This window comes from Bacillus sp. UNC125MFCrub1.1 (assembly GCF_000701305.1).
GTDB classification, from domain to species: domain Bacteria; phylum Bacillota; class Bacilli; order Bacillales; family Bacillaceae; genus Bacillus; species Bacillus altitudinis.
This window is the reverse complement of the sequence record NZ_JNIG01000010.1, coordinates 114,169-171,839: the sequence shown is the minus strand read 5'-3', so window position 1 is coordinate 171,839 and position 57,671 is coordinate 114,169. Positions and strand designations below refer to the sequence as shown.

The 57,671-nt window shown below is 42.9% G+C and carries 56 protein-coding genes (2 of these 56 only partly in view); 36 read left to right on the top strand and 20 right to left on the bottom strand.

Translation table 11 applies throughout. From position 1 onward, the window contains the following. The 3 genes from N521_RS06225 to N521_RS06215 form a co-directional block, all read left to right on the top strand. Window positions 1–2,160, top strand: partial view of an isopeptide-forming domain-containing fimbrial protein gene (locus tag N521_RS06225; protein ID WP_035390480.1) — the 3' portion only. Its footprint begins 1,887 nt before the window's first position; 2,160 of the gene's 4,047 nt are visible here — the last part of the coding sequence; its start codon lies off the left edge, out of view; the stop codon is at window positions 2,158–2,160. A gap of 6 nt (window positions 2,161–2,166) precedes the next feature. Further along, window positions 2,167–2,727, top strand: a complete 561-nt coding sequence (locus N521_RS06220; protein WP_035390478.1) for a class D sortase — start codon at window positions 2,167–2,169, stop codon at window positions 2,725–2,727. Between the two features lie 109 nt (window positions 2,728–2,836). Then, window positions 2,837–3,121 carry an AbrB/MazE/SpoVT family DNA-binding domain-containing protein gene (locus tag N521_RS06215; protein ID WP_035390476.1) on the top strand — a complete coding sequence of 95 codons (285 nt, stop codon included), beginning with the start codon at window positions 2,837–2,839 and terminating at the stop codon, window positions 3,119–3,121. A 39-nt stretch (window positions 3,122–3,160) separates the two neighbouring features. Here N521_RS06215 and N521_RS06210 read toward each other — a convergent pair whose 3' ends face one another. Genes N521_RS06210 through tcyA form a run of 3 tightly spaced genes read right to left on the bottom strand, consistent with a single transcriptional unit; the run spans window position 3,161 to window position 5,411 of the window. Beyond that, on the bottom strand, window positions 3,161–3,904 hold the full coding sequence (locus N521_RS06210) for an amino acid ABC transporter ATP-binding protein (RefSeq protein ID WP_007498183.1): 744 nt from the start codon (window positions 3,902–3,904) through the stop codon (window positions 3,161–3,163). 12 nt (window positions 3,905–3,916) lie between these two features. Next, entirely contained in the window at window positions 3,917–4,609 is a 693-nt protein-coding gene (locus tag N521_RS06205) for an amino acid ABC transporter permease (protein ID WP_035390475.1), read from the bottom strand. Then, entirely contained in the window at window positions 4,596–5,411 is an 816-nt protein-coding gene (gene tcyA, locus N521_RS06200) for a cystine ABC transporter substrate-binding lipoprotein TcyA (RefSeq protein WP_007498178.1), read from the bottom strand. The genes N521_RS06205 and tcyA overlap by 14 nt, the downstream gene beginning before the upstream one ends. 359 nt (window positions 5,412–5,770) lie before the next feature. Here tcyA and N521_RS06195 point away from each other — a divergent pair, with 359 nt between their 5' ends. Continuing rightward, window positions 5,771–6,391: a dienelactone hydrolase family protein gene (locus tag N521_RS06195; protein WP_035390473.1), complete on the top strand. Its 621-nt coding sequence runs from the start codon at window positions 5,771–5,773 to the stop codon at window positions 6,389–6,391. Between the two features lie 288 nt (window positions 6,392–6,679). Then, window positions 6,680–8,113 (top strand): amino acid permease, encoded by a 1,434-nt coding sequence (locus tag N521_RS06190; RefSeq protein ID WP_008347282.1) that lies wholly within the window; start codon window positions 6,680–6,682, stop codon window positions 8,111–8,113. Between the two features lie 44 nt (window positions 8,114–8,157). On the opposite strand, the gene N521_RS06185 is transcribed toward N521_RS06190, so the two are convergent. Then, the gene (locus N521_RS06185; protein WP_035390470.1) at window positions 8,158–9,651 is read right to left on the bottom strand and encodes a peptide MFS transporter; all 1,494 of its coding nucleotides are present in this window, start codon (window positions 9,649–9,651) and stop codon (window positions 8,158–8,160) included. A gap of 263 nt (window positions 9,652–9,914) precedes the next feature. Between N521_RS06185 and N521_RS06180 the strand changes: the two genes are divergently transcribed. The 10 genes from N521_RS06180 (at window position 9,915) to N521_RS06135 (ending at window position 21,056) form a co-directional block, all read left to right on the top strand. Continuing rightward, window positions 9,915–11,699: a right-handed parallel beta-helix repeat-containing protein gene (locus tag N521_RS06180; RefSeq protein WP_035390468.1), complete on the top strand. Its 1,785-nt coding sequence runs from the start codon at window positions 9,915–9,917 to the stop codon at window positions 11,697–11,699. A gap of 198 nt (window positions 11,700–11,897) precedes the next feature. Continuing rightward, window positions 11,898–13,223 (top strand): LLM class flavin-dependent oxidoreductase, encoded by a 1,326-nt coding sequence (locus N521_RS06175; RefSeq protein ID WP_035390466.1) that lies wholly within the window; start codon window positions 11,898–11,900, stop codon window positions 13,221–13,223. Window positions 13,224–13,240: 17 nt separating this feature from the next. Further along, window positions 13,241–13,744 carry a GNAT family N-acetyltransferase gene (locus N521_RS06170; protein ID WP_007498165.1) on the top strand — a complete coding sequence of 168 codons (504 nt, stop codon included), beginning with the start codon at window positions 13,241–13,243 and terminating at the stop codon, window positions 13,742–13,744. A gap of 22 nt (window positions 13,745–13,766) precedes the next feature. Next, entirely contained in the window at window positions 13,767–14,561 is a 795-nt protein-coding gene (locus N521_RS06165; protein WP_008347268.1) for an amino acid ABC transporter substrate-binding protein, read from the top strand. 24 nt (window positions 14,562–14,585) lie between these two features. Continuing rightward, complete coding sequence (locus N521_RS06160; protein WP_007498163.1) at window positions 14,586–15,260, top strand: amino acid ABC transporter permease; 675 nt, start codon at window positions 14,586–14,588, stop codon at window positions 15,258–15,260. Window positions 15,261–15,272: 12 nt separating this feature from the next. Then, the gene (locus N521_RS06155) at window positions 15,273–16,019 is read left to right on the top strand and encodes an amino acid ABC transporter ATP-binding protein (RefSeq protein WP_008347264.1); all 747 of its coding nucleotides are present in this window, start codon (window positions 15,273–15,275) and stop codon (window positions 16,017–16,019) included. A gap of 33 nt (window positions 16,020–16,052) precedes the next feature. Next, entirely contained in the window at window positions 16,053–17,210 is a 1,158-nt protein-coding gene (locus tag N521_RS06150; RefSeq protein ID WP_025206742.1) for an amidohydrolase, read from the top strand. Further along, window positions 17,201–18,535, top strand: coding sequence for an MmgE/PrpD family protein (locus N521_RS06145; RefSeq protein ID WP_035390463.1), 1,335 nt, complete (start codon window positions 17,201–17,203; stop codon window positions 18,533–18,535). Before N521_RS06150 ends, N521_RS06145 begins: the two co-directional genes overlap by 10 nt. Before the next feature lie 408 nt (window positions 18,536–18,943). After that, window positions 18,944–19,639 (top strand): response regulator transcription factor, encoded by a 696-nt coding sequence (locus N521_RS06140; RefSeq protein WP_017358523.1) that lies wholly within the window; start codon window positions 18,944–18,946, stop codon window positions 19,637–19,639. Then, window positions 19,629–21,056 carry a sensor histidine kinase gene (locus N521_RS06135; protein WP_017358522.1) on the top strand — a complete coding sequence of 476 codons (1,428 nt, stop codon included), beginning with the start codon at window positions 19,629–19,631 and terminating at the stop codon, window positions 21,054–21,056. The genes N521_RS06140 and N521_RS06135 overlap by 11 nt, the downstream gene beginning before the upstream one ends. 186 nt (window positions 21,057–21,242) lie before the next feature. On the opposite strand, the gene N521_RS06130 is transcribed toward N521_RS06135, so the two are convergent. From N521_RS06130 to N521_RS06115, 4 genes are all read right to left on the bottom strand, one after another. Then, a complete protein-coding gene (locus tag N521_RS06130; RefSeq protein WP_025206746.1) occupies window positions 21,243–22,088 on the bottom strand; it encodes a GAF domain-containing protein in 846 nt (281 codons plus the stop codon). A 152-nt stretch (window positions 22,089–22,240) separates the two neighbouring features. After that, window positions 22,241–23,617, bottom strand: coding sequence for an aspartate kinase (locus tag N521_RS06125; protein WP_035390461.1), 1,377 nt, complete (start codon window positions 23,615–23,617; stop codon window positions 22,241–22,243). A 174-nt stretch (window positions 23,618–23,791) separates the two neighbouring features. Then, window positions 23,792–25,225, bottom strand: coding sequence for an MDR family MFS transporter (locus tag N521_RS06120; protein WP_017366611.1), 1,434 nt, complete (start codon window positions 25,223–25,225; stop codon window positions 23,792–23,794). 16 nt (window positions 25,226–25,241) lie between these two features. Next, a complete protein-coding gene (locus N521_RS06115) occupies window positions 25,242–26,108 on the bottom strand; it encodes a TetR/AcrR family transcriptional regulator (RefSeq protein ID WP_224562798.1) in 867 nt (288 codons plus the stop codon). Window positions 26,109–26,762: 654 nt separating this feature from the next. On the opposite strand from N521_RS06115, the gene N521_RS06110 reads away from it, so the two are divergent. Both N521_RS06110 and N521_RS06105 read left to right on the top strand, forming a co-directional pair. Next, window positions 26,763–28,202: an SIR2 family protein gene (locus N521_RS06110; RefSeq protein WP_008347240.1), complete on the top strand. Its 1,440-nt coding sequence runs from the start codon at window positions 26,763–26,765 to the stop codon at window positions 28,200–28,202. Between the two features lie 149 nt (window positions 28,203–28,351). Next, a complete protein-coding gene (locus tag N521_RS06105; protein WP_035390457.1) occupies window positions 28,352–28,663 on the top strand; it encodes an ArsR/SmtB family transcription factor in 312 nt (103 codons plus the stop codon). An 80-nt stretch (window positions 28,664–28,743) separates the two neighbouring features. Here the strand turns inward: N521_RS06105 and N521_RS06100 are convergent, their stop codons facing one another. Beyond that, a complete protein-coding gene (locus N521_RS06100; RefSeq protein ID WP_008347236.1) occupies window positions 28,744–29,295 on the bottom strand; it encodes a DUF4865 family protein in 552 nt (183 codons plus the stop codon). A gap of 99 nt (window positions 29,296–29,394) precedes the next feature. Here N521_RS06100 and N521_RS06095 point away from each other — a divergent pair, with 99 nt between their 5' ends. Continuing rightward, complete coding sequence (locus N521_RS06095) at window positions 29,395–30,126, top strand: LysR family transcriptional regulator (RefSeq protein ID WP_035390455.1); 732 nt, start codon at window positions 29,395–29,397, stop codon at window positions 30,124–30,126. A gap of 66 nt (window positions 30,127–30,192) precedes the next feature. Here the strand turns inward: N521_RS06095 and gabR are convergent, their stop codons facing one another. After that, window positions 30,193–31,617 carry a MocR-like transcriptional regulator GabR gene (gabR, locus tag N521_RS06090; RefSeq protein WP_035390453.1) on the bottom strand — a complete coding sequence of 475 codons (1,425 nt, stop codon included), beginning with the start codon at window positions 31,615–31,617 and terminating at the stop codon, window positions 30,193–30,195. A 108-nt stretch (window positions 31,618–31,725) separates the two neighbouring features. Between gabR and gabT the strand changes: the two genes are divergently transcribed. Genes gabT through N521_RS06075 form a run of 3 tightly spaced genes read left to right on the top strand, consistent with a single transcriptional unit; the run spans window position 31,726 to window position 35,821 of the window. Continuing rightward, window positions 31,726–33,042, top strand: coding sequence for a 4-aminobutyrate--2-oxoglutarate transaminase (gabT, locus tag N521_RS06085; protein WP_035390451.1), 1,317 nt, complete (start codon window positions 31,726–31,728; stop codon window positions 33,040–33,042). Between the two features lie 21 nt (window positions 33,043–33,063). Then, entirely contained in the window at window positions 33,064–34,452 is a 1,389-nt protein-coding gene (locus N521_RS06080) for an APC family permease (protein ID WP_017358512.1), read from the top strand. After that, entirely contained in the window at window positions 34,427–35,821 is a 1,395-nt protein-coding gene (locus N521_RS06075; RefSeq protein ID WP_007498133.1) for an NAD-dependent succinate-semialdehyde dehydrogenase, read from the top strand. Before N521_RS06080 ends, N521_RS06075 begins: the two co-directional genes overlap by 26 nt. 248 nt (window positions 35,822–36,069) lie before the next feature. Here N521_RS06075 and N521_RS06070 read toward each other — a convergent pair whose 3' ends face one another. The 3 genes from N521_RS06070 to N521_RS06060 form a co-directional block, all read right to left on the bottom strand. Further along, window positions 36,070–36,666 carry an NAD(P)H-dependent oxidoreductase gene (locus N521_RS06070; protein ID WP_007498130.1) on the bottom strand — a complete coding sequence of 199 codons (597 nt, stop codon included), beginning with the start codon at window positions 36,664–36,666 and terminating at the stop codon, window positions 36,070–36,072. Window positions 36,667–36,796: 130 nt separating this feature from the next. Continuing rightward, window positions 36,797–37,411, bottom strand: coding sequence for a YcnI family copper-binding membrane protein (locus N521_RS06065; protein WP_025206753.1), 615 nt, complete (start codon window positions 37,409–37,411; stop codon window positions 36,797–36,799). 16 nt (window positions 37,412–37,427) lie between these two features. Then, window positions 37,428–39,062, bottom strand: coding sequence for a copper resistance CopC/CopD family protein (locus tag N521_RS06060; RefSeq protein ID WP_025206754.1), 1,635 nt, complete (start codon window positions 39,060–39,062; stop codon window positions 37,428–37,430). A 503-nt stretch (window positions 39,063–39,565) separates the two neighbouring features. Between N521_RS06060 and N521_RS06055 the strand changes: the two genes are divergently transcribed. The 4 genes from N521_RS06055 (at window position 39,566) to N521_RS06040 (ending at window position 44,506) form a co-directional block, all read left to right on the top strand. Continuing rightward, the gene (locus N521_RS06055) at window positions 39,566–41,008 is read left to right on the top strand and encodes a PTS mannitol transporter subunit IIBC (RefSeq protein WP_008347217.1); all 1,443 of its coding nucleotides are present in this window, start codon (window positions 39,566–39,568) and stop codon (window positions 41,006–41,008) included. A 95-nt stretch (window positions 41,009–41,103) separates the two neighbouring features. Beyond that, window positions 41,104–41,538, top strand: coding sequence for a PTS mannitol transporter subunit IIA (locus N521_RS06050; protein ID WP_019743148.1), 435 nt, complete (start codon window positions 41,104–41,106; stop codon window positions 41,536–41,538). Between the two features lies 1 nt (window position 41,539). Next, window positions 41,540–42,661, top strand: coding sequence for a mannitol-1-phosphate 5-dehydrogenase (locus tag N521_RS06045; RefSeq protein WP_035390447.1), 1,122 nt, complete (start codon window positions 41,540–41,542; stop codon window positions 42,659–42,661). Window positions 42,662–42,757: 96 nt separating this feature from the next. Then, on the top strand, window positions 42,758–44,506 hold the full coding sequence (locus N521_RS06040) for a methyl-accepting chemotaxis protein (RefSeq protein ID WP_035390445.1): 1,749 nt from the start codon (window positions 42,758–42,760) through the stop codon (window positions 44,504–44,506). Between the two features lie 45 nt (window positions 44,507–44,551). Here the strand turns inward: N521_RS06040 and N521_RS06035 are convergent, their stop codons facing one another. Genes N521_RS06035 through N521_RS06025 form a run of 3 tightly spaced genes read right to left on the bottom strand, consistent with a single transcriptional unit; the run spans window position 44,552 to window position 46,833 of the window. Further along, window positions 44,552–45,418 (bottom strand): RnfABCDGE type electron transport complex subunit D, encoded by an 867-nt coding sequence (locus N521_RS06035; RefSeq protein WP_035390443.1) that lies wholly within the window; start codon window positions 45,416–45,418, stop codon window positions 44,552–44,554. Next, complete coding sequence (locus N521_RS06030) at window positions 45,376–46,353, bottom strand: FAD:protein FMN transferase (protein WP_051632371.1); 978 nt, start codon at window positions 46,351–46,353, stop codon at window positions 45,376–45,378. The genes N521_RS06035 and N521_RS06030 overlap by 43 nt, the downstream gene beginning before the upstream one ends. Before the next feature lie 15 nt (window positions 46,354–46,368). After that, window positions 46,369–46,833 (bottom strand): FMN-binding protein, encoded by a 465-nt coding sequence (locus tag N521_RS06025; RefSeq protein WP_035390441.1) that lies wholly within the window; start codon window positions 46,831–46,833, stop codon window positions 46,369–46,371. Between the two features lie 343 nt (window positions 46,834–47,176). Here N521_RS06025 and N521_RS06020 point away from each other — a divergent pair, with 343 nt between their 5' ends. Continuing rightward, window positions 47,177–47,569, top strand: coding sequence for a RidA family protein (locus N521_RS06020; protein ID WP_025206761.1), 393 nt, complete (start codon window positions 47,177–47,179; stop codon window positions 47,567–47,569). Window positions 47,570–47,611: 42 nt separating this feature from the next. Here N521_RS06020 and N521_RS06015 read toward each other — a convergent pair whose 3' ends face one another. The 3 genes from N521_RS06015 to N521_RS06005 are packed head-to-tail and all read right to left on the bottom strand — an operon-like array spanning window position 47,612 to window position 48,582. After that, on the bottom strand, window positions 47,612–47,854 hold the full coding sequence (locus tag N521_RS06015; RefSeq protein ID WP_035390438.1) for a DUF2651 family protein: 243 nt from the start codon (window positions 47,852–47,854) through the stop codon (window positions 47,612–47,614). Window positions 47,855–47,885: 31 nt separating this feature from the next. Next, on the bottom strand, window positions 47,886–48,179 hold the full coding sequence (locus N521_RS06010; protein ID WP_017366628.1) for a DUF5316 family protein: 294 nt from the start codon (window positions 48,177–48,179) through the stop codon (window positions 47,886–47,888). Window positions 48,180–48,204: 25 nt separating this feature from the next. Further along, on the bottom strand, window positions 48,205–48,582 hold the full coding sequence (locus N521_RS06005; protein WP_008347199.1) for a VOC family protein: 378 nt from the start codon (window positions 48,580–48,582) through the stop codon (window positions 48,205–48,207). A 199-nt stretch (window positions 48,583–48,781) separates the two neighbouring features. Here N521_RS06005 and N521_RS06000 point away from each other — a divergent pair, with 199 nt between their 5' ends. From N521_RS06000 to N521_RS05965, 8 genes are all read left to right on the top strand, one after another. Then, complete coding sequence (locus N521_RS06000; protein WP_370539175.1) at window positions 48,782–49,033, top strand: excalibur calcium-binding domain-containing protein; 252 nt, start codon at window positions 48,782–48,784, stop codon at window positions 49,031–49,033. 103 nt (window positions 49,034–49,136) lie between these two features. Continuing rightward, window positions 49,137–49,916, top strand: a complete 780-nt coding sequence (locus N521_RS05995) for a Cof-type HAD-IIB family hydrolase (RefSeq protein WP_370539173.1) — start codon at window positions 49,137–49,139, stop codon at window positions 49,914–49,916. A 172-nt stretch (window positions 49,917–50,088) separates the two neighbouring features. Continuing rightward, the gene (locus N521_RS05990; RefSeq protein ID WP_035390435.1) at window positions 50,089–50,847 is read left to right on the top strand and encodes a LamB/YcsF family protein; all 759 of its coding nucleotides are present in this window, start codon (window positions 50,089–50,091) and stop codon (window positions 50,845–50,847) included. A 24-nt stretch (window positions 50,848–50,871) separates the two neighbouring features. Next, a complete protein-coding gene (locus tag N521_RS05985) occupies window positions 50,872–52,089 on the top strand; it encodes an NRAMP family divalent metal transporter (RefSeq protein WP_008347191.1) in 1,218 nt (405 codons plus the stop codon). 4 nt (window positions 52,090–52,093) lie between these two features. Beyond that, entirely contained in the window at window positions 52,094–52,885 is a 792-nt protein-coding gene (locus tag N521_RS05980) for a putative hydro-lyase (protein ID WP_035390433.1), read from the top strand. Between the two features lie 19 nt (window positions 52,886–52,904). After that, complete coding sequence (gene pxpB, locus N521_RS05975; protein ID WP_035390432.1) at window positions 52,905–53,651, top strand: 5-oxoprolinase subunit PxpB; 747 nt, start codon at window positions 52,905–52,907, stop codon at window positions 53,649–53,651. Next, window positions 53,648–54,652 carry a 5-oxoprolinase subunit C family protein gene (locus N521_RS05970; RefSeq protein WP_035390431.1) on the top strand — a complete coding sequence of 335 codons (1,005 nt, stop codon included), beginning with the start codon at window positions 53,648–53,650 and terminating at the stop codon, window positions 54,650–54,652. Before pxpB ends, N521_RS05970 begins: the two co-directional genes overlap by 4 nt. A gap of 14 nt (window positions 54,653–54,666) precedes the next feature. Further along, on the top strand, window positions 54,667–55,440 hold the full coding sequence (locus tag N521_RS05965) for an IclR family transcriptional regulator (protein ID WP_007498093.1): 774 nt from the start codon (window positions 54,667–54,669) through the stop codon (window positions 55,438–55,440). Between the two features lie 34 nt (window positions 55,441–55,474). Here the strand turns inward: N521_RS05965 and N521_RS05960 are convergent, their stop codons facing one another. Further along, on the bottom strand, window positions 55,475–56,110 hold the full coding sequence (locus N521_RS05960) for an FMN-dependent NADH-azoreductase (RefSeq protein WP_024720223.1): 636 nt from the start codon (window positions 56,108–56,110) through the stop codon (window positions 55,475–55,477). 414 nt (window positions 56,111–56,524) lie between these two features. On the opposite strand from N521_RS05960, the gene N521_RS05955 reads away from it, so the two are divergent. Then, complete coding sequence (locus N521_RS05955) at window positions 56,525–57,157, top strand: GDSL-type esterase/lipase family protein (RefSeq protein ID WP_035390430.1); 633 nt, start codon at window positions 56,525–56,527, stop codon at window positions 57,155–57,157. Between the two features lie 87 nt (window positions 57,158–57,244). After that, on the top strand, window positions 57,245–57,671 hold the 5' portion of the coding sequence (locus tag N521_RS05950) for a C45 family autoproteolytic acyltransferase/hydrolase (RefSeq protein WP_035390428.1). Its footprint extends 656 nt past the window's final position; 427 of the gene's 1,083 nt are visible here — the first part of the coding sequence; the start codon lies at window positions 57,245–57,247; the stop codon falls past the right edge of the window.

Sequence of the window (57,671 nt, the reverse complement as noted above, 5' to 3'; positions counted from 1 at the left end):
TATGTGTCGGATTCACTTCAAGTGGATGGAGAGGCAGTCACTGACGCAAAGGATGACGATAACGGAGACTTCACAGATGGTACCATTTCAGGACAATTTGGTGACGTTCAAGATACAGATTGGCATACCGTGACATTTGAAGTGACGGTTGAAAAAGGTCAATCTGGCAAAGACATTCAAAATACAGCGAGTGTCACAGGTGAAAACACACCACCAGACGATCCGACAACAAAAACAGAAATCTATCCTCGTGATCCAAAGCTTGAATCAGAAAAATCAGCCGTCTTACAGAAAAAAGCAGAAGGTAACAAAGATGAGAAGCATCCAGAAGTGGGGGATACCCTGCTTTATACAATTAAAACAAAGAACACGATAGAAGACAGCCTTGTGGAAAATCTAGTGATCTCAGATCAATTACCAAAAGGGCTGAAGTATGTCGCTGGGTCTCTTGAAATTGATGGAGAATCTGTCACAGATGTGAAAGACGACGATAGCGGAGACTACACAGATGGAAAGGTCACAGGTTATTTTGGTAATGTGAAGGACACAGATTGGCATACCGTGACGTTTGAAGTGACAGTTGAAAAGGGACAGGCTGGTCAAGACATTCAAAACACTGCCGAAGTAACAGGTGAAAACACACCGCCAGATGATCCAACAACGAATACAGAAATTTATCCTCGTGAACCAAAACTAGCATCAGAAAAGACAGCGAGCATTCAGAAAAAAGCAGAAGGGAACACAGATGAAAAAACACCACAGGTAGGCGATACCCTTCTGTATACGATCAAAACAAAGAATCTTGAAGAGGACAGCATCGTCGAAAATCTCGTGATTTCAGATCAACTGCCAGAAGGTCTTGAATACGTCGAAGGGTCATTAAAAGTAGATGACCAAGCCGTCACAGATGCAAAAGATGACGACAACGGAGATTACACTAAAGGCACAGTCACCGGTCAATTTGGTGATATCAAAGACACGGACTGGCATACTGTGACGTTTGAGGCGAAAGTAGCCAAAGGCCAATCAGGTAAAAGCATTCAAAACACAGCAAAAGTAACAGGCGAAAACACGCCGCCAGATGAGCCGACAACCGAAACAAACATTGATCCAAGAGATCCAAAGCTTGAATCAGAAAAAACATCTGAGATCTCTCAAAAAGCAAAAGACAATACAAATGAAAAACAAGTTCAGGTAGGCGACACTCTCCTTTACACGATCAAAACAAAAAATAGTGTAGAAGACAGTGTCATCAAAGATCTAGTCATCACAGATCAACTACCAGAAGGTCTTGAATACGTCGAAGGATCATTAAAAGTAGATGACCAAGCCGTCACAGATGCAAAAGATGATGACAATGGAGACTACACAAAAGGCACAGTAACCGGTCAATTTGGTGATATCAAAGACACAGACTGGCATACGGTGACGTTTGAAGCGAAGGTCGCTAAAGGCCAAGCGGATAAAACCATTCAAAACACAGCGAAAGTAACAGGCGAAAACACGCCGCCAGATGAGCCAACAACCGAAACAAACATTGATCCAAGAGATCCAAAGCTTGAATCAGAAAAAACATCTGAGATCTCTCAAAAAGCAGAAGGCAATACAGATGAAAAACAAGTACAGGCAGGCGACACTCTCCTTTACACCATCAAAACAAAAAATAGTGTAGAAGACAGTGTCATCAAAGATCTAGTCATCACAGATCAACTACCAGAAGGTCTTGAATACGTCGAAGGATCATTAAAAGTAGATGACCAAGCCGTCACAGATGCAAAAGATGATGACAATGGAGACTACACAAAAGGCACAGTAACCGGTCAATTTGGTGATATCAAAGACACGGACTGGCATACGGTGACTTTTGAAGCGAAGGTTGCGAAAGGATCTGAAGGTAAAACCATTCAAAATATCGCAGTTGTGAAGGGTGATAATGTTGACGAACCAGACAAACCTGAAAACTCAACAACGGTAGTACCGCCGCATGTGCCAGAGGTGCCAGCAAATCCAGAGCAGCCTTCTCATTCAGAACCGGATACACCTGGTCATCATCTTCCGAACACTGCAACAGAGATGTACAACCTTTTACTAGCAGGATTTGCACTTGTACTAATAGGTGCATCCCTTATTGTATGGAAAAGAAGAAAAAGAAACGGATAATCGTCCATGTTTCAAAAAATCATCTCAGCTCTATTGATTACAGCAGGTATTTGTCTTGTGATTGTAGGATATACGAGAATCGTTGATGGACAAAGACAAGTAGATCAATCATTCCAGTCTGCGCAAGCAGCCATCCAGCAAAAGGGGAAAATGGATTCCTCTTTTGTGCCGGAGGCTGGTGAAACCATTGGGCTCTTGCACATTCCAAAGTTAAACGCTGAGTTACCAATTGTAGAAGGAACAGCGGCGGAGGATTTGGCAAAGGGAGTTGGTCATTATCACGAGAGCTATTTTCCTAACGAACAGGGACAAATCGTTTTATCTGGGCATCGTGATACTGTGTTTAGACGAACAGGAGAACTTGTGAAAGGGGATCAACTTGTCATAGAGCTTTCATACGGACGATTCACCTATGAAATTGAGAAAACAAAGATTGTGAAAAAAGATGATCAAAGTATTATTACACTACAACAGGAAAAGGAAGAACTTGTCCTCACCACATGTTATCCTTTTTCTTTCATTGGTCCTGCGCCAAACAGATATATTATATATGGGAAGCGTGTTTAGCCACTGGATCAGCCTGCAGCTCATTCTTTCATTAACCGATTAGAGCGCTTAATCCCTTGATAAACAGGGAATCGTCTATATCATATCTAGAGATGCAGGGGGGGTCAATTTGTTAAATAAAGAAGATGTAAAGTATATAGATAACGTTGGAAGAATTGTCCTGCCGATAGATATAAGAAAACGGTTGAAAATTCACCCACAAGATTTTATTGAAATCTATCAAGAAGAAAGTCACATTGTGATAAAGCCTTATTGGCAGGATAAACCTTGTATCGTTACAGGGCAAGTCACCTGTTCCAATAAGGCGCTGTCAGGCGGTGTAGTTGTCAGCCCAGAGGGAGCGAGACTGCTCCTGCAAGATTTATTAGCGCTGCGGCTGCAAAAAGAGATATAATAAAAGGCTGTTCTCACATGATGAGAACAGCCTTTTTGATCACACTGGATTCAAAATCCGGTTTAAGAATTGTTTTGTTCGTTCTTCCTTTGGTCGTTTGAAGATTTCTTCCGGAGGACCTTGTTCGACGATGACGCCTCCATCAATAAAAATCACTTCGTCCGCCACTTCTTGGGCAAACTTGATTTCATGTGTGACAACCGCCATCGTCCAGCCTTCTTTCGCTAAATCCTTCATGACCTTTAAGACTTCCCCGACAAGCTCAGGATCAAGCGCAGAGGTTGGTTCATCAAAAAGCATAAGCTCTGGCTGAATGGCAAGTGCACGGGCAATGCCGACACGCTGCTTTTGACCGCCTGACAGCTGGAAGGGATACAAATCTTTTTTATCCTCAAGTCCTACCTTTTGCAGAAGCTGAATCGCTTCTTTTCGCACGGCTTCTTTCGGACGGCGCTGGACTTGGACTGGACCTTCCATCACATTCTCAAGAACAGTGCGATGTGGGAACAGATGATAATCTTGAAACACCATGCCTGACTTCCGGCGAAGCTTGAGCAAATCAGCTTGTTTATTTTTTTTAGAAAAATCAATCGAGAAATCATCGAAGGTAAAGGAGCCGGCATTTGGAATTTCAAGTGCATTTAAACAGCGAAGCATCGTTGTTTTTCCTGAACCTGATGGACCAAGAATCGCCACAACCTGCCCTTTGTTGATCGTAAAATCAATCGACTTTAAAATCTCATTTTCACCAAAGGATTTGTTTAAGCCTTTGACTGTTAGCATGTCGTTCCCTCCTTACCTTGCGACATATCGATCAAGTCGTTTTTCAATTTGGTGTTGAACGAGCGATAGAATGAAGCAGAATACCCAATAGATCAGGGCTGCTTCCATATAAATAAATAAAATTTGATCCAAGTTCGCCGCAGCAATTTCCTGTGATTTACGGAACATCTCTGCCACGAGGATTTGGGAGGCAAGCGATGTATCTTTCACCAAACTAATGAATGAATTAGACAGCGGCGGAATCGATACACGCACTGCCTGCGGTAAAATCACGCGGATGAGCGTTTTGCGATGGGTCATCCCAATCGAATACCCCGCTTCCCATTGTCCTTTTGGAACAGATAGGACAGATGCACGAATAATTTCCGAAGCATACGCACCTACGTTTAAAGAAAAAGCGATGATAGCACTTGGATATGGATCCAGTGTGATATTAAATGTCGGAAAGAAATAGAAAATAATAAACAATTGCACAAAAAGCGGCGTTCCGCGAACGGCCGACACATAGATGGAGAAAATCCATCTGAGGGCTTTAATTTTAGACATTCTAGCAAGAGCTGTCACAAGCGCGATAAAAAGACCAATAATGAAGGCAATGATGGCAAGGGGGATTGTATAATAAATCCCCTGCATCACCATTGGCCAAAAAGATTGCTGAAGAAGATCCCAAGGAATGACGACTCCTAGGGTATTACTTTGTAACATCTTCACCAAACCATTTCTTAGAAATCTTAGCAAGTGTACCGTCTTTTTTCATTTCTTTTAATGCGCCATTCACTTTGTCAACGACTTCGCCGCTGCCTTTTCTGAAGGCAAAATACGTTTCTTGTGGATCTCCTGTTTCAAATGCAACTTTTAGGTTTTTGTTACCGCTTGTTTTCAAGTAATTCAAGACAGCTAATTTATCATTGAACGTCAAATCAGCACGCCCTTGCTGAATCAATTGAATGGATTGTGCAAGACCTTCAACCCCTTCAATTTTAGCGCCAGCATCTGTAGCTAATTTGTTATAGTTACTTGTTAATGATTGTGCTGCTTTTTTGCCTTTCACATCAGAAAGTTTCTTGATGTCATTGTTATCTGATTTTGTCACAACAATGGCTTGAGACGTTGTGTATTTATCAGAGAAATCATATTGATTTTCACGTCCAGTTTTACCAACTTGGTTCGCTACCACATCAAAACGTTTAGAATTCAGACCAGCAAACATGCTGTCCCATTGTGTTTCTTTGAATTCTGGTTTTAAGTCAAGACGTTTTGCGACTTCTGTGATGACCTCGACATCATAGCCAGTTAATTTATCTGTCTTTTTGTCATGGAAGGTGAAAGGAGCATATGTACCTTCTGTACCGATGGTTAATACGCCTTTATCCTGAATGGACTTCCAAAGGTCACCTGATTCCTTAGACCCAGATTGTTTATTTGCGCTGTCGTTTGCAGCTGATCCACATGCTGTGATCAATGCAACACAAGCGCCTAAAATAATGGCAAAGAACATTTTTTTCATTTTATTCCCCACTTTTCTTGTTGGTATTTACAACATATGATCTTACAGAGAAGCAACCTAAAAGTAAAGCATTTGAAACTAGCTTGAGCGAATCTCACCAACTTTATGCCTTGAACTGGTTGAACGGATAAACGATAGAACTATACCCAAAACAAAAGGTGGATAAAACCAAACGCATTCTCAAACGATGATGAAGAGAGTTCGATTGATGAGAATGTGAGATAGACTACTTAATGGCAAAATATGCTATGATTTTCACATCGAAAGAAGTTTATGTGAGTGTTGATCAGTCGACTTAAATGACTTTTTAAAGTACGATCCTCCAGTGAACAAACGGAATAAAAGGGAAGTGTGATCATTTGCATACATCGAAACAAAAACCTGTCATGATTTTAGTACACGAAATATACGGAATAAATGATCATATGAAGAGTATGATCGATCATTTTGACAAAGCTGGTTTTGAGGTTTATTGTCCTCATTTATTAGGACAGGCTAAACACTTCCCTTATGCCAGTGAGAATGAGGCATATGACTACTTTATGAATAATGTTGGTTTTGATGAATCGGTAAAGATCGTATTGAATGTGGCAAGAGAGTTAAAAACGAAAAATGCAGAGAGAGACATATGTCTGATAGGTTTTAGTGTGGGGGCAACAATTGCTTGGCAATGCAGCCAATATGATCAGTTGTTTACCGGAGTCATTGGATTTTATGGTTCAAGGATAAGAGATTTTCTCGATATGAAGCCTGCCTGCAATACGTTGTTATTTTTCTCGGAAGTTGAAGCATCTTTTAACCCACGGGAGGTTGCGAATGTTTTGGAGAAAAAGGAAAAGCTTTGCGTGAAAATAGTAAAGGGGCAGCATGGGTTCGCCAATCCAGATTCTACGACTTTTCACGCTGAATCTAAAAATCGCTGCTTTCAAGAAATCGATGGTTTTATCAAAGAGTGTCTACAAAAGAAAAATGACTCATGACTGTTTGAAATGAGACTCGAATAGAGGGAAATGAAACCAGTGTGTCATGTAAGTTTGCATGCTGGTTTTTTCGTGCAATTCTTTTGGATATAAGGCATCCTATCAAATGATCAGAATCACCGTATAGTTGTGCGAACATTACTAAAATAAAGACTTTGTAACAGTGACGATAGAAGGAAGCATATTTATTATAAAAGATGTATAATTAGTAGGTTGTTTTGAAAATGGAATAATTACATGGAGACATGTTTTGATAACAGAACATCTTAGAAGAAGGAGGGCATCATTGTGGATGTTGGACAAAATCAGCCCGAACAATTGAAAAGGGCGATGACCTCCCGCCATTTATTTATGATTTCTCTTGGCGGTGTCATTGGGACAGGCTTTTTCCTTGGAACAGGCTATACGATTGGGCAAGCAGGGCCAGTTGGAGCTGTTCTTTCCTATATTGTGGGCGGATTGATTATGTATTTAACCATGCTGTGTCTTGGAGAGCTCTCAGTCGCGCTTCCTGTGTCGGGGTCGTTTCATACGTATGCGACGAAATTTGTGAGTCCTGCAGCAGGATTTGCTGTTGGCTGGATTTATTGGCTTGGCTGGGCAGCCACTGTGGCGCTGGAATTTTTATCAGCAGGGCAGCTGATGAGACGCTGGCTTCCACAAGTGGATGTGTGGATTTGGTGTCTCATATTTGGGCTGTGTTTGTTCTTATTAAATGCCAGATCAGCGAAAGCGTTCGGGGAGTCGGAGTTTTTCTTTTCAACCATTAAGATTGTTGCCATCTTACTATTTATTGGCGTAGGCGGAGCGGCGATGTTTGGTTTTATTCAAACGACGAGCGGGGAACCAGCTCCTTACTTTAGTCATTTTGTGAGTGACGGTCTGTTTCCGAATGGCTTGCTCGCAGTAGTCGTCACGATGATCACGGTGAATTTTTCGTTTCAAGGAACGGAGCTGATCGGGATTGCGGCAGGAGAAAGTGAAAATCCAGAGAAAACCGTGCCTCGCTCGATTCATCAGACGGTTTGGCGCACCCTTGTCTTTTTCGTTTTATCTATTTTTGTCTTAGCGGGCATGGTGCCTTGGAAGGAAGCAAGTGTGCTGCAAAGCCCATTTGTCACTGTGTTTGAGAGAACGGGCATTCCTTATGCGGCAGATATCATGAACTTTGTCATTATCATTGCTTTATTATCTGTGGCGAACTCTGGCCTATATGCCTCTACGAGAATGCTGTACTCTTTGTCGAAGGAAGGAATGGCAGGGAAGGCGTTTAGACGAGTCAATCAGCGGGGCATCCCGATGAATGCCTTACTGCTCACTTTCCTGTTTACAGGTATTTCGTTATTATCAGGATTCTTTGCAGAGAAAACCGTTTTTGCTTGGATCGTGTCTATTGCAGGCATGAGCGCCCAAACCGGCTGGATTACGATTACATTATCACAGCTGCTTTTCCGCAGAAGATATTTGAAAGCAGGCGGAAAGCTGGAAAACCTAAAATTTAAAACCCCTCTTTATCCGGTACTGCCGATCATTGCGATCACGCTGAACTCGATTGTGCTAATCAGTCTTGCCTTTGATGCCGAGCAGCGGATTGGGCTGTATGTCGGCGTACCGCTCATGATCATTGGATATGTTGTCTATCACCGCTATGTGAAAAAACATCAGGTGAAAAGTGAACCGCTCCAGTTGCAAATCCACGGAGATGATGAGATTCGGTTTTAATTCAAAAAAAGAAGCCTTCCCATTTGGGAGGCTTCTTTTTCAATTTAATGCACGCCTTTCATCGCTTTCTTAATCACCGGTGTAAGCAGAAGCATAGCGCCACATAAAACGATAGCGAGCATGCCGATGATCCCGAAATAGACGGTTTCTGGTATTTTATCAAACAGCTTGACCACTTGTGCATTGATCGCCTGTGCCATCGCATTTGAAAGGAACCAAAGGCTCATCGTTTGCGCTGAGAAGGCAGCAGGTGCCAGTTTTGTTGTCGCTGAAAGCCCAACTGGTGATAAGCAGAGCTCTCCGATGACGACAAGGAAGAAGCTGAGAACGAGCCATAATGGACTCACAAGTGTATTCGGACCAGACATGTAAGCAGGAATGATCATGATGATAAAGGATAGTCCTGCGAACAGAAGACCAAGTGAGAATTTAATCGGGGTAGACGGCTGTTTCTTACCGAGTCTGACCCATAACCAAGCAAATACTGGTGACAGGAGCACAATAAAGATTGGGTTCAATGATTGGAACCAAGAAGAGGCTAATGTCATGCCAAGGAAATTCAAGTTTGTTCGCTGATCTGCATATGTCGCTAAAATATTTGAGCCTTGTTCTTGAATGGCCCAGAACATCACCGCAGCTAGGAACAATGGAATATAAGCGAGTACCCTCGACTGCTCCACTGCACTCGTTTTTTGACTAAAATACATCACAATAAAATAAACAATTGGAATCAGCACACCAAGGACACTGACAAACCAAGTGAATAGATTAATCGTGAGCGCTCCTGTTTGAATGCCGATGACAGCAAAAACAGCAAGGACAATCACGATCAATGTACCGAAAATTTTGAAGTTCTTGCGTTCAGCAGCTGATAGTGGATTTGTGACATAAGTGCCGGCAAGTCCAAGATTCGGCTTTTTCGTGATGACAAACGTAATCAGTCCAACAAGCATACCAACGGCAGCGAGTGAGAAACCAAGGTGAAAATTCACTTTTTGACCGAGTGTTCCGACAATTAATGGGGCGATAAAACCACCCATATTGATCCCCATATAGAAAATACTGAATCCCGAATCCCTGCGAGGGTCTGTTTTTGTATACAGGTCGCCGACTATGTTTGATACGTTCGGCTTTAGGAGGCCTGTCCCAATAATAATCAGCCCCATACTAATAAAGAGCGCTGTTGCTCCGCTAGGTAGTGCCAAAATGACATGACCAAGCATAATGAATACCCCGCCATAAAAGACCGTACTGGACGAACCAAATACTCGGTCGGCAAGCCATCCGCCAATAATGCCTGACATATAGACAAGCGCACCATAGACAGACATGATCGAATTAGCGGTTGTCTGGTCGAAGCCAAGACCGCCTTTTGTCACCTCTGTGTACATATAATAAATAAGCAGTGCACGCATGCCATAATAAGAAAAACGCTCCCAAAATTCAGTGAAAAACAGTGTGTAAAGTCCTTTAGGATGTCCAAAAAACCCTTTTTGAGGAACACTTTTAACAATTTTATCGTGGTCAATTGTAGACATGGCATAGATCCTTTCTTAAAAAAAGAGATATGAGAAAAATGATATTCTTGTATAGTTCTTGTGTCAATATAAAACTATTCTAAAACAGGAAAATGTTAGTTCAATAGGCGTAAAGACTCAAAAAAATGAAAAATTCGCTCAAGTGAAAATCATCGGAAAGTTATTCCAGAAGAATTTATATAAAATTTGAAATATCGTACAAGCAAACCTTTTCCACATGCATAGGATGACAAGAGGACATGTGTAAAAAGGAGGGGTTTTCATTGGGGGATGTAAATGAATCTGATCTGAAGAAACCCATTGTCAATGTATTAGACTTTGGCGTGATTGCTGACGGGAAAACGGACTGTACAGCGAAACTGAACGAATGCCTGGAATGGACAAAAGCACAGGGCTACTCCCACGTCTGGCTGCCGAGTGGAACGTATCTAATAGATGCGGTGTACAGGGGGGATCAATTTTTTCCTTTTCGTAATGCCGGCATACGAGTGCCAAGTCATATTTGTATTGAGATGGCATCAGATGCCGTTATCAAAGTGAAACCAAATGATTCGTGGGGATATGCAGCCTTTTATATAGGAGAGGTAGAGCATGTGACCATTCGGGGCGGGCGGATTGAAGGCGACCGTGATGAGCATGTGTACAAGGCACTCCCGCCAGAAAGAAAAACACATGAATGGGGCTTCGGGGTGTGTATTGAAGGTGCTTCCCATGTGAATATCGATCGTGTTCAAATCAACAATTGTACGGGAGACGGCATCATTGTCAGTCCGCACGGTTTATTGACCCATATCGAATCGTACTCGCCTGCTTCGTCTATTCATATTTCTGGCTGCACCATCACTGACTCAAGGCGAAACAATATGTCTATTACAGGCTGCGATGGTGTCATTGTGGAAGACTGTTTGCTTGAAAGGGCAGGGGTAAATGGGGTCGAGCCAAAAATGGGCATTGATATTGAAGGATACGGAGAAAATGCGGTCAACTTGGAGGAACCGCTGAATATTCAAATTCGAAACAACATAGTCAGAGGCGGCGCAGCCAGCTCTATCTATAATTTCAATGGCTATGGTGTGATCATTGAAGGCAATCAAACGGACAGCAGTATCTCCTATGGCTTCGCCACTGAAATGATCATTGCGAATAATTTGATTCGTGCAGTGGGTGGGGGCGTGACAAAAGCAGGGATTACGAGCTTAGGTGTGCCGCTTGATCAATCGGAAAACAATGTGATCATTATTGGCAATATGATTGAAGGATTTGAAAAGGGGATTGATGTGAGGGGAGACAGCGTGCACATCACAGGTAATAAAATCAGTCTTTTTGAAGATGCGGCTGTGTCTGTCTATATGGCCAATCGTATTTTAATAGAAGGAAATCATATTGAGTCAGGGACAAACACACGGCTTAGAAGTACATCGCTGCGTATTTATCAATCAGACAGCATTGTCTTTTCAAACAATACCGTCTACTCTGTCATCGATGCGGCGATGGTCAGAGGAACGAATATTCTCATTCAGCATAATCAATTCAAGGAATTCAGCCGAGGGATATGGGTGCAGGAGGGAGAAGCGGGGATCAACGGCAATCACTTTATTCAAGAAGGACATTCACAGCTCGCATCTTCGTATACGATCAGCGTGACAGGAAATGCAAAGGCTTTCATATGGCAGAATCGTTTTAAGCACTATCAAAACTATGCCGTCTATAGCAATACGACCGCTCCTTTAGAGATTAAAGACAATTCCTTTGAAGAAACGTCCTTATATGTGGTGATGTATATTAAAAATGGCTCACCCCAAATTGGAGATAACCGCTTTTATTTAAATCGTTCGATCGGACAGCCGACAGCCGTTTTTCTTGATGAGGTTGTCTCAGCACGTGTGCTGCGGAATAACATCATTAATCTCTCTCCTCAAAAAGCGATTGCCGTCCGCACCGTATCTTCCACTCATTCGGTGATTGCCCATAACGTACTGGAGCGCAGTCAATTGATGACACACTCCACCGACCGGCTCATCGGAAATATTGAAATTGATCCACCGTAAACGCCTGTAAATCCCTTTTTTTGGAGGTTCAGAAGGCGGTTGACAATCATGTAAAAAGGGCATATAGTAATAATTATTTTTCATTTTTCACAACATTTGCCCTTTTTTTATGGATAAAACCGATTAATTCAATCAGAAAAATGTATCTTGTAAAATAATAACTTGATACAAGGATGATATAGAAAGGATGAAGAACAAGTGTCACAGCCGAAACGGAAGCTCAAGCTAGGCGTATTCATCGCGGGAACTGGACATCATGTCGCCTCTTGGAGACATCCGAAAGCAGTACCAGACGCAGCCATGAATCTTGATTACTTTAAACAATTAGCGAAAAAGGCCGAGGAAGGGAAGCTGGATTTGCTCTTTTTAGCCGACAGCTTATCAATTAATCATACATCTCATCCAAATGTATTAACGAGATTTGAACCGCTCACCCTGCTTTCTTCGATTGCAGAGTCTACCTCAACAATTGGTTTAGCAGCAACAGCATCAACTACATACAGTGAGCCATTCCATATTGCGAGACAGTTTGCCTCACTCGATCATTTATCAGGCGGACGAGCAGCATGGAATGTGGTCACATCTTCTATTGAAGAAACAGCGAAAAATTTTAGCGGAGAAGAGCATTTAGCGCATCACAAACGATACGAACGAGCTGAAGAATTCGTCGATGTCGTCAAAGGTCTGTGGGATTCTTGGGAAGAGGACGCACTTATCAGAAACCAAGAAACGGGAGAATTCTTTGAGTCTAGTAAGCTGCATGAGCTGCAGCACAAAGGTGAATTCTTCTCCGTACGGGGTCCGCTTAACGTATCACGCACCCCTCAAGGACAGCCGGTGATCATTCAAGCAGGGTCTTCTGAAGATGGTCAAAAGCTTGCGGCTAAAACGGCTGAGCTCATTTTCACGGCACAAAACGATCTCGACAAAGCGAAGGAATTTTACCAAAGCTTGAAGGGGAAAGTAGAGGCTACTGGACGAGCGAGAGAAGATGTCAGCATCATGCCGGGCATCTTCCCAATCATTGCCGATACAGTAGAAGAGGCAAAAGCGAAGTATGAAGAATTACAAGAGCTGATTGTTCCAGAGATCGGCCTTAGCATTTTACAAAACTACTTAGGGGGTATTGATCTTTCGAAGTATCCACTAGATGGACCGCTTCCAGAGATTGATCCAAGCGCGTCAAATGCCGTGAAAAGCCGCTTTGACCTTGTGATGAATATGGCGAGAAAGGACAACCTGACCATTCGCCAGCTCTACCAATCTGTTGCAGGGTCCCGTGGGCACCATATCTTTATTGGAACACCAGAGCAGCTAGCAGATGTGATGGAGACATGGCTCGTTGAGGAAGCAGCCGACGGTTTTAACGTGATGCCGCCATTATTGCCAGAAGGACTTGATGCCTTCGTAGACCGCGTCGTTCCGATCCTTCAGGAAAGAGGCCTGTTCAAAACAGAATACACAGGACAAACTTTACGAGAAAATCTCGGATTAAAACAGCCAAAAAATCGCTACACGACATAAAGGTGAGGTGACTAACGTTGGGATATACGTTTCGTCTGGCAACTGAGGATGATATAGAAGCGTTGCTTGAACTGACAACAAGAGCCTATGAGCCGATTCGTGAGCTCGGCATCCAGTTCCAAGCAGCACATGCAGATATCGCCCTCGTTCAGAAAAATGTACAAAAGAACCTTTGCTATGTAATGGAAGAAAACGGAGAGCTTCTCTCCACCTTATCACTCCGTATGCCTTGGGGAGAACAGCCAGGACCATTCGGCGTTCCGCATATATGGTGGTTTGCTTCAGAACCAGCGGCAAAAAAAGGCACAGGCTCAGCCTTGCTTGAATGGGTTGAAACGGAAGTGCTAAGGGACACACTAAAGGTACCGTATGTCTCTCTCGGTACAGCTGATAAGCATCCGTGGCTCATGGACATGTATGAGCGTAAAGGCTATGTCAGAGCAGGTGAAAAGGATCTAGGCAAAGGCCATATCACCATTTATTTTAAAAAACAATTACGATCAGATATTACACAACCATAAGAGGAAAGAAGGGTGTACGAACATGAAAAACAAAAAGTGGCTAGTTGTTTTATTTGCGGCAATGCTTGCGGTGTTAGCGGCATGCGGCGGGGGCAATCAGAGTGAAGGAAAAGACGAGAAAGTGCTTAAAGTGGGCGCTACAGGCCAAAGCTATCCATTTGCTTATAAAGAAAACGGCAAACTAGTAGGATTTGATGTCGAGGTCACAGAAGCCATTGCGAAAAAGCTAGGCTACAAACTAGACTGGCAGCTGAGTGAATTCAGCGGACTGATGGGCCAGCTGACATCTGGTAAGCTGGATACCGTATCAAACCAAGTTGCGATTACAGATGAGCGTAAACAAACGTTCAACTTTACAGATACGTATGCATACGCAGGAACACAAATCATTGTCAAGAAGGACAACAAGGACATTAAAGGACTTGACGACTTAAAAGGAAAAACGGTGGCGGCTGTTCTTGGCTCAAACCATGCCAAAAACCTAGAGAGCAAAGACCCAGACAAGAAAATCAACATCAAAACATATGAAACACAAGACGGTGTCTTAAATGAAGTTGCAAATGGCCGTGTAGATGCTTACGTCAACGGACGCAGTGTCTTGTTAGCTCAAATTGAAAAAACAGGACTTCCACTCAAAATCGTCGGCAACCCAATCGTATATGAAGAAGTCGGCTACCCATTTGCCAAAGATGAAAAGCACGACAAGCTAAGAGAAGAATTCAATAAAGCGATCAAAGAATTAAGAGAAGACGGAACACTGAAGAAATTGTCTGAGAAATATTTCAAAGACGATGTCACAGTGCCGATTAAAAAATAACAACAGCGGCGGTGAAAAGCAGACATGAATCACATTGATTGGCAGTATATGGTGACGGTTTTTCCAACCTTGATTCAATACTTGCCGATAACGATCTTCATGGCGATTGTCTCCATGGTATTTGCCATTATCATTGGTGTGGTATTCGCGCTTATAACGAAAAACCGGATACCTGTCTTATACCAATTTGCCAAGCTGTATATTTCTTTTTTCAGAGCGGTTCCAACTTTGGTTCAGCTCTTTCTCATTTATTTTGGTCTTCCGCAGCTATTCCCTGCGATGACCTCAATGGATGCCTTAACAGCGGTCATTATCGGTTTAAGTATTAAAAACTCAGCGTACTTAGCAGAAATTTTTAGAGCGGCTCTTAATTCAGTGGATGAAGGGCAGCTTGAGGCGTGCCTGTCTGTCGGCATGACAAGATGGCAGTCTTACGTCAGAATTATTTTCCCGCAGGCCGTCAGAAATGCCATTCCAGCGACGGGGAATACCTTTATTGGTCTTTTAAAAGAAACATCGCTTGCCTTTACCATTGGGGTGGCAGAAATGTTTGCGCAAGGGAAAATGATTGCATCGGCCAACTATAAGTACTTTGAAACGTATTTAGCGGTTGGCATTGTGTATTGGGTGCTCACCATCATTTATAGTTTCCTGCAAGACCTATTTGAACGAAAAATCAGCAAACCTTACCGGAATTAAGGAGGTGTGGACATGATCAAGCTCACCAATTTGAAAAAATCATTCGGCGACCTTGTCGTCTTAGACGGAATTAATCTTGACGTGCAAAAAGGGCAGGTTGTGGCCATTATCGGACCTTCTGGCTCCGGTAAATCAACATTGCTGCGCTGTCTAAATCTATTAGAAACGCCAGATGAAGGTACGATTGAAATTGGCGATGCGAAGCTGAATGCGTCTAAATATACACGTAAAGAAGCCCATCACCTGCGTCAGCAAACGGCCATGGTGTTTCAAAACTATAATTTATTCAAAAACAAAACAGCCTTGCAAAACATTACCGAGTCACTGCTTGTGACGAAAAAAATGACAAAACAGCAAGCAAATGAGATCGGCATGGAGCTATTGAAACAAGTAGGGCTAGAACAAAAAGCGGACAGCTATCCGGTTACACTATCCGGCGGTCAGCAGCAGCGAATTGGGATTGCCCGTGCGTTAGCGGTCGATCCACATGCGATTTTGCTGGATGAACCAACGTCAGCACTAGATCCAGAACTTGTCTCAGGTGTGCTTCAAGTGATTAAATCCATTGCCATTCAAGAAACGACGATGATCATCGTGACACATGAAATGGCGTTTGCAAGAGAAGTAGCAGATCATGTGATTTTTATGGCAGATGGTCATATCATTGAGCAGGGAACGCCAACCGAACTATTTGACGAAACGAAGAATGAACGAACAAAACGATTTATCCAAAAAGAAGCAGCGGCTGAAGAAGCATAAGCTGCTTTTTACTCTTTAGAGGGGTGAGTATCAGTGAAATCATTAGGAAATGAAGCTTTAAACAAACGTTTAATTAACATACGCCGAGCGCTTCATGAGCATCCAGAGCTGGCATTTGAAGAGTATGAAACGACAAAAAAACTACGAGGCTGGTTAGAAGAGGAAGGGATCACTGTACTCGATTTTCCAGATCTTCAAACAGGGGTCGTTTGTGAAATCAAAGGAGAACAAGAGGGACCAACGATTGCTCTGAGAGCCGATATTGACGCACTTCCAATTGAAGAAGCATCTGGCGAACCATTTTCTTCAAAGATACAAGGAAAAATGCATGCATGCGGTCATGATTTCCATACCGCTTCGATTTTAGGTGCGGCCGTCCTATTAAACGAACGGAAACATGAGCTCAAGGGAACAGTGCGCATTTTGTTCCAGCCGGCTGAGGAAGTGGCGCAAGGAGCGAAACACGTCATAGAGGCGGGCGTCTTAAATGGAGTGGATGCGATATTTGGTATGCACAATAAACCTAACCTGCCAGTTGGCACCATCGGGATAAGAGAAAAAGCATTAATGGCGAGCGTCGATCGGTTTGAAATTGACATTAAAGGGACGGGTGGTCATGCTGGAATTCCAAATCACACAATTGATCCGATTGCCATCAGCGGTCAGATCACAAGCGCCCTACAGCAAATTGTCAGCCGCCGCATTAGTTCCTTGCATCATGCGGTTGTCAGCATCACACGTATTCAAGGCGGCACATCATGGAATGTGATACCTGATCGCGTCGAGATGGAAGGGACCGTTCGGACGTTTGAACCTGAAGTGAGAGCGATGATTCCAGGTCTCATGAAACAAATCGTGAGCGGTATCGCAGAAGGGTTTGGCGCAAAGGCAGAAGTGAAATGGCATCCGTATTTGCCTTCTGTGATGAATGACGAGCGTTTGACAAAGGTTGTGGAAGAAACAGCAGGAGCGCTTGATCTCGCAGTAGTAGAGGCAGAGCAGTCACCAGGCGGAGAAGACTTTGCTCTTTACCAAGAGCGCATTCCAGGCTTTTTCGTATGGATGGGGACGAGCGGTACCGAGGAGTGGCATCACCCTGCCTTTACGTTAAATGAAGAGGCACTCCCTGTTGCCGCTGCCTTCTTTGCCGAGCTTGCGGTTCGGGCGTTGGAGTCAAGATCATGGAACTAACGAAACAGCTCGCAGAGGCAGTGCTCTCTGCTGATCCGCTGCAAGATCAACAGGCCGTTCAAATGGCTCGAAATGGTCTGTTAGACGCTGCGGCAGCAGCGCTTGCTGCAAAAGAGGATGAAGGGATTCAGAAGCTCATGACGCTCGTGGAACAAGAAGGCGGCGCGGCTCAAATTCCCGTCATTGGACAAGGGAAGAAGGTCAGCCGTCAATCCGCAGCCATGCTAAATGGCTACCTGATTCACGCCCTTGATTATGATGATGTGCATTCTGATGTGAGAGGACACCCAAGTGCGGTGATCATTCCGGCCTTGCTTTCCCAGCTGACCAACGGGGAGGCGTACGGTGATCGATTTCTAGCAGCCTACATTACTGGCGTCGAAGTGATGGCAAGGCTAGGTGAATCCATCGGCAATTCGCATTATGAGCGGGGCTGGCATAATACCGGAACGCTCGGAGCCATTGCAGCGGTCTGTGCGATTGGTTATTTGAAACAAGTTTCACAGAAAGAGCTGGCGAAAGCGATCGGCTTTGCTGGTGCGCAATCAGCTGGAATGCGAAAGCAGTTTGGGACTGATATGAAACCATTACAAGCTGGACTCGCCGCTCAAACCGCCGTATGGTCCATGGATTTAGCTTGCTCAGGTTTTGGCGGGAGTGAATCGCTTCTAGATGGGGAGCTGGGCTTCTTTTCTCTCTATGGGGATCAGAAACTGGCGGAAAGACGTCTGCTAGAGGACTATGGCACTGCATGGCGTATCGTGTCGCCAGGTCTATGGTTTAAAGTGTATCCGTTCTGTTCAGCGGCGCATCATGCAGCCGATGCGATCGAGTCATTAGTACAAGAACACTCTTCCTTACAGGAGAAGATCGTACAGGTCGACGTCATGTTTCCGCCTGGCGGAGATGCCGCACTCACGGAGCGGGCACCTTTGACGGGAGAAGAGGGACGATTTAGTGTCGAGTATGTCATCGCATTAGCGGTGTTTGGACAACCTTTATCACTGGATGCTTTTACGAAAAAAGCCATTTCACCAGAGCTGCGGACATGGATGAAGCGGGTAAATAGAGTATATGATCAAACGACACAACCCCATCCAGACGCAGTGCCAAAAGGACGATTTACGATTGTAAAGCTCAACTTATCTGACGGCACCACCATCAGCAAACGAGTCGATATCCCTCGGGGAGCACCAGGCTGTGCGTTATCGACAGAAGACATCATACAAAAGTTAAGCAGCGTCACCAGCACATCACAGGCAAAGCAGCTTTTACAGGCGGTTGAAGAGGGGAATGACACTGCTTACTTGCAACTGCTGGCATGACAAGGAAAAGGGCTCATCAATCAGATGAGCTCAGCGTGTAGACAAACCCTCGCATTTGGTGTCAGGTCTGTGCGCCGGTGCTCACGAATGTCAAATTCGCTCCGCTCCGGTGCTCGCCCTTCCGAGACTGCAAAGGTTTTCTATCACGCTGAAAAGAAGACAAAGGGCTAAAATCAAGTTCATTTTAGCCCTTTGTCAACAATCTGGGCTCATCAATCAGATGAGCTTTTTTTCATAACAAAAATCAATGCGGCTCACCTCGACACCCAGCTCCATCAAAAAGTATGAATAAAAGATGACCAAAGCATGATAAGTTCATGAAATCGTATCAATCCAATTGAGATTTGAGAAGGAACATGTAAAATAAAGCTACATAAAGAAAAACAAAGGCAACAGCGGAGGCTGATGATGAAAATATTAATGATTGAAGATAACCAGAGTGTTTGTACAATGACGGATATGTTTTTTCAACGAGAAGGATTTCAAGCGGAATTCGTCCATGATGGATTAGAAGGATTGAATCGATTTAAGCAAGAGGAGGATTGGGATCTGCTCATTTTAGATGTCATGCTTCCTTCAATGGATGGTCTGACCATTTGTCAAAAAGTACGCCAGATTAGTGATGTTCCGATTATTATGCTGACAGCAAAGGAAACGGAATCTGATCAGGTGCTGGGCTTCGATCTTGGGGCAGATGATTATGTGACAAAACCCTTTAGTCCGCTCACCTTAATGGCAAGAATCAAAGCAGTGAAACGACGTTTTGCTCAAACAACATCTACTCAAGAAGGAGCGAAAGAGGGTGAACGGCTAGAGACCGAACATTTTCAGTTAGATAAAAAAACGAGAGAAGTGTTTCTAGAGGGGAAACGGATCGAAAATTTAACGCCAAAGGAATACGATCTGCTGTGCTTTTTTATACAGCATCCTCGGCAAGTATTTTCACGAGAACAATTGCTTGAGCAAATTTGGGGATACCAATTTTATGGTGATGAACGAACAGTTGATGTTCATATTAAACGGTTGCGCCAAAAAATCGGAGACGGACCTAAGCCCTTTCTGTATACGGTATGGGGCGTAGGGTATAAGTTCGATGAAGATTAAATATTTTTACCAGTTGCTGATTAGTCACCTTGGGTTATTGCTCATCGCCATCATTATTATCAGCACCCTCATGTCTCATTTTGTAAAAGATATGGCCTATCAAAACAGAGTGGATGAAATGAAATCTTATGGGAATGAAATTTTGCAGAATTTTCAGCAGCTGCCGAAAGCCGAGATGAACTTCCGCCTTCGTCCATTTGAAGACATTCTCTCGACAAGACAAATTCGCTTTTTCGTCTTTGATGAAAAAGGGACTGTGCTGTCTCAGCAGCAAGAGATGCCGCCGCATGAAGCGTTACTCACAAAGGATTTGTGGGCAAAGCTCTCAAAAGGAGAAGAAATCATAGTCAAGCGGAGTGATTCACGCCGGCTTGATCAAGAAGCATCACTTGTGGCACTTCCTGTCATGGAAGACGGAAAGCTGAAGGGCGGGGTGGTGCTCATAGCTCCTATTCAAGGAGCAGAAGAGCTGATTGCTCAAATGAACCGGTATTTATATATCATCGTGTTTGTGGCATTGACGATTACCTTTATTCTCAGTCTGTTTCTGTCGAAGTTCCATGTGAATCGTATCAAAAAACTGAGAGAGGCAACTGAGAAAATTGCGCATGGTGACTACAACATTCATCTTGAAAACAAACACCTTGATGAAATTGGCACACTAGGTGAGGATTTTAATATGATGGCGAATCGTCTTCAACGGTCAAGAGAGGAAATTGACCGGCTCGAAAAGCGTAGGCGACAATTCATTGCGGATGTGTCTCACGAATTGAAAACACCGCTGACGACCATTCGAGGATTGGTCGAATGGCTGAATACTGCGGATGTGCCGGCAGAAGAGAAAGAGAAATGCTATGCGCTCATCACTGATGAGACAAAACGAATGCTGCGTCTCGTCAATGAAAATATGGATTATGAGAAAATCAGGTCGAATCAAATCACCCTTCAAAAATTTCACTATCCACTCATTGATACGTTTGAAGTGATTAAGGAGCAGCTGAGCCGAATGGCTGAAGAGAAAAACAATCAGCTCATGGTAGAGGTTCACCCTGAACAAAAGGTATACGCAGATTATGACCGGCTCATTCAAATTCTCGTCAACATCACAAAGAACGCCATTCAATTTACAGAAGGCGGCCGTATTTCTTTGAGAGGGAAAGAAGAGAATGGGGAAACGATCATTGAAGTAGAAGACACGGGAATCGGCATTGCACCTGAAGAAGTCAAACACATTTGGGAACGTTTTTATAAAGCGGATATTTCGAGAACGAATACACCATATGGAGAATACGGACTTGGCCTGTCGATTGTCAAGCAGCTTGTGGACTTGCACGACGGACAGATTGATTTAAAAAGCGAAAAACATAAAGGAACAACATTTATCATTCGTTTACCGCTACCACAAGAAAAGGGCTAAACTCCGTTTAGCCTCAGCGTGTAGACAAACCCTCGCATTCGGTGTCAGTCCTGCGTGCCGGTGCTCACGAATGTGAAATTCGCTCCGCGCCGGTACTCGTCTTTCCTAGGGCTGCAAAGGTTTTCTATCACGCTGAAAAGAAGAAAAGGGCTAAACTCGGTTTAGCCCTTTTTGGTGTATCATCACTTATTCTGTTTTGGAAAACGTTAGGCCGATATGAGCAAGTGCCTGCGGTAAATCCTTACGAATAGTGATGTCTTTAAATGAAATATTCGATTGAATCGCATTTAGCGCAAGGTCTTGCTTTATTCCTGTTAAAACAGCTGAAATGCCTAAAAGTCTTAACGTTTGCGCATAGCTGACCAAGTATTGAATGCTTTGTTCATTGAGTCGTTTTGTCCCTGAAACATCAATGACCAAATGAGAGAGCGACAGCCTGTAGCTTTCCTGTAAAATGGTTTCTAAAATATGCTGCGCACGTGTCTCTTCGATATCACCAAGAAGAGGGAGCACGGCGACACCGTCAACAACAGGTACGATCGGTACAGATAATTGCTGAATCTGCCGATTGGCCTGGTCGAGTTCTAAGACGTAACTCAACAAAGATGCCATCGTTTCAAACATATGAACATGCTCTTCTGTAAATTGCTGCGGCCTTAGATCAAGTCCACAAATGGTTCCATAGTTCGTACCATCAGTAAAATCGATGGGAACCCCAATAAATGATCCGCCTTGCAGCTGTTTCGTGACGTCTAAGTTTTTTGAACGCTCGTCCAAGCGGATATCAGGGATCAACAGCGTATCGCGATGATCGACCGCCAGCTTGCAAAATGTCTTCTCGTAAGGATTTTCTTCCCCTTCTTCAAGAAGCTGCTCGTCTTGATTTAGCACTTTCACAATCTGATTGGTGTTTTGATCATTTTTAGCAATAAACAGTGTATTCACATGAATGAATTGACTCATCATGTTTAAAATACTTGTAGAAGCATCATGAAAATTGCGAAACTGTTTTAATAGTTGTTGACGAGGCATGGATTAGGACTCCTTGTAGCTCCGATCAATGGCCGGAACAATAGTTGATTTGTCTCTATCATACAAAATCAAACGAGAAATAGATATACTTTAATGCGCAAATCGTGCGAGATCAAAAAGACTGCCGATCCGGAGATCTGACAGTCTGCTGATTAAATGGAGACAGGCACCGTGGACATAGAGAAAAATTCCTCATATAAGGCTTGAACGGCTTCTTTTTCTTGAGCCGCTTTGACGCCAAACATCATGCTCACCTCTGAAGAGCCTTGGTTGATCATTTCAATATTCACTTTGGCTTTTGACAGCGCTTTTGCCGCTCTTGCTGTTGTACCAACATTATGACGCATCGCTTCTCCTACGACCATAATAAGCGAGAGGTTCCGCTCTAGAACCACTTCATCTGCATCAAGTACAAGCTTTAATCGGTCTAAAAGCTCTTGTTCAATCTGCTGCTCCTCCAGCTGATCCTGTCTTAAAATAATGGTCATATCATCAATGCCAGAAGGCACGTGTTCATACGTAAGTCCATATTCCTCTAACGTTTGCAACACTTTACGTCCAAAGCCCACTTCTCGGTTCATCAAATACTTGGAGATATAAATACTGCAAAATCCATTGTCTGATGCGATTCCCACAACAGGGCCATTCGTATGATCCCGTTGATTTACAATTTTCGTACCTTTGGCCGTTGGATTATTGGTGTTCTTAATCTGAACAGGAATGCCTGCCCGAAAGGCTGGAATAAGTGCCTCATCATGAAATACAGAAAAACCCGCATAGGACAATTCACGCATTTCACGATATGTCAGCTCTGTGATTTCCTTTGGTTCATGAACGATCGTTGGATTGACGGCGTAGACTGCATCCACATCCGTAAAGTTTTCATACACATCTGCCTTCAGTCCATTTGCCAAAATGGAACCGGTAATGTCTGATCCACTGCGGGAAAAAGTGACGATATCACTCGCTAGACTAAAACCGAAAAAGCCAGGGAACACAATGATGCCAGAGCGTTCTCTTAATTTGTACAAATGATCATACGATTCTGGAAGGACTTGCGCTTGACCAGGCTCGTCGCTGACAAATAGACCGGCTTCTTTTGGATTCACATAGTGCGCTTCGACGCCTTGATGCTGAAAGTAGGCTGCAATCAGCTTTGCGTTATTATCTTCACCGCTTGCTTTAATCGCATCAAGATAACGCTCAGGATGAGAAGAATCAGCCTGTAATAACGTGTTTACATCTTGCCGGATGGTGTCAATAATGTCATGACCTAACCCCAGCTCATCCGCAATCGAGGCATATCGCTCGATGACAGCTTCTTGTAAATCGTGTGCTTCACCTAAACGTAAATATTGTTCACCGCAACTAATTAATAGATCGGTGACCTTCGTATCCGTTGAATGCCGTTTTCCTGGTGCGGAAACAACGACTGCTTTTCGAGCTGGATCTGCTGTGACAATGTCAAATACCTTTTGCAGCTGCTTGCCAGAAGCAAGAGAACTGCCACCAAATTTAACGACCTTCAATGCATACATCTCCTATAGTAAAAATTTTCTCACAAATTGAATAGTTTCTATTATCAACTCTTTTCTTCAAATTATCAAGGTTTTTCTTCTCTATATGAACAAATGTGTTTTCTGAGAGGACGATGTATGTAAATATATGAAAAAAGAGCCGGCGATATGCCGAGCTCTTTGTCTTTATGAAGAAGAGGACGAAGAAGATAGCTCCTGCTTCATCACTTTGTTTTCACGTTTTTCTTTTAAGAAGAATGAGAGGACAAGTCCAATCACCGCAATAGCACCAGACACGATAAATGACGTATTCATGCCATGAACGGCTGACTTCATTGGATCGGATAATGCTGCATTGGCAGCAGAGCTGCTCATAATGGAGACAAGCACAGCCGTCCCGATAGAGCCGCCCATTTGTCTCATCGTATTATTCATTGCTGTCCCGTGCGGAATCAAATGCGGTGGTAAAGAGTTAATACCGGCTGTTGTCAGCGGCATCATGATCATCCCAACCCCGATTAAGCGAAGTGTGTAGGCCACTGTAATGAGGGCAATCGATGAATCAAGGTTCAGCATCATAAATGGCAGGGAAGTGACAGCTAATATCGTAAACCCGCCTAGAGCCAGCCCTTTACCGCCTACTTTGTCAAAAATTCGTCCGATAATCGGTGATAGGAATCCCATAAAGAGAGCCCCTGGCAATAAGATCAGCCCTGTATCAAGGGCAGATAACCCTCTGACATTCTGCGTATAGAGCGGCAGAATCGTCTCTGTTCCAATCAGTAAAGCAAAGACGAGCATACCGAGGAAGGTCGTTAAGCTAAAGATCGCAAACTTAAAGACGCCAAACTCAAGCATCGGTCTTTTCAAATTCGACTGACGCAGGATAAAGAAGAACAAGCTCACAGCGCCGACAATGAGTGAAATCAGAACGGTCGCACTCGTCCAACCATACGTTCCGACACTTGAAAATCCGTACAGCAGTCCACCAAATCCGAAGGAAGACAGGATCACCGATAAGACATCGATACGAGTGTCTCTTTGCTGTGTGACATTTTTCATTAAGAAGAAAGCAAGAATGAGATCAATGATACCGATTGGTAGAACAATATAGAATAAGAACTTCCAGCTAAAGGAATCGACAATCCAGCCGCCAAGTGTTGGTCCAAGCGCCGGTGCGAATGAAATCACTAGTCCGACCATACCCATGGCTTGCCCGCGTTTTTCTTTTGGGAAAATGGTTAAAAAGATCGTTTGCATGAGCGGCATTAAAATCCCTGCGCCAGCTGCCTGCACGATACGTGCTGCAAGTAGCACCGGAAAATTCGTGGCGAACGAAGCAAGAATGGTACCTGCTGTAAAAATGCTAAGAGCCGTTAAGACTAAGGAACGGCTTGAAAATTTCTCAATTAAAAAGGCCGTAATTGGGATGAGAATCCCGTTTGTCAGCATAAAGGCTGTGGTCAGCCATTGGCCTTTACTGACATCAATATTGAACTCTTCCATGATATGCGGGATCGCTGGAATGAGAAGCGTTTGGTTTAAGATCGCAACGAACGCCCCAACGAGGAAAATCCCAACAATCACAGACCGATTATACGATGTTGTTGATTGGTTCATATTATCCCTTCTTTATCTATAAAATAATGCTTTTCAGCTGTGACACGTTTTGTGATAAAACGCTGTGTTTGCCTAAATAATCAAGCAATGAGCTGATTAAAAAGGTTCTCGGTTGGTCCTTTGACAGTTCTTGACTCAGCAGTTCAAACGCAGAGAGGAGATCGTCCTTTTCTTCTCCATTTGAGAGTGTGTGAAGCTCTTGTTTCATCTTTGTTAAGTACGAGATGACAAGCTTTTCTTCATCATATTCTTCCTGTGTGGAAAGCAAATAAGAGTCCATCAGCTGATCTGTTAGCACAGGCTTAATGGAGCAAGGCTTTATTGATACACGGTCCATCACACCGATGATCATTTCGGCGGCATTTTCTAATTGGATGTTCTTGTGCTCAATCGCCAACATCAAGATGAATTCTCTCATTAATCCGTTGAGGACAATCACAAGATCCCACACATAAGGCGCAACAGATTCACCATATGTGCTTAAAATCATGTCTCTGTGCCGCTGCATGATAATGGAGCGTGTCTCACGTAAATGCTTAATGACGATGGGCGAATGCTGTGAAAAAGCTTCAAAGGACAGCATATTCAAAAATTTATGATTCTCTTTAAACTCTTCAAGCTCAAGCTTAATCTTTTTTGTGAATTTTTCCTTTTTGGACAGCGTCGTTTCGGAATGAATGATCTGAGAAATCTCTCTCATTTTGCGCTGATTGTATTTAATCAGTTCCAATAGAAGAGCTTCCTTTGAATCAAACAGTTTATAAATAGACGCTTTTGATATTTTACAGGCATCAGCAATTGACTGCATGGAGACACTCATATAGCCTTTTTGAGAAAATAATTTCTTCGACACCCGCAAAATCTCTTCTTGCTTTTCGTTCATCTTCATAAGTCCTTTCCGAATCGGCAAAACCATATGGTCACAATGGAAACCGAGTGGTCACTTTTGCTATGATAACAAAACCAATGGCACATGACAAGAAAATGAGCTTAAAAAATACCTGTCATCCGACAGGTATTTTTTATAATAATTGAATAGTGATATGTAAAATGAGAAATTTCAGTTCTTTAAATATAAATACTCGTTAAAACGAAAAAACACAAATCAATTAATGGCTTTGTTTTTTCATGAAGATTATTGAAATAATGTAAACTTACATAAAAAACAATCTTAATTAACTTTGAGGATGTTATCGACAATGAGAATAATTTTTAATGTATATACAGTTAGTAGAGCAGTGGAAAACCCGTGGAATTAGATCATTATCTGGAGTTTAACTTGTTCAAGAACGCAATATACAAAAGGTAATATAATGAAATACAAGCTTCAAATTTCTCGAATGATTTGAAAAGAATTAAAAAAGTTGAAAAGGAAATGTGTGATTATAGAAAATCTTTGTAGAAAAAATTCAAACATACTGAAGATCTAAATATTATCAGTTCGACAGTGTTTAACAAATTATTTCCATATTATATAGTAAGAAAGCAGTGTCAATGATAAAATGGATATATTACTCTAAAATGGGAGTGTGAAGCTTTGTCAAACTACAATTCATATTTAAATAGTTCGTTAGAATACTTAAAACAATACATTGATAATATGAAAAGTAGACCAATTTTTTTTATTGGTTCTGGCTTTTCCCAGAGGTATATAAATTCTCCAACTTGGGGCGCGTTGCTTAAACAATTAATCAAAGAAAATCCTGAAATTAAGAGGCCTATGCAATATTTTGTTCAAGAGCATAATGGAGATTATGCAAAAATTGCTTCCGAATTGGTTGATTACTACCGAACTTTTGCTTGGGAACATCATGATAATGGTGAAATGTTTCCTCCTTTTCTTTACGAATCTGCTTCACGAAGCGTGCACCTGAAATATAAAATTGCAAGTATTTTAATTAACCTGATGGAACAATTCGATGCTGAAACACATGAATTCGCCGAAGAAATTGACTTAATAAAACAATTGAACCCACAGGCTATTATTACTACCAACTATGATAATCTATTGGAATCGCTTTTTCCTAAGTATGAAGCAATAGTAGGTCAGCAGGTCATCCGCCAAAAAAAATCTACTGATATTGGGCATATCTTGAAAATCCATGGCTCAGTTGAAGATTGTGAGAGCATAGTTATTGAACAACAAGATTATGACTACTTCTTTAAAAAGCAAATTTACTTAATTGCTAAATTATTCACCTATTTTATGGAGCATCCGATAATTTTTATTGGGTATAGCTTAAGCGATGAAAATATTAAGTCCATATTATACAATGTTAAGCAGATTATTGATGCCGATATCGAACCAATGATTGATAACATGTGGTTTATTGATTGGAGTAGGGAGCCAATTAACTTTAATTACACGCCACCAAAAGAAAAGTCTATCCCGGTTGGGAATGGGGAATCGGTAAGGGTTAATTATATTCAGTTACATACTTATGAAAAGCTATACGAAGCTTTATATCAAGACTCTGTTGATATTGAATTTCTTAAACAAATTGAAGAAACAGTATATAACGTAGTAAAGAGCGATACTATTACTAACCTTGAAGTTGATATTGCAAGCTTACGATACTTTACAGATAGAGACACTTTATTAAGCGCATTTACAACGTCTTCTGCTGCTGATGAACAAGCTGCTACAAGAACTCTCGTTACATTTGCAGACATTCAAGATCCTAATCAACTAGCAGTACAATTTACTCTTACTGCTACTGAGCTCTGCGAAAGAGTATATGATTATGAAAAGTCTTATTGGTCTCATGCCTATGATTTAATTAATGATATTTATAGTAAGACTGGAGTTAATCTACGTGAAAGTAACAATGTTTACCACGTTTACATGAACGGTGTTAGTAGGTACTCCATGGATATGGTTAACTTGCTTAAAAAGGCTAAAGACATGGAACCATATGTTATCAATATTGATGGCAGAGAAATATCATATCCACCAGAACAAAACGATACCGAATAGGTATCGTTTTATTTATTACTTAAGTTGGTTGCGCCAACTTATCAATTGAATTTAACACTAATGGCGATGCACTGGTAGTCGTATTTGCTACTTTGGATGGATTGAGTAACGAGATTGTATGTTAGAACAAAATACGATACATTTATCGTATGAATAATCCAAATCATCCAACCCAAGAAAACATGAGACTCATTTCTGTGCTGCAAGCATTGGCTGACCCTGTTCGGCTGGAGATTGTCCGCTGCTTAGCAGAAGCGGGTGAGAGAACATGCGGTACGTATCATATGAACATTGCCAAGTCCACGCTGTCGCATCACTTTAAAGTACTAAGAGAGGCAGGCATCGTGAAAGTGAGAATTGACGGGAAGCACCGTTACTACTCTCTCAGAAAGGATGACATTGATTCCGCTTTTCCAGGCCTCTTGTCATCCGTTTTAGCTGTAGACAAGGAGCGATGGTAAGAGAATCTTGCATCAACAAATGACAAATCCCCAAGGCATTGTAACCTTGGGGATTTGTGATGCGTCTCGTGTAAAATGAATTAGGCCAATGAATGATCCATAGACAGATGGACAATGTCATAAATGTGAATCTGCTGCTCTATATTCTCTGGTAATGAGTCCAGAAAAGAATATTTGACGCACTTCCATTTATCGGGGTTATATACGATGACTTCACCCTTATTGTCGTTAAAATGAGAAAAGAGATGGGCGATATCTAGGTTTTCCAGGCAATCAGTAGGATGAATCGTCACATACTCTTCAAGAACGAATGTGCTACGATGAAAATCATCTGTTAAATGAACGGAATATGTGATGCCAATATTGATTTGTTTCCAGCCAAAAGAACGTAAAATATGATCAAATGACCCCTTAAACACAAAATCCGTCATGCCCTCAGATTGTTTCCAAATATACAATGGGCAATAGCCATTGTGTAAACTTCTATGTTTGTCTTTTTCAGTGATCAAATAAGCTTTAAATAATAAATCCTGATATCCATCTGTTTTCCATCCATTGTTTCGTACTCTTTTTCTAATGATATTCATATCATAATCCGCAGGCAGATCCACATGATATTGCATGGCATGCATTGAAACACTCCCTTTCAATAGCCATCATAATCGACTTCAAACCAGTTGAATAATACATATTTGTGTTATTGTTATCACAAAAAGTGATAGGTGATCATGATGAATATAAATGATTTGATTATTTTTATAGAGGTGTATCAAAAAGAATCGATTAATCAAGCGGCTAAAGCTTTAGGGTATGCGCAATCCAATATTTCTCAAAGAATCAAAGCGCTTGAAACGTTATATGATGCAACATTTTTTATCCGGTATCATCATGGAATCAGTTCAACAGGACAGGGGGATTTATTTTATCAATACGCTCAAAAAATCGTAAAAGAAACGAAGGACATTCAACAAAAATTGACTTCAAAGAAAAAGACCGTTTTATGCTCTGAACTTCTATTTAACGTTTTGTACGAGCAACGAGTTTTAGAGGATATTCAAGCCACTGATTTTATCATTGCTTCATCAAGTACGATCAACAAAAAGTTAACAGAGGATGTGTATGATCAAATTATTTCTTTTAATCAAATGGAAAAACCGGAATATCAATTAAAAGAGGTAAAGAGCTTGGCATTGAACGTATATGGAAAATCTAAAGAAATATACGATGATGATATTTCATTGGTCGTGAATCGTGATCAGCTTTGCCCATTAAGACATGAGGCCAGACGTATGCTGGGTGATCGAACCCTATTTGAGTTAGATTCGTTTGAAGGAATGATCAAAATCGTTGAACAGGGAGATGGTATTGCGTTACTGCCAACCAACTTAAAAAGCCTTCAAACACTCGTGAAATTGCTAGAAAAAAATATTCACATCAACTATTACGTTTATGAAAGAATGTGATCGTAACACTCCTCTGTCGGTTTAGTCCCGTCAAAGGAGCGCCACGATTCATCTACATGAGCTGTTTCATTTCCCATAAATCGAGTCATACAGGCGTCTCACCGCTGGCTTAATATCCTCTGGCCGCATGTGCGAAAAGCCGAGGACGAGCGGGACAAAGCCTTTTTTGTGACCAGGCACATGCTCATCAAGGGTAAAACGGTCCATCCCGTACATTTTCAGCTTTCGGTCTTTGGCACGTTGTAAAATCTCATGCTGCGTCCGATCTGAGCGGAATTCTGCGATAAAATGCAGCCCTGCATTTTCCCCGATAATTCGTACGTTGTCACGAAAGACAGTGTCAAGCTCCCCAATGAGCTGTTTTCGTTTTTCCTCGTATAGCCCATTCATTCTTTTAATATGCCGCTGATAGGCGCCATCTTTTATAAAATAAAGAAGGGTGTATTGTGTAAAAAGGTTGGCCGTTTGGATGAAAAAGTGCTGTTCTTCCTTATAGCGTCTTAATAAATGCTGCGGTAGCACCATGTAACTGATCCTTAAGCCGGGCAGCAATGATTTCGAAAAGGTCCCCATATAAATGACTTTGTCATAGCGGTCAAGGCTTTGCAGCGCCGGTATGCTGTCTGTGCCGTACTTAAATTCACTGTCATAATCGTCCTCAATGATATAGCGGTCTGGCTGATCAGCTGCCCAGTTTAACAGTTGTATCCGCCGGGAAATTGGCATGATCACACCTGTTGGGAACTGATGAGAAGGCGTAATGATCAAGACATTCGGCTTTTTTTTGTGAATGTCGCTCATCCGCACCCCTTTTTGATCAATGCCAATCGTTTCAATGCGGTGATGATTGTTTTTCAGCATTTGATACAGTCTGCGGTAGCCGGGGTTTTCTAATCCGTATATTTGATCAGCTGGAAGAATGCTTGATAGCGAATGAATGAGCGACTGTGTACCCGCACTTAAAATAAGCTGCTCAGGGTAGCATTTGACCCCTCGTGCAAGTCCAATCAGCCGGGCAATCGTTTCCCGCAGCTCATAGACGCCTTGTGGGTGCGGCAGCTCACCAAAGGCTTCTTGGTGGAGGTGAATCGCTTTTTGCTCACTTTTCAGCCAGCTTTTAAAAGGAAAATTGGCTGTATCAACAGAAATATGTGAAAAGGAATACCAGTCATTTCGCTCAATCGAATTCTCTTTTAAATCCGCTGGAAGGGAAGAGGGTTTCAGTTGACCTGATTCATGAAATGTTTCCAGTGATTCCACAAAAAAGCCTTTCCGTTCAACTGAATATAAATATCCCTCGGCAAGCAGCTGCTGATAGGCGCCATTCACTGAATTGACGCTGACGTTTAAAGTATCTGCTAACTCTCGTTTAGATGGTAATTGATCGTGTGGTTGCAGGTTACGGTTTAAAATTTCCTCTTTAATTTTTGTATAAATTTGATGATAAATAAATCCGTTTTCCCCTGTTTGATCTAGTTGAATTGTCAGCATCTCGTCATTCCATCCTCTCTGGTACCATGAAAAAAATGATATTGGTACTTTCTATCATACCAAAAAATATTCAGAATAATAAAAAAGACATAAAGGGGATGGATGACAATGAGTCAAACGACAACAAACCGTTTTTCAACAGAGGAATGGCAGGGGAAAAGAGATCAATACGTCGCAAGAGGCGTAAGTAATGGCAACCGTCATCTTGCAGCGAAAGGGAAGGGAGCCGAGCTTTTCGATATCGACGGCAATCGTTTTATCGATTTTGCAGGGGCCATCGGTACATTAAATGTAGGACACTCTCATCCAAAGGTTGTGGAAGCAGTCAAAGCGCAGGCAGACAGCCTGATTCACCCAGGATTTAATGTCATGATGTACGAATCCTATATCGAATTAGCAGAAAAGCTATGCCACCTTACACCAGGCGACCATGACAAAAAAGCCATTTTCTTAAATTCAGGTGCAGAAGCGGTTGAGAACGCAGTGAAAATTGCCCGTAAATATACGAAAAGACAAGCGGTTGTCTCATTTACAAGAGGGTTCCACGGAAGAACGAATATGACGATGAGCATGACAAGCAAGGTCAAGCCTTATAAATTTGGATTCGGCCCATTTGCATCAGAGGTCTATCAAGCGCCGTATCCTTATTACTATCAAAAACCTGAAGGATTAAGCGATGCAGCCTACGACGAATACATCATTGATCAGTTCAATCAATTCTTTGTCGCAACCGTTGCACCAGAAACGGTCGCTTGTGTGGTGATGGAGCCAGTCCAAGGGGAGGGCGGATTCATTGTACCATCGAAGCGTTTTGTCCAGCACGTCGCTTCATTCTGTCAGCAGCATGGAATCGTATTCGTGGCAGATGAAATCCAAACAGGATTTGCAAGAACAGGGAAATATTTTGCGATTGAGCACTACGATGTGGTGCCAGACTTAATTACTGTGTCAAAATCACTTGCAGCTGGCCTGCCGCTGAGCGGTGTTGTTGGCAGAAAAGAATTACTTGATGCAGCGGACCCAGGGGAGCTAGGAGGAACGTATGCTGGCAGTCCATTAGGCTGTGTGGCAGCTTTGGCTGTACTTGATATTATTGAAACAGAACAACTGAATGAACGATCTGAATACATTGGACAAGTCATTGAGGACAAAGCGAATGAGTGGAGAAGTAAGTACTCATTCATCGGGGAAGTCCGGCGATTAGGGGCAATGGCGGCCATTGAAATTGTGGAAGATCAAACAACGCGTACACCAGATAAGAAGACAGCCGCAGCGATTGCAGCCTATGCAAACAAGCACGGACTACTCTTATTAACGGCAGGGATCAATGGGAATATTATTCGCTTTTTAACACCACTTGTCATCACAGATGAGCTGCTGCAAGAAGGACTAGGGATTATCGAAGACGCCTTCACAGCACGCTAAACAACAAAGGGGGATGGTTGTATGCAAAAACAACAAATGGCTAAAACCATGTCGCAGTCAGACGTACTGTTTTTATCCATTGGTGCAATGCTTGGCTGGGGCTGGGTTGTACTTTCGGGAGATTGGATTTTAACAGCTGGATTTTTAGGAAGTGTGATTGCCTTTGTCATAGGGGGCATTCTCGTCATTTTTATTGGGCTAACGTATGCAGAGCTTTCCTCTGCGATTCCAGAAACAGGCGGAGGACTCGTCTTTGTCCAGCGGGCATTTGGGATCAAATCAGCGTTTGTCTCCGCATGGGGCGTATTGTTCGGTTATGTGTCCGTGATTACGTTTGAAGCTGTCGCACTTCCGACAGTCATTGACTATGTCATTCCAACACAGCATGTTGGTTTCCTATGGAATATAGGAGGATGGGATGTTTACTTTACATGGGTATTGATTGGATCTGGCGGTGCACTGTTTTTAACAGCTCTGAACTACATTGGCGCAAAGCCTGCTGCCATTTTTCAATCGGTGTTCACAGTGGCCATTATCCTGACAGGTTTTCTTCTATTAGGCGGAGCTACATTTAATGGAGATTTTGCAAACCTTGAGCCGATGTTTCAGGGCGGGGTTGGCGGTCTGATGGCTGTGTTAGTGATGATTCCCTTTTTATTCGTTGGGTTTGATGTCATCCCGCAGGTAGCGGCGGAGATTAACGCACCTAAGAAGATCATCGGGAGAATTTTGATTATCTCCATTGTGAGTGCGGTTGTATTTTATCTGCTCATTGTCTTTGGAGTAGCGGCAGGATTGTCAAAAGGTCAGCTTGAGGCTTCATCACTGGCAACAGCAGATGCCATGGTACAGCTTCTTGGTCATCAGGCGTTTGGGACTGTGCTTGTCATTGGTGGTGTAGCAGGCATTGTGACGAGCTGGAATGCATTTATCATTGGTGCAAGCCGTATCCTCTATGCAATGGCGGAAAGAGGCATGATTTCCAAATGGTTTGCGTATATTCATCCGAAGTATAAAACACCGACAAATGCCATTTTGTTCTTAGGTGCACTTGCATTTTTTGCACCATTACTAGGCCGACCTGCCCTCGTGTGGATTGTTAATGCAGGCGGTGTGGGCATCATCGTTGGGTATTTGATTGTGTCCATTGCCTTTATGAGACTTCGCAAGACAGAACCTGAGCTTGAGCGACCATACCGCATTAAATATTGGCGGACGACCGGCGTTTTAGCCATTGGACTGAGTTTCCTTTTTCTTTCATTTTATTTTCCAGGGATGCCGGCCTCCTTATCATGGCCAGCTGAATGGATTTTGCTTTTAGGTTGGGCACTCATTGGGTATATACTATATGTAATGAATCCAAGAACGAAGGAGAAGGTAGAGCATGACAAACGAACTCAAAGTGTATAATCCTGCAACCGGAGAAGAAATTGCCTCAGTTGCTCAGCATACAAAAGAACAGATTGAAGATGCGATCACTCGCTCACACAAAGCATTCAAAACATGGGCAAAAACGTCGGCCCATGAACGTGCAAATATCATTCGCAAATGGTTTGATCTCATGATCGAGCATAAAGAAAGACTTGCAAAAATCATCACAGAAGAAAACGGGAAGCCGTATCAAGAAGCATTAGGGGAAATCGTCTATGCCGCTGGATATATTGAGTGGTACGCAGAGGAAGCAAAGCGGATTTACGGTAGAACGATCCCATCTCATACGACAAACAAACGCCTATTTGTCACAAAACAGCCAGTCGGTCCTGTTGCGGCGATTACACCATGGAATTTCCCTGCGGCGATGATTACAAGAAAGGCAGCACCAGCGCTTGCGGCGGGCTGTACGTTTATCGTGAAACCTGCTGAAGACACGCCGCTTACGGCCATTGAGCTTGTCAAATTAGGCCATGAAGCCGGAATTCCAGAGGATGCCTTACAATGGGTGATTGGAGATGGAAAAGAAGTGGGGGAAATCTTCACAGATAGTCCATTGATCCGCAAGATCACATTTACTGGCTCAACACCAGTTGGAAAACATCTCATCAAAAACAGTGCGAGCACAGTGAAACACGTTTCTATGGAACTTGGCGGTCATGCCCCGCTGATCGTAGATAAGGACGCCAACCTTGAATTGGCTGTGAAACAAGCAGTGGCATCTAAATTCCGTAATGCAGGCCAGACGTGTGTTTGTGCCAATCGCTTAATCGTCCATGAAGAAATTCATGAAGCATTTGCGCAAAGCTTCAGCAAAGAAGTGGAAAAGCTGAAAGTAGGAAATGGGTTTGAGGAAGGCACGTCCATCGGACCGATTATCAATAAGCGAGGCTTCGATAAAATTGTCGACCAAATTCAAGATGCCGTGGATAAAGGGGCGAAAGTTCTTGTCGGCGGCGATACACATTTTGACGATGAGAAGTCGTATTATTTTGTTCAGCCGACGGTGCTAACTCATGTCGACCCTTCAATGAACATTATGCATGAAGAGACGTTTGGTCCAGTTGCACCCATTACGACATTTAGCACATTAGATGAAGCCATTGAATTAGCAAATGATACACCTTTTGGACTTGCGGCTTATTTCTTTACAGAGAATTACCGCAATGGTCTCTATATATCTGAGAATCTAGATTACGGGATTATTGGCTGGAATGACGGGGGACCATCCGCTGTGCAGGCACCTTTCGGCGGTATGAAAGAGAGCGGTATTGGCCGTGAAGGCGGCATCGAAGGCATCGAGCCTTATTTAGAAACGAAGTATGTGTCAATTGGTTTAGACGAATAACATGTGAAAAAGACTGTCCGAGAAGTCTCGGCAGTCTCAGCGTGTAGGCAAACCCTCGCATTCTTTGTCAGTCCTGCGTGCTGGTGCTCACGAATGTCAAATTCGCTCCGCTCCAGTACTCGTCCTTCCTAGGGCTGCAAAGGTTTTCTATCACGCTGAAAAGGAAGACAAAGGGCTAAAATCAAGTTCATTTTAGCCCTTTGTCAACAATCTGTGACTGTCCGAGAAGCCTCGGCAGTTTTTTTATGTTAAACAGCCGGTGGGAAAAGTTGATCCACCGTTTCTTTTGTTTCTTTGAGAATCTCGTGGATGTCGTCTGCAGATGCTTGTTCCATGCTGCTGAATAAGAGCCGTTCGACTGGCTGAACGCCGATCAGATCGAAGGCGGCTGTATCTGTCGTCATGTGATGGCTGGGGGTGATGATCATATTTGAATCAAGAAAGGTCCTCGGTGCATCATGCGTATTAATAATGACCCCTTTTTTGTCTCTAAGCAGATTTTTCACCACTCCGTTTTCATTGATCTCATACGCAAACCCCTCTGAAAAAACGCGCTCCACATAACCCTTTAGCATCGCCGGCAAGCCTGTCCACCATATTGGAAAGATAAACGTGAGGACATCAGCTTGTTGAATCAGCTTCTGCTCTCTTTGAACCGGTACCGGCACATGTCCGTTTCTCATGGCAACCTTTTCTGCTGTTGTCAGCTCTGGCGGAAAGCCAATGCTATACACATCACGAACCGTCACATCATGACCATTGTTCAAAAGAGTGCTTACAACAAGATCTAATAGGGTTTGATTTAAGCTTTGCTGGGGATGAGCAAATATGATTAGATGGTTCATCTCATAGCCTCCTAGGTGGTCATGTGTCTCATTATGGCATGCACGAGTATCCTATTCAATCCTATATTGGAAATGATAGGTTGGGAAAATAAAAAGCGACCGCTTGAAAAAACGATCGCTCATGTAAGGTTTATTTCTTTCTAAATGCAAGTCCAAGTGCAATTAATGCCACAACTAAGGCTGCAATGGACAGACCAAGAAGAAGTGGTGAAGAAGAAGCAGAGGCTGTTTCAGATGCCTTTTCTTCTTTTGGTTTTTCTTGACCATGTGAATCCGTTACGGTATTAGACGCAACAATGTTTGTGATCGAATGAGGCTTATCAGCGTCCTTGTCGCCAGTCCATTCAACTACTGTTCCATCCTTATAATATTGATACGCATCCCATGCCGCTTCGCCGGCTTTTTCAGGGTTTTTTGCGACAAACACGAATTGCTGGAACTGGCCAGCAAGGACACCATCGCCAGTTGCTTCCCAAGTGACTCTTGTGACTTTTCCGTTTTTCTCTTCAGTTGTTGTTTTCCAGCCAGGCACTGGCTCGTATTGCTGGAATTCTACGCCTTTAGGCATCATGATGACAACCTTTGTTGTCGGACTGTCGCTTTCAGAAGGTACTTTTAACGTATAGGTTTCCCAAGCATTCGTTGCAGATGTATCAGGTTTGACTGTCACGTGTGCACTCACAGGAATCGCCAGTAAAAATGAAGCGAGAAGCATTGGTAATAAAGCTTTAACGTATTTTTTCATATGATATGAACTCCTTTTAGTTTCTTCTAATGAATGTCGTATCGATGTTGTCAAAAGAACCAGTTAATGCATGAATCTCAATTTTCCAAGTGCCTTTTTCATTTAGTAAGAGGTTTTCAGCCGAGAAGTGTCCATTCTTTAATCGTTTCAGCTGAAATTCGTTAGGCGTTTCATCACCGAACAAGGAGACTTTGTGGATCTTAGCTGTCACTGATTGAATGTCTGTGATCGTTTGTCCATCCTTCTTCGTAAATGCCACCTCGAACGTGTTTTTACCAGGAGCATTCGGGGTAATGCTCAAAGACACAAGGTCACGATGCTCCACCTGATTGGCTCCAAAGAATGGCTCTGGTGCAGGCGGCGGAGGGCTTGGGATATTGGTGAATACGGCTGTTAATAGTAAAATAGCGATCCCAATAATCCACTCTGCTCGTAAAGATACGTTTCGTTTCTGCTTCTTTTCCCATCTCAGCATCAAATAATGGACGAGCCCAAGTAGACCCATGATGATAAATAAACCAAGTTTGATTAAGAAGGTGCGTCCATAGGCTGATTGGAAAAGGGCATCAAATGATTGCAGAATAAAAATCGCATTCACAAACCCAGAAAACACAATCAGTCCAACTGAGAGCAGTGCCCACGGATGAAAAGCTGTCAGGGTGCTGCGTATGAGCGGCTGATCTTCATTCGGCAGTTTCTTCATCAAAAGAAGGACAATGGCTGTTAAGCCGCCGACCCAAATAGATGCAGAAATGAGATGAATGAAGTCAAGTGACGTTGTCAGTATTTTATTATCTGTTGCGGCTGGATGACCGATTTGTGCTTTTAGCCATAGGAGCACAGTGAAAATGAGCAGTGGAAACAGCCATACCCGGAAGGAAGTGAAGTTTCCTTTTTTCATCGCCACAATCGTCCAGATCGACAGTAGAACAAATGACGCCATTAGCATCATCCACAGACTCCCGCCCGAAGTCGACGCAATGGTTTCTTGTAAAAGTGATGGTTGAAATGCCCCTAAAAAGGACACGTCTGCCGCTGACTTAGTTTGAATCGGCAGCTGGAACAAGAGTGCTCCGCCCATCATGATCAATGAAACAGTTAAGAGTCGCTTCATTCGCCGAGCTAAAACGTCGGTTATGGCCGCTTTAAACCATAGAAGCCCAAATAAAATGGTTCCAAGAAATAAGCTAAATGACGTATACAGAAAGGCTTTGTCAATGGTTGAAGCCATATCGATGGATTCACTTGATTGTCCTTGATCTAATTGATCAAATCCTCCATCCGCTTTTCCGATACTAAACGGAATCATGCCAGACACAGAGTGCCCATCGGCTGATACCGCATTCCACTGAATGGTGTAAATGCCTTTAGGTAAATTCTTTTTTAAAGCTGCTTCCATGATCTTTTGCTCTTTGATGACCGTATCTCCTTGATCCACACGATCCCCTTTTGCATTGAACACCTTAATGGCATGAAATCCACTTTCGATTCCTTCACTAAAGGTGATCGAGACTGCAGGAGGCTGCTGATCCAGCTCTTCATTTGCTACTGGATTTGAGCTCACCACATATGCATGAGCAAATGCCTCTTTTGGCATGAAAAAGGAGAACATGAAGATGAGGAGCAGAAGCCACTTACGATATTTCAACAATGTGAATAACCGCCTTTCTACCTATGAAAATGTCTCATGTATCAGAAAGAAAGCGGCAGTAAACTGTGAGTCACAGAAAAACCGCTCTTTCTATTGTACCGCCCACTCTAAAAGGTAAACGAAACAAATAGCAAGATGGTTCACTTTTTCTGTGTCATGTCTTGTCTGCGCAGACGTTTCTTGAATGTTTGATCAATATAAGCCTATTCGATTTAAGTAGAGGAAACAAGAAGTGACGATTTGAAAGTTGTGAAATTCCAATGAATTTTCGAGAAAATGCCGGCTGATTCACCTTTTCAGCCACTATCTTCTATGATCTGAAAGAGAATTCACATCATTTTTCAATTTTGTCACACACTAAGTGACAAAGTGACATTTAGTTTCAATTGAAGGGAAAGTGAAAGCGTTTTACGATAGGTATAAGGGCTTCACTGACTCTCGTTCTTATATCTTTTGACCTATAAAGCCCGAAATAAAGGGAGAGAAGAAAGGGGTTTTCACAGATGCAGGAAAAAAGCGGATTCCGCGTGAAAGTACAGCGCTTTGGAAGCTATTTAAGCGGCATGATTATGCCGAATATTGGTGCATTTATTGCATGGGGACTCATTACAGCTTTGTTCATTCCAAGTGGTTATCTTCCGAATGAACAGTTAGCTACACTCGTTGGACCGATGATTAACTACTTACTACCGCTCTTAATTGGTTACACAGGCGGTAAACTCGTCTATGACCATCGAGGCGGAGTGCTCGGTGCTACGGCTACGATTGGCGTCATTGTTGGCTCAGACATTCCAATGTTTTTAGGTGCCATGATCATGGGACCGCTTGGCGGTTATCTCATAAAGAAAATTGACCAGCTGTTCAAAGACCGAATCAAATCTGGCTTTGAAATGCTTGTGAATAACTTTACGGCAGGTATCCTCGGTGCCATTCTCGTTGCCATTGCATTCTATGCCATCGGCCCAGTGGTACTAGGTCTGAATAAAGCCCTTGCGGCAGGTGTAGATATCATTGTCAATGCTCATTTACTACCGCTGGCAAGTATCTTCATTGAACCTGCAAAAGTATTGTTCTTAAACAATGCGATTAACCAAGGTATTTTAGGTCCGTTAGGGGTGGAGCAAGCAGCGAAGACAGGGCAGTCTGTTCTGTTCTTGCTTGAAACAAACCCAGGGCCAGGTTTAGGTGTTCTTCTTGCGTATATGTTCTTTGGAAGAGGAAATGCGAAACAGTCTGCACCAGGTGCCATTGTGATTCAGTTCTTAGGAGGAATCCATGAAATTTACTTCCCGTACATCTTAATGAAACCAAAACTTATTTTGGCTGTCATTGCAGGGGGAGCAAGTGGTGTCCTGACGTTCACATTATTAAATGCAGGATTAAAAGCTGTGCCGTCACCAGGAAGTATTATTGCGCTTATGCTGATGTCTCCAAAAGGCGGTCACCTTGCCGTTTTAGCAGGTGTTGTCGTAGCAGCTATCGTATCGTTCCTTGTCGCATCGGTCATTTTGAAAGCATCTAAAGAAGTTGACGAAGATTTAACAGCAGCAACAGAAAAGATGCAGGACATGAAAGGCAAGAAAAGTGCAGCGGCCGCTGCTCTTACAGCACAAAATGAAAACGCTGAAGCAAACGAGCAAGTAGCATCTCCAAGTGACGTCAATCCAGATGACGTGAATAAAATCATCTTTGCCTGCGATGCAGGGATGGGCTCAAGTGCAATGGGTGCGTCCATTCTGAAAAACAAAGTGAAAAAGGCAGAGCTTGATATCGATGTGACAAACACATCGATCAGCAACATCCCAGACGATGCGGATGTGGTCTTTACTCATAAAGATTTAACAGACAGAGCCAAGGCAAAGCTGCCAGGCGCTGTGCATATCTCAGTGGATAATTTCTTAAACAGCCCGAAATATGATGAGCTGATTGAGAAATTGAAAAAATAACATGACGAAACGGGTTGAGTCCAATTTTTCCTAATTGAACTCCCCGTTTTGGTTGTTTTCCTGATTTTTATTCTAAAAAAGGTGTGTGATCATGTATGAAACAAGTACTTTCTAAAGACAATATTTTTCTAAACGAACAAGCAGGTTCTAAAGAAGAAGCCATCAAAAAAGCAGGCGAAGTCCTCGTAGCAAACGGCTATGTCACAAGTGATTATGTCGACAAAATGTTTGAAAGAGAAGAGATCTCTTCTACATTTATGGGGAACGGCATTGCAATCCCTCATGGAACAGAGGATGCGAAAGCGGCAGTCCTTCATTCAGGGATTTCGATTATCCAAATTCCAGATGGTGTTGAATATGGTGAAGGAAATGTGGCGAAAGTCGTCTTTGGGATCGCTGGGAAAAACAACGAGCATCTTGATATTCTGTCTCAAATTGCGATTGTCTGTTCAGAAGAAGAAAATGTAGAACGGATCATTCATGCAAAGGATCAGGATGAACTGATCGCCATCTTTAATGAGGTGAACTAATATGAAGGCACTTCATTTTGGAGCAGGGAATATCGGCAGAGGGTTTATCGGTTCTTTGTTAAAGGCATCAGGCTTTGAGCTTGTCTTTACCGATGTGAATGAAGCGGTCATCAATGAGCTGAATGAAAGAGGAGAATACACGGTTGAACTCGCAGCACCAGGGCAGAAGCAAGAAGTAGTCGGGCCAGTATCAGCGATCAATTCATCGCAAAACCCAGCGGCATTAACAGAGGCCGTTGCCACAGCCAATTTGATTACAACAGCTGTTGGACCAGCCGTATTGAAGATCATTGCCTCATCGATTGCTGAAGGATTAAAACAAAAAAAGCCGGACCATATCATCAACATCGTGGCATGTGAAAATATGATTGGGGGAAGTGCTCATTTAAAAGAAGCGGTGTTCTCTCATTTAACAGCAGATGAGCAAGCAGCGATATCACAAACCGTTGGCTTTCCGAACGCTGCGGTTGACCGCATTGTTCCGATTCAGCACCATGAGGACATTCTCAAAGTGTCGGTTGAACCATTTTTCGAGTGGGTCATTGATGAGACGGGCTTTATTGGAGATGTTCCTCAAATTGACGGAGCGACCTTTGTCCAAGATTTGACGCCGTATATTGAACGGAAGCTCTTCACCGTCAATACAGGACATGCACTAGCGGCTTATGTCGGGTATCAGCAAGGCGTAAAAACCATTAAAGAAGCTGTTGATACACCAGACATTCGTCAGGTTGTCGAAGGTGCCCTTCATGAAACGGGCAGTTATTTAATTGACGCATATGGCTTCCGAAAAGAAGAACATGATGCGTATATTCAAAAAATCATCAAACGATTTGAAAATGCTTTTATTTCCGATGAAGTGACTCGTGTTGCACGCTCTCCTCTTAGAAAGCTGGGAGCAGATGACCGTTTAATCGGTCCAGCGAAAAAGATCAAGCAGCCAGTGTACTTAATCAAAGGGATCGCTGCTGCTTTGGCTTACGACTTTGCAGAAGACGAAGAAGCGGTTCGCTTGCAGGCATTAAGGAAAGAAAAAGGCATTGAAGGTGTGCTTCAAGAGGTATGTGGACTCAAACCTGAAGACGATCTCTATCAAGCCATCCTCAAAGAAACCGAGCGATAATCAAAAAATCCCTTTCTAACGTGAAAGGGATTTTTCTATGACTTTTTTAATACTTTCCCCAGCATGACGATATATGTAGTAAGGGGGAATTAGAACATGAAAAAGAAAGCGTTTGCTTCAAGAAGTGTCTTTTTTCAATTGATGTCAGCCATTATCGTTATTACAATTTTAACAGGCGGACTTGTAGGAACAACGGGGTATTTTTTAGCGAAAAATGTCTTAATTGATGCAGGGAAAGCAGATTTAAAACACATCGTAAATGGAGCGATGGCCACTCTTGAACAATTGAACGACCGTGTGGAGAACAAAGAACTGACGCTTGAACAGGCGCAGGAACAAGCCCGTATTTACTTGAGCGGGCCTAAAAATGACAACGGCAAAGGGTACCAATTTCAAAAATCAGATTTTATCTATAAAAATAAAGGCTACCTTGTCGCATATGGAGCCGATTATTCATCACAGGTTCATCCGGTTAACGACATTGGCGTCATCCCAGATGATACGACAAACCGTCAAAAAATGGTCGCTGGCGCCACAGCAAAAGGCGAAGATGCACACTATATCACCTATATGGATAAAGACGATGCCACGGGGGAAGAAAAGCAAAAACTCGCTTATATGAATCAGTTTACACCGTGGAATTGGAGTATAGGAATCGCCGTATTTCAGGATGAATTTTATAAAGAACTAGAGCAGATGAAGCTCTATATTATTCTCATTACAGCAGGTGTCGCTCTTTTAAGTATGGGTGTCTTTTATTTGGCAGCCCGAGGAAAAGTGAGACTGCTCAAGCAAGTCACGGCTGCTTCAAAAGAAATTGCGGCGGGCAATATTGAACGCACCAGCTTAAAAGAAACCTCGGATGAAATTGGACAGCTGGCAAAAGGCTTTAATCATATGTCAGGAGAGCTTAGAGCACTTGTGAGCGGTTTGCAGGAAACGAGCAGCCAGCTCGTCGAATCTGCGACAGATCTATCCGCCATCTCTGAAGAAACATCCGCCAGCAGTGAAGAAATTGGCCGAGCAATTGGAGATATCTCAACTGGGACCCTTCATCAGGCATCAGACCTTGAGGTAGCCAATCAACAAATGACTCAGTTCAATCAATCCATTGAAAACGTCAAAGAACAAAGCGACCAGATCAAACGAATTTCAGACCAGTCGAACCAATCTTCCCAGCAGGGTCAGCAAATTGTCCAGCAATTAAAACAATCAAATGAGCAATCCATTCAGGCATCTCAAGGCATTCGATCAGGGATTGAGCAATTAAGTACAAAAGTACAAGATATTTCACAAATCACAGATACCATTGAAAGCATTTCAAATGAAACGAACTTACTGGCCCTGAATGCGAGCATTGAAGCAGCTCGTGCAGGAGAGCATGGCAAAGGATTCTCGGTTGTGGCGAGTGAAGTGCGGAATTTAGCTGAACAGACAAAGCAATCAGCTGTTCAAATACAGCAGATGATTCAAGGCATTAAAGAAGAAACGACGTCTACAGCTGGCATGATGTCAAAAACAATGGATCGTTTTGCCGAGCTTGATGAAGCGGTTCACGCAACAGAACAAGAATTCAATTCCATCTCTACATCGATTTCACAAACCATCGTTGAAACGAATGCGATGGCAAAAGAGCTGAACACATTACTGGAACAAAACGACCTCATCACAAAAGCGATGCATGGTGCAGCGCATATTTCTCAAGAAAATGCCGCAGCGATTGAAGAAATCACTGCATCTACAGACGAACAAGTCACCGCCATCTCCAATGTGGCGAAGGCAGCAGAAAGGCTCAATGAGCTAAGCATGCGATTGAATCAAGATATTGCACGTTATCGTTTATAAGGTATGGTCAAACGGACGTCGAGAAGTCGATGTCCGTTTTTTTATTTAGACGACTTTCGTCCGTATTGCCCGTCGCTTTTGATTTGTTTGGTACGTTCGATAGGCTTTCCAAGCATTGGCACATAAAAGCCCTGTGAGTAAGTAAGATAAGCTGTTAAATAAATAGAAGTCCACACATGAAACGACAGCACACAGGATACCAAAGATGATTTGATCACGATTCTTTGCGGGTGAAGTAGGTGGATCAGTCAACATAAAGAATGCAAGGAACAAGACGGCATTTAAGTAGGGCGTCATAAAAGCAGATGAAGCATCCATTAAGCCAATGAACCCCAATATGAGGTGAATAAGGCCGTATGCGGCTAGAAAGGCGAAAACTTGCGGGAACTTTTGTACGCGGCTTGTCACCAAATAACCGCCGACCACCACAAGGATTATGGTCCACCAAGGTAGAAGAGACATACCGCCCCACCAGCTTTGATTGGAAGAAAATAAAATGACTGAGAGCCATAAACCAAATGCGGCTGGATTCAAAATTGGTTTCTTTTGATAAGTGATGACATGCTTAGATAAAATGGCCGCTGTGGCTGTGAAAACAGATACAGCAAAAGAAGTGGCTGGACTTAGAACAATGCCAATAATCAGCCCTGTGAGCAGAGCTCCATCAGGGAATGTGTGTTTATTGTTTTTCCAAATCACTCTTGAGATGAAAGAGTCAAGAATTAGTGCTGTCCCGATGCTGGTAGCAACTGTAGCGAGACCACTAAGAAAACCAGCGTGCAGACTCCCGGCGGCTAAAAGGACCAAAAGAATGGCGATGACATACCGTTTCGGTGTCCGAATGTAGGCTTTTAGTGAGGGTGATGGTTTCAAAAATGTTTGGTTTGTGATAGGTGCTGGTTGTGATTCCATGAGTGAACCTCCTTCATCTCCGGTGTTACGATCATATCAGCGGTTTGATCTACCATCACGGCAGGTATTTCATGTTCGGCTAAAAATGAATAACCCTCTTCTCGACCTAATAAAAAAGCAGCTGTCGATAGACTATCGGCGAGCATACCGAGTGGTGCAATGACGGTACAGCTTAACAAACTTTGTTCAGACTGTTTCGTTTGAGGGTGAATCAAATGGTGCGTATGAGGATCATTACGGCTGATCCGTTCATAGCTTCCAGATGTACAAATCGCACAATTAGTCGTTTGAATGACCGAGATGTTGGTCTGTTTTTGAATGGGATGCCGAATCCCAATTGTCCACTCTTCTTGTTGTTCGTTAAATCCAGATACCAACACATCCCCACCAGCATTCATCATAAAGCCCTCCCATGCTTCAAGTTCTTTTGCTGCAAGATCGCATGCGAATCCCTTTGCAATAGAACCAAAATCCAAGATAAGCGGTTTGTTTAAATAAATCGTCCGATTCATCTCGTTTAACTGGACGTCACGGTAATGAACAGCTGTATGTGGTACGTCATCTGATGAAAAAGTTTGTCCTGTCGTGTACAACCGATTGAATCCTTTTTGTTCCATGACTTTCCCGATGGTTGGATCATACTTTCCATTTGTTAATTCAGCTAACTCTAACGCATAGGCTGTTAAATCGAAAAGCATTTCACTGACAACTACCTCTTGCTTTGAACGATTGGCTAACTTCATGACTTCAGAATCAGAGCGGAAACGGCTAAAACGATGCTCGATATCGTAAAAAATGGAAAAGGCACGGTTGATGTCTTCTAAAACAGCCCGTCGATCTTCTTCATAGGCAACCACTTGAATATTGATAACAGTTCCCATAGCCAGCATGGATTTTTGAAAAGTCATCAGTTTTTGTTGTCCTAACCATTTCATCATAGTGTCTCCTCTCTATGCCTTTGCCTGCTCTAAAGCCTGAGCAACGGCTGTTTCAAAATCCTGAGTACTTAATGTTGCACCGCTCACCGTATCTACATCAGCACTTTGTCTGATAACCACTTCATTGGGTAATGATGAAATGGAGCTTTGCCCGTATCTAGTGTTATCACTCGTAATCTCGACAGAAGTGATATTTCCTTGTTTGATGGTAACAGATACACTAATAGAGCCAATCTCATTTGATCCAGTACCAGAGAAAGTACCATCCTTGAGTTCAGTTTCTGAAGTGGTATCTTCTGTTTGAGTGGCGGTAGTATCTGATGTGAGAGATGTATCGTTTGAAGAAGCGCCTGCTTGTGTAGTTGATTGTGCTGTCTGAACGGCTTGCGCGTGATGGGTAGTTGCATAACCAGTGATGTATAAGCTGCTGATAGCTGCGGTGCAAAGACTAATCATTTTCTTATTTATTTTTGCCATGATGTATCCCACCTCCTATTACGATCTACTATATAGAAGAAATTTGAACAAACCATGAACAAGAAAAGAACGATTTTAGATAATGGGCAATAAGAATCAAGATATTACACGTTATCATTTATTTTTGACTGTGGTTCATTTATCAGGTAGGATGAAATAAATCTAAACCTTGCTCACGCAATCAAAAAGGAGTGTTTCGTCCATGAAAAAGAAAATATTGATGTTCTTACCTTGTGGCTACGGACACTCCACTGCTGTTTTCTTTTAGGATAGACAAAAATTGGTGAAGTCTGTCTACAGGAAGAAAAACACGCAGAAAAATCATAGTGAGTGAGGGATTTACATGGAAAAAATCACGAGAAAAAACCCAGAAAGTATGCCGAAACCCGTCGGCAACTACAGTCATATCACAAGGGTGCCAAAGGGTGCGGGGTTATTTGTGACATCAGGTCAAGTAGGGACAGGAGCGGATGGACAGATCCCATCAAGCTTGAACGACCAAGTAACCAATACGTTTGAAAATATAAAAAAAATCCTTGCATCAGAAGGATTGAATGAAGAACACGTCATCAAAGTCAATATTTGGGCAACAGAAGAAATTGATTGGGATCATCTATATCCGCAGTGGGATGCAATCTTCAAAACCGCATATCCATCAATGACCGTTGCCTATGTGACGGCATTAGGATGGCCAGAGCTGAAAATCGAAATAGAGCTATGGTGTGCAGATATTTAATCAAAAAAAGAACAGTGCAAACTGTTCTTTTTTAATAAGTATTTATGAAACAACTTGGAATCGCTTTGTAATGAATGCACCGAGAAATGCACAGGCTGTGTAGATGATGATCCAAATGAGAAAGGTTTCATTTCCACCAATAGAGGTGAACATCAGAATCACACTCGCTACCAGCACAATCAAGGTGGGAAACCAAATGTTCTTTAAAAACAATGTACCGAAAATACCAATCAGCACAGAGATCATAGGTAAACCAAATACAACGAATAAGACAAAAACAGCCATGTTAATTACTCCTTTGAACCAAATCAACTATTTACATAAAAACATATAACAGTGCTGCACCCATATGCGGAAGAGCAAAGATGATGAAAAGAAAAGCCGTATCAAGACGAAACATCCGGTGTTCTTTTGTTTCAGAGTGATAGGCTGCTCGTGCCTCTTCCCCGTTGGTCCATGCACCCATAAGAAATCCAGATGCAACGAACGCAATAATAGAGATTCCACCACTGACAAACCCAATCCATTCATGGTGCTGTAATATGAGCGCCGCACTGCAAATCACCAGCATGGAGCAAACACCAACAAAAAAAGCATGTTTCTTTCTCATTACGCTTCACTCCTTCGGACAGCTATTAGGAGACCGCATCACATATTTCAATGAAATGTCCATCAGGATCAGACACATAACTGACCGTTTGTCCCCACGGCTTCTTGGCAGGTTCCTTGATGACAGGTACTCCTTTTTCCTTCAAAGACGCAATGGTTTCATTCACATCATCCACAACAAAGCCAATCTCAAACGTTTGTGATGAGCTGACTGCCTCTGGAACAGGCAGCCCAAGTGCCTCTTTCACATCTTGGCGTGAATTAATAGATAGGGTGACTTCTCCTGTATCAAACTCAACATAGGATTCAACCCTCAATTTAATCGGGAAACCGAGGATATGATGGTAGAACTGAATACTTGCTTCAACATCGTTTACATATAGAATGGTATATTTCATTTTCATATGGAAAGCTCCTCTCTTCATATACGTGTAAAAACCGGAAAGGTTTCCCACTCATTTTACCACATAGGTCATAAGATTCATTGAATTCCAAAAAAACCAATATTTTCACCTCAATCGTCTTGAAAAACAAAATGTGGTGACATATGATAAAAATGTAAAATGAGAAAAAATAGGGGGGACTTACATGTTGAAAAAAATCATGGTGGCTGTCATATCATTCGGTCTTTTACTTAGCTTTACACAAGTTGACACTCACACAGCGGATGCAAAGACAGTCAAGTACAAAAACTGTAAAGCACTCAACAAAGTGTATAAAGGCGGCGTGGCAAAAAGCAAAAATACGAAAAACAAAGGTGGAAAAACGAAGTACAAGCCTTATGTATCAAAAGCACTCTACTTAAAAAATAAACACCTTGACCGTGATAAAGACGGCATTGCGTGTGAACGTTAAGAAGAAGAAAAAAGACCTGTCACAAGGTCTTTTTTCTTTGGGATCAAACTCGTCCCTTTGTGCCATCTTCATCTTTATATTAAAATAAAGATAGATTCAAAAAATGATACAAAGTGGGGTACTCAATTTGTCAACACAAGCTGATAAGAAAGACATCCGATTGATTGCCATTGATATGGATGGCACGCTGTTAAACAGTGAGCACGTCATTCCTGAGGAAAATAAACAAGCCATTAAAGAAGCAGAAGCCAAAGGGGTCCATGTGGTGATTAGCACAGGACGTACGCTGATGACATGCCGAGAGCTGGTCGAGCCGCTGAAACTCTCTTCCTATCTTGTCACAGCGAACGGAAGTGAAATTTGGGATTCAAACTTCCAGTTGATCGAACGGGAACTGCTGCATCCCGATCACGTTCAGATGATGTGGGATCTAAAAAACAGATACGAAACCGATTACTGGGCATCTACTGTGGATAAGGTGTGGAGAGGAGAATTCCCAGAACGCATTCATGACCACGAATGGTTGAAATTTGGTTTTGATATTCATGACGATGCTGTTCGTGAGGAAGTCCTCCATACATTGAAAACAAATGGACAGCTAGAAATCACGAATTCCAGTCCAACCAATATTGAAGTCAATGCAGCAGGCATTAACAAAGCGGCAGCTCTTGCAAAAGTAGCAGAACGCATTGGCTGCACAATGGACAACGTCATGTCACTTGGCGACAGTCTAAATGATATGGCGATGATTCAAGAAGCCGGATTAGGCATTGCAATGGGCAATGCACAAGAAGTTGTGAAAGAAGCGGCTGATTGGATTACGGCTCCTAATACAGAGCACGGGGTAGCAAAAGCCATCCAGCATTGGGTGCTGTCTAAATAAATGAGTAGAAAAAGTGAGAGGACATGACCTCTCACTTTTTTGTTTTCTACTAGTTCTATTGTTATATTTTCTGACAATTTCATGTGCAGTCTATCCAAAGTTGGTATAATCAATATAAATTCGAATATTCGGACTTTCTATTCCGCAATTCGGAACGACAAGGAGGGGTTCTATGTATCAAGTGGATATTAACTGTGATTTGGGAGAAAGTTTTGGTCAATACACCATCGGTTCAGATGAACAAATTCTTGAATATGTCACCTCAGCCAATATTGCATGCGGTTTTCATGCGGGAGATCCAACTGTGATGAGAAAGACGGTTAAAATGGCACTGGATAAAGGGGTTCAAATTGGTGCACATCCAGGTCTGCAAGATTTAGTCGGTTTTGGTAGACGTCCAATCGCGATCTCAGCAGAGGAAGCCTATGATCTTGTGATCTATCAAATTGGTGCACTATCAGCCTTTCTGAAAGCAGAAGGCGGTATGATGCAGCACGTCAAACCACATGGCGCCCTTTACAACATGGCGGCTAAAAATACTGAATTATCTGAATCAATCGCGAAGGCTGTGTATGATATTGATCCTAACCTTGTGTTATTTGCGCTGTCAGGCAGTGAACTTGCGTCAGCAGGGGAAAGAATCGGTCTTCAAGTGGCACATGAAGTTTTTTCTGATCGGACGTATCAACCAGACGGGACACTGACATCACGCCGTGAACCTAATGCACTTATTGAAGAGGATGAAAGGGCAGTTCAGCAGGTCATCCGTATGGTAAGAGAGGGGAAAGTGCGGACAGTGCAAGGGGAAGATGTTCAGCTCAAAGCAGATACGGTGTGCATCCACGGGGATGGCAGTCACGCGCTTCAATTTGCAAAAACCATTACAGCGAAGCTAAAAGAAGCCACTATTCAACTCAAGGCCTTTCGATAAATCGTCATCAAAGGGGGAAACAGCATGAAAAGAGAGAAAGCCAAACAGATGAAAGCTCCAAAAGGGAACCGTTCTATGCTGATGGGCGCAGCCTTTTTAATGGCAACGTCCGCCATTGGACCGGGATTTTTAACACAAACAACGGTGTTCACACAGCAGCTCGCAGCTAGCTTTGGGTTTGTCATCTTGATTTCCATTTTGCTAGACATTTTTGCGCAAACAAATGTATGGCGTATCATTGCCGTCTCGGAAAAAAGAGGACAGGACATTGCCAATATGGTTCTGCCGGGTCTCGGATATGTGTTAGCCTGTTTGATTGTCATTGGGGGGCTTGCCTTTAATATTGGAAATATCGCCGGTGCGGGTCTCGGTTTTCAGGTCATATTCGGCGTCGATCCCCGCATAGGGGCTGGGGTCAGTGCAGTCATTGCCATTCTCATTTTTGTCATCAAAGAGGCAGGAAAAGCGATGGACCGATTCACACAAATCGCTGGTTTTGTCATGATTGGTCTGATGCTGTATGTGGCTATTTCCACAGCACCGCCAGTTGGAGAAGCGGTCATGAGAACTTTCGTGCCAGAGAAAATTGACATGTTATCAATTGTCACACTTGTCGGCGGGACAGTTGGTGGCTATATCGTTTTTGCTGGTGGTCATCGTCTGCTGGATGCTGGCATTAAGGGGAAGGATGCATTGCCTCAAGTGACGAAAAGTTCCATTTTCGGTATTTTGATCACATCCGTGATGCGTGTTGCTTTATTTTTAGCCGTTCTAGGAGTTGTCTCAAAAGGCTTACAGATTGATCCGTCGAACCCGCCTGCGTCTGTTTTTCAATTAGCATCTGGAAATGTTGGATATAAAATGTTCGGGATTATTATGTGGGCTGCCGCCATTACCTCAGTCATTGGAGCAGCATACACCTCCGTTTCTTTCTTTAAAACCTTCTCACCAAAAATCGAGAAAAATCAACGAGGCATTATCGTTGGATTCATTGCGCTCTCGACCATTTGTTTTATCACGATTGGAAGACCTGTGAACATATTGATTTTGGTTGGGGCCATCAATGCATTGATCTTGCCGCTTGCACTCGGGACATTGCTGATTGCTGCCTATAAAAAAGAAATTGTCGGTGATTATCGCCATCCATTCTTTTTGACAGCAACAGGTGCGTTTGTTGTTGTCATCATGGCAATCATGGGCGGATATACCATCATGAATGAAATTCCAAAACTATGGAGCTGATCACATGAAAGCATATCAAACCTATAAGCCGTCACAAATAAGGGAATTGATTCGTAAGCAGAAGATCACAGGACCAACGGCTGGCTTTGCTGAGGGATTTGCGCAAGCCAACTTAATGATCGTCAAAAAAGAGCTGGCCTTCGATTTTCTTTTATTTTGTCAGCGGAATCCGGCTTCGTGCCCTTTGCTTGATGTGCTCGACCCAGGTGATCCAGTGCCAAGGCGTTCAGCACCTGATGCGGATATTCGAACGGATTTCCCTAAATATTGTGTTTACAAAAAAGGGGTTCTTCAAGAAGAGGTAACAGATATTTCTTCCTATTGGGAGGATGATATGGTGGGCTTTCTCATCGGATGCAGCTTTACGTTTGAGCATGCACTGATGCTGAATGACATTCCTGTCCGCCATATTGAAGACGGTCATAATGTACCAATGTATCAAACGAACATTCCATGTGAAAGGGCAGGTGTATTCCATGGTCCGATGGTTGTCAGTATGAGGCCGATCCCAGCGCATCAAGTCACAAGAAGTGTTCAGGTGACATCTAGATTCCCATCGGTACATGGCGGTCCTATCCATATAGGTGATCCAGCTGTGATTGGCATTGAACATGTAGATCAACCAGACTTTGGAGAACCATCTGTGATCAAAGAAGGGGAAGTTCCGGTGTTTTGGGCATGTGGTGTGACGCCGCAAGCCATCGTCATGCACACTAAGCCAGACATTGCGATCACCCATGCACCCGGTCATATGTTTATCACAGATGTAAGAGATCAAAAGCTCGGTGTCCTGTAGAAAGAGAGGTGTCATAAAAGTGGCATTTTCAACGATAAAAGATACGATCACGTTCCACCCGCTAGGAGACGCAGCCATTGTCATCCAAGCCGGGACTGACATAAGTGAAGACATTCATGAGCGTGTGAAGCAGCTGTTTTCATGTATTGAACAGCATCCATTTGACGGATATGTGGAAGCTGTTCAAGCTTTTACAAACGTGACCGTCTTTTATGAGCCCTATAAGGTGTATCAATCTGCTCAGCTTAAGCAACGTGCGATCTCTCCGTATGAATGGGTCAAAGACTATATTGAAAACCTCCTTGAAGACAACTGGCAGGAGGGGAATCAAGCAAAGCGCCGGATTATCGACATTCCTGTATGTTATGGAGGAGAGCTCGGTCCTGACTTAGAAGAAGTCGCCCGTATCAATGGTTTGACGCCTGAAGAAGTTGTACGCATTCACACATCCGGGAGGTATCTTGTCTATATGATTGGGTTTGCTCCTGGGTTCCCGTTTTTAGGCGGACTTTCTGAAAAAATTGCAGCTCCGCGTAGAGAAACACCAAGAATGTCGATTCCGAAAGGATCTGTGGGTATTGCGGGGAAGCAGACAGGGGTTTATCCGATATCTACACCGGGAGGCTGGCAGCTCATTGGACAAACCCCTTTGTCCTTATTTCGGCCGAATGCTGAGAGACCTAGTCTACTAAAGGCAGGGGACGAGGTTCGATTTGTTCAACTGTCTGAAAAGGAATTTTTCAGCATGAAGGAGGAAGATCGTTGAGTATTCATGTCATCAAGCCAGGAATGTTCACCACCATTCAAGATAAAGGGAGAATAGGCTATCAGAAGTACGGTGTTTTAACGAGCGGCGGCATGGACCCGCTCTCGCTCCGAATCGCCAACATCCTCACCGGGAATCAAGAAAACGAAGCGGTGCTGGAAATCACATTAATGGGGCCCGGTCCAGTGTTGACATGTCAGAAGGATCAGCTGATCGCCGTGACCGGTGCTGATGTGGAGGTTGAGATTGACGGGGAACAAGTGCCTCTATGGAAACCGCTCTTCATTCGAGCAGGAAGCACGATCACCTTTGGCCCTTGTAAGAGGGGATGCCGCTCCTACCTCGCTGTAGCCGGTGGATTTGATGTTGAGCCGGTGATGAAAAGTAAAAGTACGTACGTCAGAGCGAAGATAGGCGGGGTAGAAGGGCGTCCGCTAGAAAAAGGAGACGTCCTGCCGATTGGAGAACCGTCACCACTGGCGGTGAGCCTCGTTCACATGTTAAAAAGCAAAGGGGAACGTGCGCCAGAATGGACAGTCAATCATGCTCATTTTTTGCCTCTCGGGAAATCACCAGTCATTCGGGTGCTGGCAGGCAGACATCTATCTCATTTTCAGGAAGAATCGCAGCAAGCTTTTTTCGAACGGTCTTATCAGGTCACTCCCCAATCTGATCGTATGGGATGCAGATTGAAAGGGGAACCGATACGTTTAAAGCAAAAGCTTGAATTGATTTCAGAAGCGGTTGCTTTTGGCTCTATTCAAATTCCTCCTGACGGCCAGCCGATTATTCTGCTCGCAGATCGTCAAACGACAGGTGGATATCCCCGTATTGGTGAGGTGGCAACAGTCGATTTGCCGCTCATTGCGCAGGCGATGCCTGGAGCGAATCTCACGTTTCAACAAATTGACCGCCAAGAAGCAGAGCAAGCCTTATTCACACAAGAAGCAGAAATGAGGGACCTGACGGCAAGATTAAAACTCGAAGCATTTTCGTTTTAGAAAAGGTGAGAAACATGCAGAACACAAATAAAACCGTTGTGAAATCAATGGAGATATTACGGCTTTTTATCACACACGAACAATTAACGTTAAATGACATGATTGAGCTCTCGAGCATGCCCAAAACATCTGTACACCGAATGGCCAACTCGTTAGCCGATATGGGATTATTAGAAAAGCATCCTTCAGGTGTTTACCGATTAGGATTGATGTTCCTTGAATACGGTCAGCTTGTCGCCGACCGCCTCGATATCCGTAGAATTGCAAGGCCCTTTATGGAAAACTTGCGTGATGAGGTAGGTGAGGCTGTTCAGCTCATTATTCGTGAAGGAGATGAAGCCATTTATGTGGAGAAAATGGAAGGAACGCAGCCTGTCCGGCTCTATACCGCTGTCGGAAGAAGATCCCCATTATATGCGGGAGCTTGTGCGAGAAGTATTCTTTCCTTTTTGCCAGAGGAAGAGAGACTTGCCTATATTGATTCGGTAGAGCTCGGGAAAATCGGGATCGGAACCATTACTGATAAAGATGTCCTGCGAAACATGATCGAAGAATCAAACAGGCGCGGATATACGTTAAGCTATTCAGAGCTTGAAAACTATACTGCGGCTATTGGAGCGCCCATTTTCAATCATCACGGAGAAGTGGCAGCAGGCATTAGTATTGCCGGGTTTGAGGCAGGCTATCAAAAGGAACGGCTTCCTTATTTAATTGAGCAGGTCAAAAAAGCGGCCAGCGGCATTTCAAAAGAATTAGGTTTTGCATCTGAACAAATAAAAAGCCAATGACCGTTAAGATCATTGGCTTTTTGCGTGTTCATGATTAGAAAGTTTTACCTAAAGCTTTTGCACGTTCGATCGCATCTGCTTTAATTTGTTCTGCTTTTGCAGGCTCAGCATTGTGACCTTCAACAATAAGACCTTCGAAAGAAGGAATACCGAAGAAGTTTGCAATTGTTCCAAGGTAACGGTGACCTGCTTCTAGTTCAGCAGCAGGACCTTCAGTGTAGTATCCGCCACGTGCTTGGATGTGTAGCGCTTTTTTGTCTGTTAGTAATCCAACAGGACCTTGCTCAGTGTATTTGAATGTTTTACCAGCTACAGCAACAGAGTCGATGTATGCTTTAAGAACTGGTGGGAATGAGAAGTTCCAAAGTGGTGAAACAAATACGTATTTGTCAGCAGAAACGAATTGATCGCTTAATTCGTTTAGGCGAGCAACTTTCGCTTGCTCTTCAGCTGAAAGTGTATCGAAGCCAGCACCAGATTGAAGCTTGCCCCATCCAGCGAATACATCTGCATCAATGTGAGGAATGTTTTCTTTGTACAAATCGATATGTACAACCTCGTCACTTGGATTTGCTTCCTTATAAGATTCGATAAATGCTTTAGCAGTAGCCATACTGTAAGAAACTGTTTCATCATGCGGATGTGCAGTGATGTATAAAACTTTTGCCATGTTCATTCAATCCTTCCTGTTTCAATGATTTTTTTAGCGTATCCCAAAGATACACTGAATATGTGGCATCTTTAATCATATTGGAATGCTATGAAAAAGATGTAACAAGCACAGTTACATAAAAACTGATATTTTCATTGTAATCACTATATAGTTTGAAGTCAAGGTATAAAGTCTTGAAATCAAGATAAAAAGTTTGTAAATTTTTCTGAAACGCTTCAAAGCTGCGATTTAAGCAAAAAAACCCTACTACCATTGAACAAAAAATGGATCGATATCGCAAGTAAAGTGTTTGTAAATGCGCTCATCCTGCGTCTTTGAAAAAAAGGTGGATGCCTTTAAGCCATCTGCTACAAGCATTTGTTCTTCTTTTTCGTATATATAAGAGAAGGCAGGAGAGAGTGAGGGATAAGAGTGGGACGATCCTATGTTGCGATTGGAGATTCCTTAACGGTTGGGGTGGGGGCACGTTTATTTGGCGGCGGTTTTACGGAGCGATATGCGGCGAAGCTTGAAAAGAAGCTGCATATACCGGTGAAACTGTCCGTATTTGCGAAATCAGGGTTAACAACGGAAGAGATCTTGCAGCTTTTTCAGCGGTCTGATGTAAGACGGGCGATTGCTCATGCTGACATCATCACCATCACAGGCTGCGGGAATGATCTAGTTCAAGCTGTTCTGCAGTATGAAAAAGGTGAAGATGAAAAGACACTGCTGCAAGCGTCTATGCATTGTCAGGCGAATTTTAGCAAAATGGTTCAAGAAATCGCTCTGATAAAAAGAGGACAGCATCAACCATACTGCGTATATTTATTGAATTTATATAATCCTTTTCCTGAGATTCCGATCGCCGAGAGATGGCTGAAGCAATACAACCATCACCTTCGCCAGCTTGCTGCGAATCCACATGTAGAAGTGGTGGATATTTACGGTGTATTTGAAGGTCATCAAAGCGCATACTTATCGATTGATCAATTTCATCCGAACCACAAAGGATATGAAGCAATGGCAGAAGCGCTGTTTCAACAATCCGCTAAGCAACTGTGATCCCGCGGGATTGCAGTTTTTTTCATTCTTTTAAATGAAGGGCTGTTTCGATATGATAAAAGAAACAAAGACAAAAGAGGTGTATGCATGCAGGAGATGAGCGCGTATTTTCATGAATTGAAAGGAACAGCTTATGAGGTAGGAAAGCAGCAGGCTGTCTGGCTGAAGGAGCACCCTTTGCTTAAAAAACAATACATTCAATCAGAACCGTTATCAAAAGAGGCTGTGAAGGAAACGAAGCAGCTGATTCGACCGTTTCTTCCTCAGTTAGAGGAAGAACTCACGGGATTTTGTGATGAAATGCAAATGGATGAAAGCAATTTGACCTTTTTCTATTCTTCGCATCTTCAGCCAGGCTGTTCCCATTGTGTGATGCAGGGAAATGAGGCTGCCAATCAACAAACGGTGATGCTACGCAACTATGATTTTTCTCCGCTGTTTGATGATATGCGTCTTGTATCTACACATGTGAAGGGCTCAGCAGTCCATACAGGCTCATCATTAATCTTATTTG

Coding starts and splice junctions, on each gene's coding strand:
- N521_RS06220 (WP_035390478.1), top strand. CDS start 2,167: ATGTTTCAAAAAATCATCTCAGCTCTATTGATTACAGCAGGTATTTGT.
- N521_RS06210 (WP_007498183.1), bottom strand. CDS start 3,904: ATGCTAACAGTCAAAGGCTTAAACAAATCCTTTGGTGAAAATGAGATT.
- N521_RS06205 (WP_035390475.1), bottom strand. CDS start 4,609: ATGTTACAAAGTAATACCCTAGGAGTCGTCATTCCTTGGGATCTTCTT.
- tcyA (WP_007498178.1), bottom strand. CDS start 5,411: ATGAAAAAAATGTTCTTTGCCATTATTTTAGGCGCTTGTGTTGCATTG.
- N521_RS06185 (WP_035390470.1), bottom strand. CDS start 9,651: ATGTCTACAATTGACCACGATAAAATTGTTAAAAGTGTTCCTCAAAAA.
- N521_RS06165 (WP_008347268.1), top strand. CDS start 13,767: ATGAAAAACAAAAAGTGGCTAGTTGTTTTATTTGCGGCAATGCTTGCG.
- N521_RS06160 (WP_007498163.1), top strand. CDS start 14,586: ATGAATCACATTGATTGGCAGTATATGGTGACGGTTTTTCCAACCTTG.
- N521_RS06155 (WP_008347264.1), top strand. CDS start 15,273: ATGATCAAGCTCACCAATTTGAAAAAATCATTCGGCGACCTTGTCGTC.
- N521_RS06145 (WP_035390463.1), top strand. CDS start 17,201: ATGGAACTAACGAAACAGCTCGCAGAGGCAGTGCTCTCTGCTGATCCG.
- N521_RS06140 (WP_017358523.1), top strand. CDS start 18,944: ATGAAAATATTAATGATTGAAGATAACCAGAGTGTTTGTACAATGACG.
- N521_RS06135 (WP_017358522.1), top strand. CDS start 19,629: ATGAAGATTAAATATTTTTACCAGTTGCTGATTAGTCACCTTGGGTTA.
- N521_RS06130 (WP_025206746.1), bottom strand. CDS start 22,088: ATGCCTCGTCAACAACTATTAAAACAGTTTCGCAATTTTCATGATGCT.
- N521_RS06120 (WP_017366611.1), bottom strand. CDS start 25,225: ATGAACCAATCAACAACATCGTATAATCGGTCTGTGATTGTTGGGATT.
- N521_RS06115 (WP_224562798.1), bottom strand. CDS start 26,108: ATGAACGAAAAGCAAGAAGAGATTTTGCGGGTGTCGAAGAAATTATTT.
- N521_RS06105 (WP_035390457.1), top strand. CDS start 28,352: ATGAATAATCCAAATCATCCAACCCAAGAAAACATGAGACTCATTTCT.
- N521_RS06100 (WP_008347236.1), bottom strand. CDS start 29,295: ATGCATGCCATGCAATATCATGTGGATCTGCCTGCGGATTATGATATG.
- N521_RS06095 (WP_035390455.1), top strand. CDS start 29,395: ATGAATATAAATGATTTGATTATTTTTATAGAGGTGTATCAAAAAGAA.
- gabR (WP_035390453.1), bottom strand. CDS start 31,617: ATGCTGACAATTCAACTAGATCAAACAGGGGAAAACGGATTTATTTAT.
- gabT (WP_035390451.1), top strand. CDS start 31,726: ATGAGTCAAACGACAACAAACCGTTTTTCAACAGAGGAATGGCAGGGG.
- N521_RS06080 (WP_017358512.1), top strand. CDS start 33,064: ATGCAAAAACAACAAATGGCTAAAACCATGTCGCAGTCAGACGTACTG.
- N521_RS06075 (WP_007498133.1), top strand. CDS start 34,427: ATGACAAACGAACTCAAAGTGTATAATCCTGCAACCGGAGAAGAAATT.
- N521_RS06070 (WP_007498130.1), bottom strand. CDS start 36,666: ATGAACCATCTAATCATATTTGCTCATCCCCAGCAAAGCTTAAATCAA.
- N521_RS06065 (WP_025206753.1), bottom strand. CDS start 37,411: ATGAAAAAATACGTTAAAGCTTTATTACCAATGCTTCTCGCTTCATTT.
- N521_RS06055 (WP_008347217.1), top strand. CDS start 39,566: ATGCAGGAAAAAAGCGGATTCCGCGTGAAAGTACAGCGCTTTGGAAGC.
- N521_RS06050 (WP_019743148.1), top strand. CDS start 41,104: ATGAAACAAGTACTTTCTAAAGACAATATTTTTCTAAACGAACAAGCA.
- N521_RS06045 (WP_035390447.1), top strand. CDS start 41,540: ATGAAGGCACTTCATTTTGGAGCAGGGAATATCGGCAGAGGGTTTATC.
- N521_RS06040 (WP_035390445.1), top strand. CDS start 42,758: ATGAAAAAGAAAGCGTTTGCTTCAAGAAGTGTCTTTTTTCAATTGATG.
- N521_RS06035 (WP_035390443.1), bottom strand. CDS start 45,418: ATGGAATCACAACCAGCACCTATCACAAACCAAACATTTTTGAAACCA.
- N521_RS06030 (WP_051632371.1), bottom strand. CDS start 46,353: ATGAAATGGTTAGGACAACAAAAACTGATGACTTTTCAAAAATCCATG.
- N521_RS06025 (WP_035390441.1), bottom strand. CDS start 46,833: ATGGCAAAAATAAATAAGAAAATGATTAGTCTTTGCACCGCAGCTATC.
- N521_RS06020 (WP_025206761.1), top strand. CDS start 47,177: ATGGAAAAAATCACGAGAAAAAACCCAGAAAGTATGCCGAAACCCGTC.
- N521_RS06015 (WP_035390438.1), bottom strand. CDS start 47,854: ATGGCTGTTTTTGTCTTATTCGTTGTATTTGGTTTACCTATGATCTCT.
- N521_RS06010 (WP_017366628.1), bottom strand. CDS start 48,179: ATGAGAAAGAAACATGCTTTTTTTGTTGGTGTTTGCTCCATGCTGGTG.
- N521_RS06005 (WP_008347199.1), bottom strand. CDS start 48,582: ATGAAAATGAAATATACCATTCTATATGTAAACGATGTTGAAGCAAGT.
- N521_RS06000 (WP_370539175.1), top strand. CDS start 48,782: ATGGTGGCTGTCATATCATTCGGTCTTTTACTTAGCTTTACACAAGTT.
- N521_RS05995 (WP_370539173.1), top strand. CDS start 49,137: ATGATACAAAGTGGGGTACTCAATTTGTCAACACAAGCTGATAAGAAA.
- N521_RS05990 (WP_035390435.1), top strand. CDS start 50,089: ATGTATCAAGTGGATATTAACTGTGATTTGGGAGAAAGTTTTGGTCAA.
- N521_RS05985 (WP_008347191.1), top strand. CDS start 50,872: ATGAAAAGAGAGAAAGCCAAACAGATGAAAGCTCCAAAAGGGAACCGT.
- N521_RS05980 (WP_035390433.1), top strand. CDS start 52,094: ATGAAAGCATATCAAACCTATAAGCCGTCACAAATAAGGGAATTGATT.
- N521_RS05965 (WP_007498093.1), top strand. CDS start 54,667: ATGCAGAACACAAATAAAACCGTTGTGAAATCAATGGAGATATTACGG.
- N521_RS05960 (WP_024720223.1), bottom strand. CDS start 56,110: ATGGCAAAAGTTTTATACATCACTGCACATCCGCATGATGAAACAGTT.